Annotated in this window: 60 protein-coding genes, 1 tRNA gene and 1 pseudogene (2 of these 62 only partly in view); 41 read left to right on the top strand and 21 right to left on the bottom strand. The window is 54.3% G+C overall.

The window, feature by feature from the left end; translation table 11 throughout:
* The 9 genes and pseudogenes from katG to ACZ1HM_RS07520 all read left to right on the top strand — a co-directional run.
* Positions 1–760 (top strand): annotated as a pseudogene (gene katG / locus ACZ1HM_RS07560) (catalase/peroxidase HPI); it begins 1,465 nt to the left of the window's first position.
* Positions 761–1,204: 444 nt separating this feature from the next.
* On the top strand, positions 1,205–1,648 hold the full coding sequence (locus tag ACZ1HM_RS07555) for a plasmid mobilization protein (RefSeq protein WP_472742236.1): 444 nt from the start codon (positions 1,205–1,207) through the stop codon (positions 1,646–1,648).
* Entirely contained in the window at positions 1,645–4,368 is a 2,724-nt protein-coding gene (locus ACZ1HM_RS07550; RefSeq protein WP_472742235.1) for an AAA family ATPase, read from the top strand. The genes ACZ1HM_RS07555 and ACZ1HM_RS07550 overlap by 4 nt, the downstream gene beginning before the upstream one ends.
* A gap of 203 nt (positions 4,369–4,571) precedes the next feature.
* Complete coding sequence (locus ACZ1HM_RS07545) at positions 4,572–5,252, top strand: hypothetical protein (protein WP_472742234.1); 681 nt, start codon at positions 4,572–4,574, stop codon at positions 5,250–5,252.
* Between the two features lie 421 nt (positions 5,253–5,673).
* The gene (locus tag ACZ1HM_RS07540) at positions 5,674–6,057 is read left to right on the top strand and encodes a peptidoglycan-binding domain-containing protein (protein ID WP_472742233.1); all 384 of its coding nucleotides are present in this window, start codon (positions 5,674–5,676) and stop codon (positions 6,055–6,057) included.
* A complete protein-coding gene (locus ACZ1HM_RS07535; protein ID WP_472742232.1) occupies positions 6,033–6,533 on the top strand; it encodes a M15 family metallopeptidase in 501 nt (166 codons plus the stop codon). Before ACZ1HM_RS07540 ends, ACZ1HM_RS07535 begins: the two co-directional genes overlap by 25 nt.
* Before the next feature lie 125 nt (positions 6,534–6,658).
* Positions 6,659–7,153 (top strand): hypothetical protein, encoded by a 495-nt coding sequence (locus ACZ1HM_RS07530; protein WP_472742231.1) that lies wholly within the window; start codon positions 6,659–6,661, stop codon positions 7,151–7,153.
* A 15-nt stretch (positions 7,154–7,168) separates the two neighbouring features.
* Entirely contained in the window at positions 7,169–8,047 is an 879-nt protein-coding gene (locus ACZ1HM_RS07525; protein WP_472742230.1) for a peptidoglycan-binding domain-containing protein, read from the top strand.
* A gap of 447 nt (positions 8,048–8,494) precedes the next feature.
* The gene (locus ACZ1HM_RS07520; RefSeq protein WP_472742229.1) at positions 8,495–8,821 is read left to right on the top strand and encodes a hypothetical protein; all 327 of its coding nucleotides are present in this window, start codon (positions 8,495–8,497) and stop codon (positions 8,819–8,821) included.
* Positions 8,822–8,854: 33 nt separating this feature from the next.
* On the opposite strand, the gene ACZ1HM_RS07515 is transcribed toward ACZ1HM_RS07520, so the two are convergent.
* The 8 genes from ACZ1HM_RS07515 to ACZ1HM_RS07480 all read right to left on the bottom strand — a co-directional run bounded on the left by ACZ1HM_RS07515 (position 8,855) and on the right by ACZ1HM_RS07480 (position 14,889).
* On the bottom strand, positions 8,855–9,196 hold the full coding sequence (locus ACZ1HM_RS07515; protein ID WP_472742228.1) for an H-NS histone family protein: 342 nt from the start codon (positions 9,194–9,196) through the stop codon (positions 8,855–8,857).
* 147 nt (positions 9,197–9,343) lie between these two features.
* On the bottom strand, positions 9,344–9,637 hold the full coding sequence (locus tag ACZ1HM_RS07510) for a type II toxin-antitoxin system RelE/ParE family toxin (protein WP_472742227.1): 294 nt from the start codon (positions 9,635–9,637) through the stop codon (positions 9,344–9,346).
* On the bottom strand, positions 9,634–9,885 hold the full coding sequence (locus ACZ1HM_RS07505; protein WP_472742226.1) for a type II toxin-antitoxin system ParD family antitoxin: 252 nt from the start codon (positions 9,883–9,885) through the stop codon (positions 9,634–9,636). Before ACZ1HM_RS07505 ends, ACZ1HM_RS07510 begins: the two co-directional genes overlap by 4 nt.
* A gap of 110 nt (positions 9,886–9,995) precedes the next feature.
* Entirely contained in the window at positions 9,996–10,619 is a 624-nt protein-coding gene (locus ACZ1HM_RS07500) for a hypothetical protein (RefSeq protein WP_472742225.1), read from the bottom strand.
* The gene (locus tag ACZ1HM_RS07495) at positions 10,616–11,287 is read right to left on the bottom strand and encodes a DNA methyltransferase (protein ID WP_472742224.1); all 672 of its coding nucleotides are present in this window, start codon (positions 11,285–11,287) and stop codon (positions 10,616–10,618) included. The genes ACZ1HM_RS07500 and ACZ1HM_RS07495 overlap by 4 nt, the downstream gene beginning before the upstream one ends.
* 442 nt (positions 11,288–11,729) lie before the next feature.
* Positions 11,730–12,137 (bottom strand): hypothetical protein, encoded by a 408-nt coding sequence (locus ACZ1HM_RS07490; protein WP_472742223.1) that lies wholly within the window; start codon positions 12,135–12,137, stop codon positions 11,730–11,732.
* 80 nt (positions 12,138–12,217) lie between these two features.
* The gene (locus ACZ1HM_RS07485; protein ID WP_472742222.1) at positions 12,218–13,693 is read right to left on the bottom strand and encodes an AAA family ATPase; all 1,476 of its coding nucleotides are present in this window, start codon (positions 13,691–13,693) and stop codon (positions 12,218–12,220) included.
* A 314-nt stretch (positions 13,694–14,007) separates the two neighbouring features.
* Positions 14,008–14,889: a hypothetical protein gene (locus ACZ1HM_RS07480; protein WP_472742221.1), complete on the bottom strand. Its 882-nt coding sequence runs from the start codon at positions 14,887–14,889 to the stop codon at positions 14,008–14,010.
* Between the two features lie 544 nt (positions 14,890–15,433).
* On the opposite strand from ACZ1HM_RS07480, the gene ACZ1HM_RS07475 reads away from it, so the two are divergent.
* Positions 15,434–16,093, top strand: coding sequence for an HNH endonuclease (locus tag ACZ1HM_RS07475; RefSeq protein WP_472742220.1), 660 nt, complete (start codon positions 15,434–15,436; stop codon positions 16,091–16,093).
* A 153-nt stretch (positions 16,094–16,246) separates the two neighbouring features.
* Here ACZ1HM_RS07475 and ACZ1HM_RS07470 read toward each other — a convergent pair whose 3' ends face one another.
* Entirely contained in the window at positions 16,247–17,689 is a 1,443-nt protein-coding gene (locus tag ACZ1HM_RS07470; protein WP_472742219.1) for a hypothetical protein, read from the bottom strand.
* A gap of 1,209 nt (positions 17,690–18,898) precedes the next feature.
* Here ACZ1HM_RS07470 and ACZ1HM_RS07465 point away from each other — a divergent pair.
* Positions 18,899–20,764: a hypothetical protein gene (locus ACZ1HM_RS07465; RefSeq protein ID WP_472742218.1), complete on the top strand. Its 1,866-nt coding sequence runs from the start codon at positions 18,899–18,901 to the stop codon at positions 20,762–20,764.
* Between the two features lie 423 nt (positions 20,765–21,187).
* On the opposite strand, the gene ACZ1HM_RS07460 is transcribed toward ACZ1HM_RS07465, so the two are convergent.
* Positions 21,188–21,472, bottom strand: coding sequence for a hypothetical protein (locus ACZ1HM_RS07460; protein WP_472742217.1), 285 nt, complete (start codon positions 21,470–21,472; stop codon positions 21,188–21,190).
* Between the two features lie 370 nt (positions 21,473–21,842).
* Here ACZ1HM_RS07460 and ACZ1HM_RS07455 point away from each other — a divergent pair, with 370 nt between their 5' ends.
* Entirely contained in the window at positions 21,843–22,592 is a 750-nt protein-coding gene (locus ACZ1HM_RS07455) for a hypothetical protein (RefSeq protein ID WP_472742216.1), read from the top strand.
* Positions 22,593–22,602: 10 nt separating this feature from the next.
* On the opposite strand, the gene ACZ1HM_RS07450 is transcribed toward ACZ1HM_RS07455, so the two are convergent.
* Positions 22,603–22,869: a hypothetical protein gene (locus ACZ1HM_RS07450; protein ID WP_472742215.1), complete on the bottom strand. Its 267-nt coding sequence runs from the start codon at positions 22,867–22,869 to the stop codon at positions 22,603–22,605.
* Between the two features lie 313 nt (positions 22,870–23,182).
* Here ACZ1HM_RS07450 and ACZ1HM_RS07445 point away from each other — a divergent pair, with 313 nt between their 5' ends.
* From ACZ1HM_RS07445 to ACZ1HM_RS07430, 4 genes are all read left to right on the top strand, one after another.
* Positions 23,183–23,794, top strand: a complete 612-nt coding sequence (locus tag ACZ1HM_RS07445) for a tyrosine-type recombinase/integrase (protein ID WP_472742214.1) — start codon at positions 23,183–23,185, stop codon at positions 23,792–23,794.
* 8 nt (positions 23,795–23,802) lie between these two features.
* Positions 23,803–23,964, top strand: coding sequence for a hypothetical protein (locus ACZ1HM_RS07440; protein WP_472742213.1), 162 nt, complete (start codon positions 23,803–23,805; stop codon positions 23,962–23,964).
* Positions 23,965–23,988: 24 nt separating this feature from the next.
* Entirely contained in the window at positions 23,989–24,204 is a 216-nt protein-coding gene (locus ACZ1HM_RS07435; RefSeq protein WP_472742212.1) for a hypothetical protein, read from the top strand.
* 163 nt (positions 24,205–24,367) lie between these two features.
* The gene (locus ACZ1HM_RS07430) at positions 24,368–24,823 is read left to right on the top strand and encodes a hypothetical protein (RefSeq protein ID WP_472742211.1); all 456 of its coding nucleotides are present in this window, start codon (positions 24,368–24,370) and stop codon (positions 24,821–24,823) included.
* A gap of 11 nt (positions 24,824–24,834) precedes the next feature.
* On the opposite strand, the gene ACZ1HM_RS07425 is transcribed toward ACZ1HM_RS07430, so the two are convergent.
* Positions 24,835–25,449: a hypothetical protein gene (locus ACZ1HM_RS07425; RefSeq protein WP_472742210.1), complete on the bottom strand. Its 615-nt coding sequence runs from the start codon at positions 25,447–25,449 to the stop codon at positions 24,835–24,837.
* A 5-nt stretch (positions 25,450–25,454) separates the two neighbouring features.
* Positions 25,455–26,240 (bottom strand): hypothetical protein, encoded by a 786-nt coding sequence (locus ACZ1HM_RS07420; protein ID WP_472742209.1) that lies wholly within the window; start codon positions 26,238–26,240, stop codon positions 25,455–25,457.
* A gap of 130 nt (positions 26,241–26,370) precedes the next feature.
* Here ACZ1HM_RS07420 and ACZ1HM_RS07415 point away from each other — a divergent pair, with 130 nt between their 5' ends.
* The 9 genes from ACZ1HM_RS07415 to ACZ1HM_RS07375 all read left to right on the top strand — a co-directional run bounded on the left by ACZ1HM_RS07415 (position 26,371) and on the right by ACZ1HM_RS07375 (position 34,555).
* A complete protein-coding gene (locus tag ACZ1HM_RS07415) occupies positions 26,371–26,871 on the top strand; it encodes a hypothetical protein (protein WP_472742208.1) in 501 nt (166 codons plus the stop codon).
* A gap of 131 nt (positions 26,872–27,002) precedes the next feature.
* Positions 27,003–28,316, top strand: coding sequence for a hypothetical protein (locus ACZ1HM_RS07410; RefSeq protein ID WP_472742207.1), 1,314 nt, complete (start codon positions 27,003–27,005; stop codon positions 28,314–28,316).
* A 37-nt stretch (positions 28,317–28,353) separates the two neighbouring features.
* Positions 28,354–29,295 (top strand): hypothetical protein, encoded by a 942-nt coding sequence (locus ACZ1HM_RS07405; RefSeq protein ID WP_472742206.1) that lies wholly within the window; start codon positions 28,354–28,356, stop codon positions 29,293–29,295.
* 13 nt (positions 29,296–29,308) lie between these two features.
* The gene (locus ACZ1HM_RS07400; protein WP_472742205.1) at positions 29,309–30,187 is read left to right on the top strand and encodes a type IV secretory system conjugative DNA transfer family protein; all 879 of its coding nucleotides are present in this window, start codon (positions 29,309–29,311) and stop codon (positions 30,185–30,187) included.
* Between the two features lies 1 nt (position 30,188).
* Positions 30,189–31,304 carry a TraM recognition domain-containing protein gene (locus ACZ1HM_RS07395; RefSeq protein WP_472742204.1) on the top strand — a complete coding sequence of 372 codons (1,116 nt, stop codon included), beginning with the start codon at positions 30,189–30,191 and terminating at the stop codon, positions 31,302–31,304.
* A 429-nt stretch (positions 31,305–31,733) separates the two neighbouring features.
* Positions 31,734–31,952 carry a hypothetical protein gene (locus tag ACZ1HM_RS07390; RefSeq protein ID WP_472742203.1) on the top strand — a complete coding sequence of 73 codons (219 nt, stop codon included), beginning with the start codon at positions 31,734–31,736 and terminating at the stop codon, positions 31,950–31,952.
* 252 nt (positions 31,953–32,204) lie between these two features.
* Positions 32,205–32,720 (top strand): hypothetical protein, encoded by a 516-nt coding sequence (locus ACZ1HM_RS07385; RefSeq protein WP_472742202.1) that lies wholly within the window; start codon positions 32,205–32,207, stop codon positions 32,718–32,720.
* Positions 32,721–32,965: 245 nt separating this feature from the next.
* A complete protein-coding gene (locus ACZ1HM_RS07380; RefSeq protein ID WP_472742201.1) occupies positions 32,966–33,562 on the top strand; it encodes a hypothetical protein in 597 nt (198 codons plus the stop codon).
* Between the two features lie 369 nt (positions 33,563–33,931).
* Positions 33,932–34,555, top strand: coding sequence for a hypothetical protein (locus ACZ1HM_RS07375; protein ID WP_472742200.1), 624 nt, complete (start codon positions 33,932–33,934; stop codon positions 34,553–34,555).
* A gap of 25 nt (positions 34,556–34,580) precedes the next feature.
* On the opposite strand, the gene ACZ1HM_RS07370 is transcribed toward ACZ1HM_RS07375, so the two are convergent.
* Positions 34,581–35,654 carry a hypothetical protein gene (locus ACZ1HM_RS07370; RefSeq protein ID WP_472742199.1) on the bottom strand — a complete coding sequence of 358 codons (1,074 nt, stop codon included), beginning with the start codon at positions 35,652–35,654 and terminating at the stop codon, positions 34,581–34,583.
* On the opposite strand from ACZ1HM_RS07370, the gene ACZ1HM_RS07365 reads away from it, so the two are divergent.
* The 5 genes from ACZ1HM_RS07365 to ACZ1HM_RS07345 all read left to right on the top strand — a co-directional run bounded on the left by ACZ1HM_RS07365 (position 35,629) and on the right by ACZ1HM_RS07345 (position 40,502).
* The gene (locus ACZ1HM_RS07365) at positions 35,629–36,336 is read left to right on the top strand and encodes a hypothetical protein (RefSeq protein ID WP_472742198.1); all 708 of its coding nucleotides are present in this window, start codon (positions 35,629–35,631) and stop codon (positions 36,334–36,336) included. The two genes, ACZ1HM_RS07370 and ACZ1HM_RS07365, sit on opposite strands and share 26 nt — an antisense overlap.
* A 50-nt stretch (positions 36,337–36,386) precedes the next feature.
* Positions 36,387–37,277 (top strand): hypothetical protein, encoded by an 891-nt coding sequence (locus ACZ1HM_RS07360; RefSeq protein WP_472742197.1) that lies wholly within the window; start codon positions 36,387–36,389, stop codon positions 37,275–37,277.
* 934 nt (positions 37,278–38,211) lie between these two features.
* On the top strand, positions 38,212–38,589 hold the full coding sequence (locus ACZ1HM_RS07355; RefSeq protein WP_472742196.1) for a hypothetical protein: 378 nt from the start codon (positions 38,212–38,214) through the stop codon (positions 38,587–38,589).
* A 78-nt stretch (positions 38,590–38,667) separates the two neighbouring features.
* Entirely contained in the window at positions 38,668–38,970 is a 303-nt protein-coding gene (locus ACZ1HM_RS07350; RefSeq protein WP_472742195.1) for a hypothetical protein, read from the top strand.
* The gene (locus ACZ1HM_RS07345) at positions 38,967–40,502 is read left to right on the top strand and encodes a recombinase family protein (RefSeq protein WP_472742194.1); all 1,536 of its coding nucleotides are present in this window, start codon (positions 38,967–38,969) and stop codon (positions 40,500–40,502) included. Before ACZ1HM_RS07350 ends, ACZ1HM_RS07345 begins: the two co-directional genes overlap by 4 nt.
* Here the strand turns inward: ACZ1HM_RS07345 and ACZ1HM_RS07340 are convergent.
* Positions 40,481–40,565 (bottom strand) — tRNA-Leu (locus tag ACZ1HM_RS07340). The genes ACZ1HM_RS07345 and ACZ1HM_RS07340 overlap by 22 nt on opposite strands.
* Before the next feature lie 145 nt (positions 40,566–40,710).
* Here ACZ1HM_RS07340 and ACZ1HM_RS07335 point away from each other — a divergent pair.
* Positions 40,711–41,232, top strand: a complete 522-nt coding sequence (locus tag ACZ1HM_RS07335; RefSeq protein WP_472742193.1) for a Hint domain-containing protein — start codon at positions 40,711–40,713, stop codon at positions 41,230–41,232.
* A 21-nt stretch (positions 41,233–41,253) separates the two neighbouring features.
* Here ACZ1HM_RS07335 and ACZ1HM_RS07330 read toward each other — a convergent pair whose 3' ends face one another.
* Together ACZ1HM_RS07330 and ACZ1HM_RS07325 are read right to left on the bottom strand one after the other, a co-directional pair.
* Complete coding sequence (locus ACZ1HM_RS07330) at positions 41,254–42,171, bottom strand: NAD(P)H-hydrate dehydratase (RefSeq protein WP_472742192.1); 918 nt, start codon at positions 42,169–42,171, stop codon at positions 41,254–41,256.
* Positions 42,168–42,878 carry an NAD(P)H-hydrate epimerase gene (locus ACZ1HM_RS07325; protein ID WP_472742191.1) on the bottom strand — a complete coding sequence of 237 codons (711 nt, stop codon included), beginning with the start codon at positions 42,876–42,878 and terminating at the stop codon, positions 42,168–42,170. The genes ACZ1HM_RS07330 and ACZ1HM_RS07325 overlap by 4 nt, the downstream gene beginning before the upstream one ends.
* Positions 42,879–43,054: 176 nt before the next feature.
* Between ACZ1HM_RS07325 and ACZ1HM_RS07320 the strand changes: the two genes are divergently transcribed.
* The 6 genes from ACZ1HM_RS07320 to dddP all read left to right on the top strand — a co-directional run bounded on the left by ACZ1HM_RS07320 (position 43,055) and on the right by dddP (position 48,287).
* On the top strand, positions 43,055–43,393 hold the full coding sequence (locus tag ACZ1HM_RS07320) for a P-II family nitrogen regulator (protein WP_472742190.1): 339 nt from the start codon (positions 43,055–43,057) through the stop codon (positions 43,391–43,393).
* Positions 43,394–43,429: 36 nt separating this feature from the next.
* Positions 43,430–44,836 carry a type I glutamate--ammonia ligase gene (glnA, locus tag ACZ1HM_RS07315; RefSeq protein ID WP_472742189.1) on the top strand — a complete coding sequence of 469 codons (1,407 nt, stop codon included), beginning with the start codon at positions 43,430–43,432 and terminating at the stop codon, positions 44,834–44,836.
* A gap of 185 nt (positions 44,837–45,021) precedes the next feature.
* Complete coding sequence (locus tag ACZ1HM_RS07310; RefSeq protein WP_472742188.1) at positions 45,022–45,219, top strand: hypothetical protein; 198 nt, start codon at positions 45,022–45,024, stop codon at positions 45,217–45,219.
* A gap of 101 nt (positions 45,220–45,320) precedes the next feature.
* On the top strand, positions 45,321–46,145 hold the full coding sequence (locus ACZ1HM_RS07305; RefSeq protein ID WP_472742187.1) for a lytic murein transglycosylase: 825 nt from the start codon (positions 45,321–45,323) through the stop codon (positions 46,143–46,145).
* A gap of 223 nt (positions 46,146–46,368) precedes the next feature.
* Entirely contained in the window at positions 46,369–46,797 is a 429-nt protein-coding gene (locus ACZ1HM_RS07300; protein WP_472742186.1) for a glyoxalase superfamily protein, read from the top strand.
* A 149-nt stretch (positions 46,798–46,946) separates the two neighbouring features.
* Positions 46,947–48,287, top strand: coding sequence for a dimethylsulfonioproprionate lyase DddP (gene dddP, locus ACZ1HM_RS07295; protein WP_472742185.1), 1,341 nt, complete (start codon positions 46,947–46,949; stop codon positions 48,285–48,287).
* Between the two features lie 183 nt (positions 48,288–48,470).
* On the opposite strand, the gene ACZ1HM_RS07290 is transcribed toward dddP, so the two are convergent.
* Together ACZ1HM_RS07290 and ACZ1HM_RS07285 are read right to left on the bottom strand one after the other, a co-directional pair.
* Entirely contained in the window at positions 48,471–49,649 is a 1,179-nt protein-coding gene (locus ACZ1HM_RS07290) for an ammonium transporter (RefSeq protein WP_472742184.1), read from the bottom strand.
* A gap of 216 nt (positions 49,650–49,865) precedes the next feature.
* Positions 49,866–51,020 carry a trans-sulfuration enzyme family protein gene (locus ACZ1HM_RS07285; protein ID WP_472742183.1) on the bottom strand — a complete coding sequence of 385 codons (1,155 nt, stop codon included), beginning with the start codon at positions 51,018–51,020 and terminating at the stop codon, positions 49,866–49,868.
* Positions 51,021–51,186: 166 nt separating this feature from the next.
* Here ACZ1HM_RS07285 and ACZ1HM_RS07280 point away from each other — a divergent pair, with 166 nt between their 5' ends.
* Positions 51,187–52,401: a bifunctional alpha/beta hydrolase/OsmC family protein gene (locus ACZ1HM_RS07280; protein ID WP_472742182.1), complete on the top strand. Its 1,215-nt coding sequence runs from the start codon at positions 51,187–51,189 to the stop codon at positions 52,399–52,401.
* 116 nt (positions 52,402–52,517) lie between these two features.
* Here the strand turns inward: ACZ1HM_RS07280 and ACZ1HM_RS07275 are convergent, their stop codons facing one another.
* Positions 52,518–52,661 (bottom strand): hypothetical protein, encoded by a 144-nt coding sequence (locus ACZ1HM_RS07275; protein WP_472742181.1) that lies wholly within the window; start codon positions 52,659–52,661, stop codon positions 52,518–52,520.
* Positions 52,651–52,863: a hypothetical protein gene (locus ACZ1HM_RS07270; RefSeq protein ID WP_472742180.1), complete on the bottom strand. Its 213-nt coding sequence runs from the start codon at positions 52,861–52,863 to the stop codon at positions 52,651–52,653. The genes ACZ1HM_RS07275 and ACZ1HM_RS07270 overlap by 11 nt, the downstream gene beginning before the upstream one ends.
* Positions 52,864–52,947: 84 nt before the next feature.
* On the opposite strand from ACZ1HM_RS07270, the gene purB reads away from it, so the two are divergent.
* From purB to ACZ1HM_RS07255, 3 genes are all read left to right on the top strand, one after another.
* Positions 52,948–54,252 (top strand): adenylosuccinate lyase, encoded by a 1,305-nt coding sequence (purB, locus tag ACZ1HM_RS07265; RefSeq protein WP_472742179.1) that lies wholly within the window; start codon positions 52,948–52,950, stop codon positions 54,250–54,252.
* Positions 54,253–54,364: 112 nt separating this feature from the next.
* Entirely contained in the window at positions 54,365–54,526 is a 162-nt protein-coding gene (locus ACZ1HM_RS07260) for a hypothetical protein (RefSeq protein WP_472742178.1), read from the top strand.
* Between the two features lie 138 nt (positions 54,527–54,664).
* Positions 54,665–55,029 carry the 5' portion of a tetratricopeptide repeat protein gene (locus tag ACZ1HM_RS07255; protein WP_472742177.1) on the top strand. 163 nt of this gene lie beyond the right edge of the window, so only the first 365 of its 528 coding nucleotides appear in the window; it begins with the start codon at positions 54,665–54,667; its stop codon lies off the right edge, out of view.

The raw sequence follows: 55,029 nt of genomic DNA, 5'->3' as shown, positions 1-55,029 counted from the left end.
CACCGCGGGGGGCAACGGTGCGCGCATTCGCCTTGCGCCGCAAAAAGACTGGGAGGTCAATGAGCCTGCCAAGCTGGCAAAAGTGCTGGAAGCGCTGGAAGGCGTGCAGGCCGAGTTTAACGCTTCAGCCTCGGGCGGCAAAAAGGTGTCTGTTGCGGATCTGATCGTGCTGGCCGGTTCTGCCGCCATTGAAGCGGCGGCAAAAGCAGGGGGCCACGACGTGACCGTGCCCTTCACCCCAGGCCGAACCGATGCCACGCAAGAGCAGACCGACGCGGAAAGCTTTGACGTGCTGGAGCCACAGGCCGATGGTTTCCGCAACTACCTGAAGTCCGAATTCTCTGTCCCGACAGAGAAGATGCTGGTGGACCGTGCACAGCTGCTGACGCTGAGCGCGCCGGAAATGACAGTGCTTGTTGGCGGTCTTCGGGTGCTGGGTGCCAACTATGGCGGGCGCAAGCACGGTGTCTTCACCGACCGTGAGGGCACGTTGTCGAACGATTTCTTCGTCAACATCTTGGACATGACCTGCACCTGGACCGCGATTGATGACGGCCAGGAAGTGTTCGAAGGCAAAGACCGCAGCAGTGGCGCTGTGGCACGCACCGCGACACGCGCCGACCTGATCTTTGGCTCCAACTCGCAACTGCGCGCGCTGGCTGAGGTTTACGGCAGTGCCGATGCTGAGGCCAAGTTCGTGTCAGACTTTGTCGCTGCCTGGGTCAAAGTGATGAACGCGGACCGCTTCGACATCGCCTAAGCGGGCATGGCCTTTTGAGAGGCCGCCCATAATGCAAAGCCCTCCGCCCTGCGGGGGGCTTTTTTCGTGCGGTGGAGGGGGACTGGATTGAGCGGTGGCGATTGAGGGGCGCTGGCAGATGGTACTGTGCCGGTCCGGGAGCCGTCTAAGAGGTCACCTGTTTGGAAGGAAGGGGCAGTGGTGCGGGGAGAGGACGAGCCTCAGACCAAACCGGCCTCACGTCACCGAAGGCGGTAGGCCGGTGAGATATGGTGCACCGGAGGAGAACAACCTAGAACCCTCCGAGATGCATTCTATCCTTGAAGAGTTAGAGAACTGGACAGACATTCTCAAGGGAGAGCCGGAAGTTATCCACAAGTTGGCCGCACTAAGGGCTGCTGATGACCAGAGCAGCGATGAAGCTGATCCTTCGGACAACGCCTCCCCTGCCCTTGAGAGTTCCTTATGAGCGCTCTCGGTCAAGATAATGAGCGGGCGCTTGCGGTAAGTTTCCAGAATAAGGCGGCTAAGCGGGCCAAATCGCGGTCTCCGTCTTCTCCGGTAACGTTGCGCATGACACCTGATGAACGCGCCAAGCTGGAAGAGCTTGCCGATGGCATGACGCTCAGCGCCTATATTCGCGCCTGCGTCTTTGCTGAGGAGACGAAACGACGCAAGAAACGTCCGAAAAACACCATTGAGGACAAACGGGCTGCAGCAGAGGCATTGGCTCTGCTGGGGCAATCGCGCATTGCCAGCAATCTCAACCAGCTCGCCTATCACGCAAATGTGGGCGCTCTCATCGTGGGTGACGCTGAGAAAGCACAAATTTCCGAAGCCAATACGCACCTCGCTGCGATCCGCACCCTGCTTATGCAGGCTTTGGGTAAGGAACAGAGGCACAAGTGATACTGGAAGGCAATGAGCGCGGCTATGGAGCCGAACTGGCGCGACATCTTCTGAACCCGCGCGACAATGATCACGTGACCGTTCACGCGCTTGATGGATTCATCGCCGATGATCTCTTTGGGGCCTTTGCTGAAGCTGAGGCCATCTCAGAAGCCACACAGTGCCAAAAGTACCTGTTCTCCTTGTCGCTCAATCCACCTCCCGGCGAAAACGTGTCTGTCGAGGCATTTGAGGCGGCGATTGCTGATGCTGAAAACGCCCTTGGCTTGCAGGGACAGCCCCGCGCCATTGTCTTCCATGAAAAGAACGGACGTCGTCACGCTCATGCGGTGTGGTCACGCATTGATGGCCGCAAGCTCAAAGCGATCACCATGCGCCACTACAAGCGCAAGCTCTTTGGCTTGTCCAAAGAACTCTACCGCACACATGAATGGGATATGCCTGCGGGCTTCAAAGACGGGAAAGACAGAGATCCGCTGAACTTCTCGCGTGAAGAAGCAGGGCAGGCAAAACGGGGCATGCGTGATCCAAAGGCGCTTAAGGCAATGTTCCGCCAGTGCTGGGAGACATCGGATTCCAGAGCTGCCTTTGCTGCCGCTTTAGAAGAACACGGCTTCGTTCTCGCACGCGGTGACCGGCGCGGCTTTGTGGCCGTTGATGGCGCAGGCAAGGTCTGGTCTCTATCGCGCTGGTGCGGGGTCAAGCCAAAGGACATGCGGGCGCGCCTTGGGTCTGAAGCCGAGCTGCCTTCCGTTGAAAGAGCGACCGCACTTGCCAAGAGCTTACCGCGGAAACATGAAGAGGATCCCAGTGCGGCCTTTGAGGCAAAACGTCTTGAGCTTGTGGCCCGCCAGCGCGCCGAACGTGAGACTCTTCTTAAGAAACAAGAACAGCAGCGCTTGAACGACAACGCCGAGCGTCGGTCTCGGTTGCCGCGCGGGCTGCGCGGTCTTCTGGCGCGCGCAACAGGCCAATATGCCAAACTGCTCTCAGCCTTCGAAGAAGAGGTGCGTCAGCGTCAGCAGGAACATCGCGCGGCGCAACAGGCTCTGATCAATCGACATCTGCAAGAACGCCGGGAGCTAAGTCAGGATCTTGCCTGGCAACGGGCTTTGGCGATGTCTCTGCAGCCGCAAGAGACGGCGCAGTCGAAATACAGACTTGTCCTGCCGCCAGAGGTACTGCCCTTCACGAAAGCAGAGTTGCTAAAATCTCCAGAGCTCATCTTGGCGCATGTCTCAGAGAAGCAAGCTGCCTTCACCCGAAACGATGTAACCCGGGCATTGGCTAAGCGTATCTCGGATCCGGAACAGCTTAAGACAGCGACCGGGATGGCTATGGCGTCCTCAGAGGTCATTAGCGTGGGCTTGCTAGATGGTGCAGAACTGTTCACTACCAAGGACTACCAGAAGGCGGAGCGGGCTCTTGATCAGGCTGCAAAGCACATGTCCGCCACTAAGGGCTTTGCTGTTGAGCGCAGGCAACTCATGCTGGCCATCAAATCGCAAGACGAGGAAATGCACCGCGCTTTTGGGGGGCGGTTGAGTGACGAACAGCGCTCCGCTCTCCAACGCGTGCTTGGCGATAAGCAACTCTGCTCAGTGGTGGGCCTCGCTGGTGCAGGCAAGAGCACCATGCTGGCGACGGCCAAGAATGCGTGGGACAGGCAAGAGAGCAAAGTTCACGGCGCGGCCCTTGCCGGAAAGGCAGCAGCAGAGCTGGAGACCGCATCAGGAATTCCCAGTCGGACTCTCGCCTCTTTGGAGCTGTCTTGGAAGAATGGGTATGAGCCTATCGCGCCAGGAGATGTTCTTGTTGTTGATGAGGCTGGGATGATCGGCACAAGGCAGCTCGGCAAGATAGCAAGCAAAATGGACGAGATCGGCGCTAAGCTGGTTCTGGTAGGCGATCCAGATCAGCTGCAACCGATTGAGGCCGGGACGCCTTTCCGCAAGATCGTTGAAACACATGGCGCTGCTAAACTGACCGAAATCCATCGCCAGTGCGCAGAGTGGCAAAGGAGAGCATCTGGTGAGCTGGCGCACGGCGACATCGTCAAAGCCGTCGCGAGATACCAACAAAACGGAGACATCACGCAGGCAAACAGCCGCACAGAGGCCATTGAAGCTCTGGTCGAGAGCTATGCCATGGACATTGCTGCCAATGGACCAGAGAAAACCCGGCTGGCCTTCGCCCATCGGCGCAAAGACGTGCATGCATTGAACCAGGGGATCCGCGAGGCGTTACGCTCAGGCGAAGACGATACACAGGATGTCGTGCTGCGAACTGACACTGGTTTGCGTCCCTTTACCGAGGGCGACCGCATTGTGTTTACGCGCAACGATAAGGCCATTGGCGTGAAGAACGGAATGCTGGGGACAGTGAGAAGCGTTGCGAGCGACGAGCTCCAAGTCGTGCTTGATGGCGATGAAGCGCATTCCGTTAGCTTCGATCCTCAACACTTCCGCTTCTTTGATCATGGGTATGCCGTTACGATCCATAAGTCACAGGGAGCAACAGTTGATCAAGCCTACTTGCTGGCTTCGCGCTCTATGGATGAACATCTTGCCTATGTCGCCATGACCCGACACCGAGATAAGATGAAAATCGCAATAAGTCACACAGACTATCCGCCGTGGATTTATGCCTCAGAGATTGAAAGGAACGAGCAGAACACCAACAAGAGAACTTGGGCTTCGATAGACTATCAAGCCTATTAGCCAAATGAACGAAAGGGCCAACTAGGGTTTGCCAAATTGTATGCTAGATAATTCAACAAGTGCCGGGACTTCACACACTCAACACCCGAACGCCCGAATTAAAACTCTGCAAATTCTCAGATAGTCAGCTCTCCAGAACCTATTATTTAGTCAAATTCCGTGGTTGACTTAAACTATCGGGCGTTCATTCTGGATAAACAGATATGAAGGGGAAAGAAGTGATTAGAGCTTTGTCATTATGTGGTGCCTTGGCGTTGAGCGGATGTTCGTTTACTCCTGCACCGGAAGATATCGGTGGGCGTTTCCTAAAGCCACCAAGAGAAGGGATTGAGGTCGGATCACTTTATTACGTACGCGAAGCGCAAACGAGCGATCTGTCGGTACCCGCCAACCTGGAGAAACTCTGTATCCTGGATCTAGACAATGCGGATGTGACTCTTGAGACACCAAAGAAAGTTGCGGATATTGACCTACTGAAGCGGCTCAACCTCTCAGGCGATTTAGATGGTATTGAAACACAACTATTGGAAGCCGGGCTGGATGGCGGCGTCGAAAAGTACTTCACCTACAAGCTTACAAATGCCTATGCATCATCCATTTCGCTCGTTGATGCTGAAAACGTGTTCAACAATCAGGCGAATAGAACGAAGTGTAGCGGTTGGCGAAAGAACATTTCGAAGCAGGAATGGGCAGCTTATCAGATTTTGGGCGTTACTTCCGGTAATCTAAAGTTTGAAACAAAGTCCGATTTGTCGGCAAGTACCGAAATTTCAGCGGCCTTGAAGATCTTCAAGCCAAAGGTAGAGGCGGCGATAAAATCTGAACTGTCATCAAACTTCGAGGGCAAAGGGCTGGTCGTCAGTTTCCTCCCATTGCCCAGGTAATATCGAATTAAGTCTACTCCGACCTACATAACAGTTGAGGGCTTTTAGAAAGCCTATGAGTAGGTCGGAGTAAGTTTTGGGATCATGATGTCAAACGTGTGGATCATTTATCTAAATAGGTAGAAGTCCATTCTCAGTCTGTCTGTGCTCATAGCCAGATGCTAGACCCGAATGCAATTAGAGAAGCCTTCCTTTAGCGAGGGCAAACGCTCGAGTTCTCCCCGCTACGCACTATCGGTGCATGGTACGCCAATCAAATCCCCTTATAAGGCTTGAACGAATCGCATCTCCACTTATGGTGGTGTATGTAATTGACCACCTTTTAGATCCTGTGTCCTAAAATTTAACTCTTAAAGCCAATTCAAGTCTTGTCGCCTTAAGACACCTCAACTGTGTAACGAGAAAGAGGGCCTTTGATACAATGTTCAAACTATCCCGGAGCGGCAACAACATGCCCGCTGAAGTGCAAAGATGGCAGTATTTTCTACTAAGAAATGGCATTTCACAAGTCGGCGCACTCGATGGAATTTTTGGAAAAAACTCCGAGATAGGCACTAAGATCTTTCAGATGCAAAACGGGTTAACAGCCCATGGGAGAGTAGACGCATCAACCTTGAATGTGGCTAGCACTCAGGGGTACACAATTTTGCCCAGAGACTACTACCAGAAAAGATCATCCTCTAGTTGGCCGGGAAGCCAACAAACATCTCTACTCCGAAGAACTCTTGGCGAAATAGTGCGTTTACATGCTTCGAATTTTTGCAAAAACCACGACCTCCCGTGCATGACGAAGAAGCAATCATAATTAAGGGTTCTTGTGACGGAAAGATTGATGATTGGGAAGATCATTTCATAATCAACTTCTACGACGATCGCCTTAAGTACGCATCCGGCTATAATGGGTACTTCAAGTGCCATCGAGCTGTAGTCCCAAAGCTGAAGATCCTCTTGGACGAATGGGAAAAGGAAGATCTATTGCACCTAGTTATAAACTACGCCGGATGCTTCGTGCCTCGCTATATTCGCGGGAAAGCGCCCCACCCAAAGAAAGGCCATGGAAAGAGGCAGAGTATCAACACTGGTAAACTGAGCAACCACTCTTTTGGGTCCGCGATTGATATCAACACTTACTGGAATGGTTGGAAAATGAACCCTGCCATTTGCGGCCAAAAAGGCTCTGTGAGAGAACTAGCCGAGGTAGCAAACCGGTTCGATTTTTATTGGGGTGGACACTACAACACCTCGAAGGATGGGATGCACTTTGAACTCTCAGGAATCTAAAAAATATACATACCGATGTGCTCCAAGAGCCGAAACAGGTCCAGAATTGATGGCATATTCTGGAACTTAAGTTTCCAACTTATTGTGGAGAAAAGCTGCGAACCACCCAAACGAAGGATTGTTGCATGCCGAAGCTCAAGCTCCTTGCAGTAACACTTTTGATTTCTTTTGCCGGCCAAACCATCGCCTCTACAGTACATGCCTGCGAGGGGACTCATCTAAGTGGAGCTTGGTTTACCGCTATCCGTCCCAGCGGGATGGAACTCAGACCGTCACGAAGCTCGGCGGATGGAAGCGGGGTTATTTCGGCATGGTTGACGTCTGAAGACGGAGCAACAGAGTTCTACCTCTTTTCGCCGCAATGGGGCGGCACCCCATATGAGATTTTCTTGGAGGCTCAGAAGAGAGATGAAGTCACGGTTCTTAAATCCGACAAAATACACGTGGTACAGTTACAGTTGACTTATCGAAATATGGTTGGCCGCTTCACGACCACCGAAACTCTTGACCCTGTATCACACCTCACATTTGGATATCGAAGCCATGACGGGACATTAGATCCAGAATATATTGAAAAATACAAGTGTTTTTCCACATCGATAACTCAGTACGCAGACTAAAATAGGAAAAGAAAGATGGATTTGAGAAAATCAGAATCGCAAGCAATCCAACACGGTCTAAGAAATCTCGGTCTTTATTCCGGGATAATCGATGGAGAACTAGGTTCGGCCTCTATGACAGCAGTCGAAGCCTTCATATTAGCCAATACGAACAGGCTCCCTCAGGACTATGGGGACACATGGCCCAAGAAGCGTAAATTCGTCGTCACGCTCCAGATTCTGTCGCAGGATGCTGGTTTCGATCCTGGAGTGATTGATGGCTGGCTCGGAACCAACACTCGAAATGCGGCAACTCTATATGTCAGATCAATTGATGGCCTGACGATCTTTAACGTCTGGGACGATGAGCCAATTGACGTAAATCCAAACGCTTGGCCTTCAGACAAGACTGCCGACCTTGACGCCTTCTATGGGGAGCCAAGGCTAGGGGATTGTTCGGCAATTGAGTCTCAGTTAGTCAAAGTAAAGAGTCCTTGGAAGATGCCTCTTGACTGGGACATGAGCCAGTCTCGGACTTTCTTTAAAGTCCACAAATTGGTTGAGACCTCCCTGGAACGCGTTCTAACTTCGATTGAATCAAATTACTCACTAGCGGAGATCAAAAGCCTCGGCCTCAACCGATTTTCAGGAGATCACGTTTGTAGACAAATCACAGGAGGGTCTAGGATGTCGACACATGCTTATGGCATTGCAATTGATTTCTATGGATCTAAGAATCAGCTGCGTCGTACGACCCATGACACCCCTCCACCCACCTTAGCGCATTCCGACTGTCAAAAATTTTGGGAAGCCTTTGAAAACGAGGGATGGTACTCTCTGGGACGTTCCGAAAACTATGATTGGATGCATGTCCAAGCTGCCAAGGGTAAGGCTTCAAAGTTCTATCATCACTAGGATCGCTAGCTAGGTTTCGGTGCGCTTTGTTACCTCAAAGCAGATCGCACGTTAGTGGGCTTTGCGGTCAAACGTGGCATGACCGCCTGATTGGAAGCACCACAAGCCAAACGAACACCGAGCTGCACGTGATTTGTGAAACCTAGCAACGGCCCGTGGGCCTAGACAGGCGGGCGTTTCCGTTGCTGCGAAGGCACTCATAAACGGATTGTCAAAGACAGACTAAGGGAGCAGATCATTCCGCACAGCGTCACCAATAACCTAAACAAGTATGCAGTCACTCGTCTCCACCAAGTCTAGAATTCGGTCCATTCGCAAATACTCCACAGAATTCCAGAGCATCCAGTTCACAGTTCTGCGGCTATCTCACCTCTGCTCCATAGGTCATGCATTGTGGCTCTATACTATTACCGGTATTGACGGCTCTAAGAAGACCGGAGAACTGCAATGAACCAACTGGATTGGGCAACATTCAACGAAGAGCCAATGAGAATAGTGACGCCCCACGGCGTAAATCAGTGGCAAGCCAACGCTGTTCCGTTTTTGGTGGACTACGATCTCATGCAGCGCTCTGAAACAGGCGACCCACTTTATCGATGCCGTTATCAGAAACCTGGCACCGATACGCCCTATCTCCTTGTCGAACCTCGTGCCGATAGTGAAATCAGAGTTCTGGCTTTAGTTGGCTGGTATGATGTAGAGGCACATCATGCGGTGAGTGGTGATGGCCGCACCATTCGTCTCAATAATGACGAAACCGTTACGCTGACCTAGCCAAACGACCAAACACCACTCGGTAGGCAATTATTAGATCAGGAAGTCGTCGCGGGACTTCCCGGCGGCTTCCGCTTCTTTGATCCAGTTCGGCTGGCGGCCTTTGCCGGTCCATGTCACTTCCGGGTTCTCCGGGTGCCGGTACTTCGGTTTGGCGACAACCGTCTTCTTGGCTTTAGCTGGCTTTGCCTTCTTTGCTGGCTTCTCAGCTTTGGTGATGTCGCCTAAGTCGAAGCCATGTTCGCGGGCCGCTTTCTGGGCAGCCGCGATTGCCGCTTTCTTATCGCGCTCAATGGTGCGTGCCAATTCACGCTCGACACTGACCTTGAGCTTCTCCAACTCTTTGCGTGTCATTGATTTCAGATCGATGCTCATTTTGCTTCCTGATTTGTTTGAGACGTGTCATCTAATCAGAAAAAGCGGCTAAATCAAATCCAACGCTATATGGGTTGCACTTGTATTTCCAAGTTCAATTTAGCGGGGAGAAGCTGGAGCGGCAAATATTCACGGTCTAATGGAACGTTAGCCGCGTGATATGATGTCCTGATATTTCACGACTGCCCTGACCTCAACGAAATCGCCATCAATGACATAATAGATCGAGTGCTTCTTATAGACGGCGCGGCGATACCCTTGGCGGATGTCATCAACGGCGGGATACATCAACGGGTTTTCACAGATCCGCTCGAACTTACCGAGCATCCCATCAAAGTAGCGATCCGCTTGCGCCTCGCCCCAAGTCGAAAAGCCTTCGGTATAGAGATCATCGAGGTCTTGCCCCGCGATGTTAGTAATGCGGAACGTATAACGGTTCATGAAGCGGTGTTCAGGCGCTCCTTTGCGGCGGCGCGAATATCTTGAGGGCTTCGGTCACTGATACCGCTTTCCTCGGAGGCGATGAGCTTGGCGCGCAGAGCATCGATTTCAGCCATGCGCAGTTCCTTTTCGCGCAAGGCCTCCCGGATCACTTCGCTATCGGATGCATAATGGCCTGAGGCAATTTGCGCTTGAATGAACGCATCCTGCTGATCAGTGACGGTAATGCTCTTTTTGATCATGCTCATCGGACACCTCCAGTTTTGCCTGTCCTACTTTATCCTACCTTACTACATCATCATTTTGCAAATGAAGCGCGGGCAGCCCGTGAGGGCTGCCCGCGAATTTTCTCGCAAGCTCACGTCTGCGCCCACTTTGGATCTATTGGCAAAAGCCCGTTTGGGAGGTGGTTCTTGATATGCGCTTCGATCACGCGGTGTACAAAGCGCTCTACAATCATGCCGGGCTCTGGGGGCACGGATGCCCCGAGAAAGCTCCGATAGCCTGTGGAGCTCAGGAATGGCTTGTCGGTGTCAATCGCCCGCACAGAAAAGCCAAGATACGACATGGAGGTTGCGCCAATGCTAAACATGCCGTTCATCTCTACGGTTGCCCTTAGCCCTGCGTCTAGCAGCTCAAATGAACCGCTCTGCCCCCATAAGGGGATTGCACCCTCTGGTGCGCGTGCTTGCGCGCCTAATTGGCACCCCGGCGCATCCTCTCCTGCAAGAATACCCCATTTGCCACCATTGAGCTTGGCTGCAAGCATTTGTGCTTCCTTCCTGAAGGCAAGGGCGGCATCGAAGTCATTCGCCAACATGGCGGCATGATGCTCAACGATTTGCACGCGGTGATACGGGAGTGCATCCGCCCAGTTATCGGGCAAATGCGCAGTCTCGCGTTCAAACTGGCGAGTTTCATTGCTCTTTGCAGCCTCACCGAGGAGGGCGTCAAAGCCAAGTTGATCAGGGTGCTTGCTCATGCTGCTACCCTCCCCTGCCTTTGCGCTTGAAACCGGGCAACACCAGCAAGCCTTGAACGCGCGACTGCGACATACTGAGGATCAATCTCTATCCCGAGGTAATCCCGGTTGTTCAGGGCTGCGGCGACGGAGGTACTGCCGGAACCGCTGAACGGATCACAGACCAAGTCGCCCGGCCTTGAAAAGCACCGGATCAAGGGGTCAATCACTTCAACGGACTTTTCGGTGGGGTGCCGCCTGTTGCCGGAATAAGCCCAATCCATAACGCTTGGCAGCGGGTGTGTGGGTTTAGACGGGTTACCTTTGGCAAGCACATAGGCACTTTCGTGGCGATACTCAGTATAGCCTTTCCGGGAGGCGTAGCGCTTTTCCCAAACGATATGGCTTACGATCCGCAGCCCTGCGGCCTGCCACGCGGCTGTAAATTGCGGCAAGGCTGACCATCCCGCAAAGCAGATGGAGTAGCTATCCCGCTTCATGGCGCGTGCCATCGGCTCGAACACAGGCATGACGCCGCTTGCGTTGCGATCGTTTCTGAGGCTTCGCCCTGTTCTATCCCGATAGTTCACGAGATAGGGTGGATCGGTCACAACAAGGTCAATTGAGCCCTCCTTCACCTCTTCCAAAACGTGGGCTGCATCTCCTTCAATGATCTGGTTTCTAAACATCTAACTTCCTTTCTGAACACAGGGGTTGCGCATGCAACCCTTGGCCTTCGCCGAGAAGCGGGTGTGCAAGTGGAAGGAAAAATCGACGGCGGGCACAGGACGGCACGTCCGAGCCTCGGGAGACCGTCTATTTTTGCTGAAACGCGCTGAGGGCGGCAGCCCTAAGCCGAACGAGAGAGAGACGCGCGAAGTGTGGAGGCGACATGGAAAAATGAGGTTTGCACCAGCTCTGCTACCTAGTCGCACGGTGCCTACCTTCCCACGAGGTGAGAGTAGCTCTGGAAACATCTCTTTCGGCGAACGCGGGAAGCCGTCAGTCGCTGAGGTTGAAACAAACCATATTTTGAGGGCAATAGCGGATGCTGGCTATCAGACCAGCGGCTAATGACAGCAATTCAGCATTCGGCGATTTCGACGGCGTGTGCTCCCTTTCCAAGGGTGCCTACTTCAACAACCCGTTCAAGTGTTTGAACGCCGCTTCGAAACGCTTCTTTGTATCTTCCGACACCTTCGGCCAGAGCTTAGTGATCTGCTCTGTGAAGTAACGTGCAGGACGATAATGGCCGAACGCACCTGATTTCATTGGATTCTCGTCCAACCACGCTTCAATGGCCCTAAGTGTCCTCGGTTCTTTGGCGTTGAGTTTAGCCGTTGAAATCTTCGACTTGAGTTGGGTGCTGAACTCGCCGTTTACGAGCTCAATGTAGAAGGCGCGATCAAACATGTCCTCAACATCGGCTTCACTGGTGCCGGTGAAGTCGGCGTAAGTCGAGACGTGCTTCTTGCTAAGCAGTTTCTTTTTGTAGAGGTCTTCGATCATTTGTTTGTCGCTGCTCTGAATATCTAGCAACGTCGCGACATTTAGGCCTTTCTGCGAACCAAGAAGCGCTACGAATGTAGGAACCTTGCCGCTACCGCCGACTGGGGTGACTACCCAGTCCTCGGAAAGCCCGACTCCCCCTCACGCTCAAGCTCCGCTGATACGGCGCGCAGATAGAGCATGTCCGCCACACCCTCGACGATCAGGGAATTTGGGCCAATGAAAAGGGTTTGTTGGATTTCGTAGCCCAAGGCACCTTGTAACGGGAAAAGGCTATCGTCCGTCGCATCGAACACGTTGGCCAACACCTTGGTGCCGTCCTCCTCCTTTGGCAGTGCCTCAGTCGCATCGATGCCAAGGTCCTGCACGATGCGGACACGCTCAAATTTGGCCGGTTCAATCATGAACGGTGAGTGCGTAGTATAGAGCAATTGGTGGTTTGATAGTTCTGCGTCAAAGTATCTCAAAAGGTCAGCTTGCGCGCGGCCGTGCAGAGACAGGCCTGGCTCATCGAGCAGTAAGATGACATTTTGTTTCTGGCGCTTCACATCCTCGTACCACGCCAAGAAAGAGAAGAACCATACGAAGCCGCGCGAACGGTTGCTCAAGGGTGTAGTTGCCCAGTGGACAGAATCGTAGACCTCACCCCAAACGTTGACCCCTTGCTGCATCCCTTCGGGATCAGCGGCCTTGGCGTCACGGACATCGAAGCGCATCTGGATATGCCGGTTCTGCGACCAATAGCTCGCGATGCGTTTGGTCAGGTGATTTCCCGCACCTTGCAACTTGTTCTTGAGCTCAACCGTGTTGTTGGCAGCAACGAGATTACGATGATCAAGCCGAGCAAGATTGATCAGGCCGATCAACGGATAGTCTGAATCCAATAGTTGGTCGTTGTCTTCACGGCTGATAAGTGAATCCAGATTAGCTTGCCCCTCCATCTGATAATACTCATCAAAGTAAAGGAATTTCGGAGCGCGCGGCCAAAGTAGTGAATTGAAAACGAAATAATCGAGACCGTTCTCTTGGATTTTCACCACTTTCTTTTTGAGTTCGGCAACTGCCTCAGTTGCTTCTGCCTGATCAAGCACGGATCCAAAGGATGGCCAGTCGACCGCCTGACCCAACGAAGCTTTGAGTTCATCCGATAGTGCGGGACTACCGGCCAGATTTTTGCGGGCGACGCCGTCGTCGCAGTTCAGCGAAAACCTGCTGTTTGCTTTCCCATAGTACGTCTTTCGCGTAAATGTGTTGCTTTTTAGAACCTTTGGACCAAGCACTTTTTCGACTGCGCGTTGATCGTCGTCGTCTAGTTCATATTGGCATTCTACCACGATTGCTTCGTCGCGTTCCTCGCTCTCTACGGCGAATCGATAGTCCTCAACCTCGCGCTTTGGGTAGTCGTAGGTTTCATCAAATTCTGCGTCGCCTTTGCGGATTGGGTTGGTACGATATAGGGCAGTCAGGAGGGTGGTTTTTCCCGCCTCGTTTTTCCCAACAAAGCACGTGGTCTGGTCGTCGACCTTAATTGGGCCAGTGTCCCAGATACTCCGAAACTCGCGGACTCTGAACTCCTTCAGCTTCACTTCAAGCTCTCCAATTCATCCCTTTTTTTGAATGCAACCGATACCGACGCATTGCCTTTCGTTACGAGACCAACGTCTAGACCTGCCTCTATGCCGATATTAAACTCTATCGTATCTAAATCGTAAGGTGAGCTCTCAACAGTGGCTTTTGTGGCAGAAGCAATAGCGGTGAGCTTTTCGACGACAGTGTGCCAAATTTCGGCTAACTCATCGATCTTGGCTACGGCCTTTTCTCCGCCTCCATGTTTTTCGATTGAAAATCGATCTTTGCTGTCGCCTTTTTCGCCGTTAGGGAAAAAATGACTATCTGAAAATCAGTCATGAAACTCGCCTTTCAAGTCGTCTGGGTCTATTCCTGAGAGTTCCGCCGCCTGCCGGATACTAAGTGCAAATCCGTACTCATATGCGTTGTTGTGTTCATCTTCGCACCGGCTCTTTCCCAGATAAACTCCCAATAGATCGCGTTCATCGTCAGCTGGATGCTGAGAACATACAAGAGACCCACTGTCGCCAAGCTGACCATGCTCGTCGATAAGAAAGTGTTCCGGCATAGCTGCGCTTCGCAATTGGGAAAAGGTCTGCAGACTACTCATAACGGTTGCCTGCTCCTTTCCCGACAACCCAAAATGAGCTTCGACGTGCTCACCTTCCTTTGCCCTTCTTGCATCGCCGTTTCCAAGTCGTTGCGGACCGCCACAAGGAAACGATACCACGGCGGTATCTAGTAGTCCGGGAGACATCTTCGTTAATTCCGCCTCTTTAGCGCAGACAGAGCACCAAACTGGAACGGGGTCCCCACTATCAAAGCCATTAACCACGTGGCCCGCTGTCAAACCTCGACTCTCTCCCTCGGTAAGGTAGGTAGCCGCGACATATCCGTTCGGAGCATTTGAGTGCCTTTGTAATTCAGCGACGGTTTGCATGACAGGGACACGATAGCCACCAAAACCCATTTCAATGCTGTCGACAAAGGGGCCCTTCGTCCTCGGGTGCATCTCACCTCGCATAAGCATGACGCCAAATTGAAATCCTTCGTAAGAAGAAAACCACGGGAAGTCCCTCGACGGCTTGCCTTTGGGTGCTCTAAAGACCCCGTGGCAATAAAGCTCGAAGACCTTGCCAATTTCTGAAAAAGGCCGCCTCTTTTTTTGCCATCCATTTGCGATCGTAGTCTTCGCCTCAAAAGGTCTGCCCATATCCCAATTCTACGTGAAGGTTCGGATTGTTCTCTACGTTCTGAACCTCCGCCAAAAGGAATCTCGCGCTTTGGAAGTTCTCGGGGGACCAATCTGTCCAATATCTCATTTGAAATCATCTTATCAGAGCCTCTACGATTGTTGCTTTCCATCGGATACAAATTAGCGCTTCGACACAACTAAAAAGTGGATTCCTGAGTTCGTGCGGCAAGTCCACAACGTTCATTGATTTATCCGTGGTGAAGGTCCGATAGAAACGCAAGCCACCAATGTAACGCGATGGACCAAGGTTGGTTCTGTGCGCTGGCTACCCGTTCGCCAACGGCTCGGGTCGGCAAGAGTAGCGAACAGCCAGAATGCGGGCTGCATCCCCAGCATGTCGAGAAGGTGGCGCAGGTCAGCTCCGGACCGGCCTTAACTGAGGGCGTGGCTTCGCTTGCATCAATAGTGCATTGTTGCTTCACTCTGGCAATAATAGCTTCTGACTTTGAAAAAGTGGCTCAGGAGCTTGGCGACTACAATGTGTAGATTGGGGAGCTTTTCTTTGAAAGAAATTGAGGCCGATGTTCAGTGTTATTTCGCTCGCATATACTATGACGAGCGACAGGGCAATATGATCACGTTCCATACAATTTTTGTAGAGTACGCAGACAAAGAAGGTCGCATCGAACTCCGTCAGCCTTCAATCCTGTCTTACCAACGCCTGAACAACTCCTACCAAAGATCTGAGGGGGTGCCGCTTCCTTTTCTGACAAACGTTGGAGAACTCTGTCTGTTTTGGGAACGAGGCGGTGCAGCCGCAATCCAGCTGCAACTTGCTGAAGCCTGCATTCCTGAACACTTGGAACCAAGACCCATGACAAGCAGCGGATATGGAATGTTCAGCAGCGTCCCTGAGGAAAATTTACAGGCAGCGTTGAGGCGTGCGCCGTCAAAAAAGGCGCGCATGAGGATACTGGAAAGAGACAGCTATAGGTGCCGTGTGTGTGGGCAGAGTCCAAACAACAATGTGAACGTTGAACTGCATGTGCATCATTTGCGCCCTTGGGAAAATTCAGGGGCGACAGTTGAGAGCAATCTGGTGACGTTATGCCATACCTGCCATGGAGGCTTAGACCCTCATTGGAATGCGAAACTTGCTGAACTAATCGAGGACAAAAATAAACTACATGAGCGCTTCAAAACGCCGCCGAAGTTCAACTAATAGTTCGCCTGGATACCTAGAAGTGGTCTTTACATAGACTGCCAGTAGGCAATTCCGGCTGTATCATTTTGTTCGCCATCGCCCACTAGGTCCGATTTGAGGGTGCGGCAACGCAGCATTTGCCCCGATGCTGAGCGTCCGCTATCGGCTGCTTTAGATTGAACTAAGCAGGACTGAGCTGCCTTCTGGATGAGCGAGCCAGTCATACAGATCGCCAGAAGAGACGGAAACGTGGACTTCCTTTGACTGCTTAATCCGATCATCCAGCTCTTTTTTGGCCTCGACCTTCATTTTCTCCAAGTCGATCCTGAACTTTCTGCAGTTTATTACATCTGGTGGACCAAACTCGATGTCCCAATTCTTGCCCTCCTGTCTTTGCTCTTTAACCGGAAACAACAACGTGGCGCTGTGAGAGTGCTCGCCCAGCTCAAACGCCAGATACGCACTAACGTAATCAATCGAGAAGTCCTCAAGAATCCGATCAGTTTGGAAACAGAGGTTCTTTTTGTCTTGGTCAAAAAAACCCGAGAGACTGGCCAAACGCCTGAGATGACGCCATGCTGTTTCTTCGTTTGCTGTTACACCCATGAGGTAGCTGCGACCAGCAATTTGCTCTGCGATCCTACCTCCGGCACCAACGACTCTCGTCCAAACCTCGGGTTCAATTTTCGGACTAATGCTGCCGCTAAAAAGCCTCCCTTGATCGCAAATAACTGCGCAGGAGATTTCACCTGCCGCGTTCCAATTAGCCATCTCAGCCAAAGCGTAGTGATCCCAAAGGGAGCCAGGGGCTATGCACATATTGGCCGTCACCGTTCCACCATCATTTGGGGAAAGCTGTAGATCAAAGAGCGCCGTTTGCACCCTAATTTTGAAGGCTTGGCTTTCTACTGGTACCAATGAAGGTGAATAAAAGTTTGCATCGAGATCTAATGATCTTTGGCCATGTGTAAGGCGTACGCAGCCCTTCCACGGCTTAGGTTGCATTGAAATGCTTGATCCCTGCGTAGGTTGGTCGACGGTTGATGCCGCAATGCCAAAACGCTGATCTTTCAAATCAAAGTGTGCGAGAGGCAATTCTGATAGTGATCCGAGTTGTAGTGCTACAATGTCTTCTTCTGTGACTGAGCTATCAAAGGTGAATTCACCAATAAATCGTGTCTCGCTGTACCCTAGGTCGTCATGCAGAGTCTTCTTTTTTTGAGCATACTCCACACCGTGAGAATCAACTTGAGAGCAGAGCGCTTGAACTAGATCGGTCTGAACGTCAGGGCGTCCTTCAAAAGAGAATTCCATGCGGATTTTGTTTAGGTCCAGACGCTTGTCACGGTAGGCCTCTCGCGCCTTCTTGAGCACCCGTTCAATTTCATCAGACCAAAAATGAATTAGTCGAACTTCCTTCAACTCTTTCTCATCAAATACCATGAGCGCTAGAAAACACGGCAAATCAGTCTTAATCGCCTTTAAGGCATTGGAAAGGCTGACTTTTGCCTTTCGGCCCTTGCTTCTCGTTGATTTTACTTGGACCAAAGCACGTGTAACGCCCTTGCGCAGATCGGCAGGTAATGCCGAACTTTCGTTGGGTTCGACCTCCACAATGTTGTCCCACCCATGGTCATCCTCTTCGGACCTGTTGCAGCTAGCGCCCTGTTGGCTACACAACCGGCTAAACTCTTTTTCGCCTATTCGACCAAGTTTCCGAGAGGGGTTTCCGGACATCTGTTGTGCTCACGTACTGTTCGGGCACTACATGTACGATAAAGTCCAATCTGCTGCTAGCTACGAATTGCACGACCTCTTCTTATGCAGGTTCGGCTTGCGACTTGAGTTCCCGCTCGCGGCGAAGGTCTACAGCTTGATCGCAGCCGCTCTTTAGGTGTTGTCTGGTGAACGTCTCGTATGGGATGTCCTCATCCGCAGATAAGAGATGACTTCACGGCTATCGACCGGATCCAACGTCTATGCATCCCACAATAGGTCACCTGCCAAGCACTTGAAAGTGCGTCATGCCCGCCCTCTGAGAGAGTTCGTTCAGACGACATTTCTGTATTGGGAACAGTCGACAGAATGAGAGGATTTGGGCGGCGGACGGCGATAGCAGCATGAATTCGATCTGATCGATGGCAGCTCTGAGCCGTCGGCTCCAGTCCAGAGATGGGGGATCAAACGGGGGCTTCGCCCCCTTTGCAAGCGTTTTGTATTACAAAACACAGCTTGCCCCCTAAGCTTTAGCTAGAGGCAAGCTGGGTAACACGACATCAAAACGCGCAGGTGCTTCAGCACACAGCTCGCCCCCTAAGCTTTAGCTAGAGGCAAGCTGGGTAACACGACATCAAAACGCGCAGGTGCTTCAGCACACAGCTCGCCCCCTTAGCTTTTAGCTAGAGGCAAGCTGGATCACATGACTGCAAAACGCGCAGGTGCGACAGCACACAGCTCGCCCCCTTAGCTTTTAACTATAGGCAAGCTGGATCACATGACTGCAAAACGCGCAGGTGCGACAGCACACAGCTCGCCCCCTTAGCTCTAGCTAGAGGCAAGCTGGGTCATCCGATGTCAGAGCACGCAAGTGCTTCAATACGCGGTTCGCCCGGAGGTCTATCCTAAATTTATATCACCGCCCAAAAGTCAGAAATCGAGGTGGCTACGAACACAGAAAGTAGCAATTCCGACCTCTCAGTCGTCAATTTTCACAACGTTAGCGCTACCAGTCGTGGCTACACCTTGTCGATTGCACTAAGCTGACGGCACAAAGCTGCTCTGCTGGACAACAAAACGAAACCACTACCAAAGTTTGAGGGGGCTATGGCCTTAGACAGTTCGTCAGTAATTGGCACAAAAGTCGTTCGGGAAGTGATGCCCGAAGACTATTCGTCTATCCTAGATATTCTATCGAGATACACAGTTCAAAGTAGTCAACAGTTAGAGGATATTCTGGGGGACGGTCAAAATCTACAACACTCTGCCCACAGAAAATCCTATTGGCGAACACCTTTGTCCACATTGACTGCTAAAGTTGCGGAGTTTATTAAGCCGAATAACGCGTTTCCCCAACTAGTGACTGGATCAAACACTGTTGGTTCTCTAAAATATAAGCGGTTCCTTGACGGAACCCGAACATCCTTTGAAACCCTGCCAGACGATGGTTCAGAGATCAGCGCCAAAGAAGCTGATATGATTCTTACCCGGTTTGAGTTCCAATTTCTAATTGAGCCCAGTTCAGGGCGTGCCGCATCTTGCTTCGAAAATCACATAAATTACATAATAGGATCTTCAGAAGAGCTTAACCCAATACAGCTAAGAGTTATTTCTCAGCTATGCAGAGTGGCGACAAAACGTCCCGCTCCAACCCTTTTGATGGCTCACTATGTAATGAACTACCTCAATGAGCCCCAGGCTTTAAGAGCAATCTTGACTGCTAGCTATTGGTCGAAGTACAGGAACATATCTCGCGTCGCAGAAAAAGCCGGTGTTATTGGAGCAAAGTACTTGTCTCCGGGGCGCATCAACAGAATCCTACTCGTGGGCGTTTCCCGAGCCCAGATCGCTTTAGCAATGGAATTATGCGCACTCGATAGCCATAATGTAGAATTTTTTTGCTGGGGCGATATCTCCACCAGTTCCGATAAGATACATCACTGGAAAATCTATAGAGATGCAGGCTTAAGCATTGACCCCCTCGACCTTTCAGAAATATCCACAATGGAGTTTTCACTTGTCTTAACTGCGACGAAGCTTTGGACCACCTCAAAGCAAGGACGCATGCGAGCATTCGTAGACAAAGCAGCGATAACACTCATTCGCTCGATACGCCGGACTTCTAACGATACATCATCGAACTACAATCCTCCAATCATCGCGGTTTCAGGATTATTCAAGTTTTGGCCGCGTGAATTTAGGAAGTATTACCACGATCTCTACAAGAACAGCGGCAGAACCGCTGACCTAGAAGATATATTCCCGCTGCCTCAAAGCACAGAGGCCATCGTATTTGAACGCTCAGTATTGGATGTTGGCAAGTTGTACCGAGATGCACTGCGCATGAACCGTGGTTCGAGTGAAGTTATTCTGGATATTCTATCCGACAGGCAACCAATTGGAAGCGCTTCAAAAAACGATAGAGCCTTCGATAGACTGCTAGCGAACTTTGTTTCAAGCGAGAGAATTAATGTAGCGGACAAAAAACTTGGGGATATCTCAAATTATCTTTTGGAAAATCGCTCACAGCTAGATTTTCTTGATAGTCTCATTTCTCGAGCTGAAGGAGATAAGAATGCCCCCGATGGTACTATGTTGAAATATCGCGAGATGTTTGGAAACGCTGCACAAGAAAATGCTGTTGAAGCACCAGCACTTGAAGACTTTATAGAGAAAATTCGCAAACTTCTTGATGACGATAACATACCAGACATAAAAGACAAACGAGCAGTCGCATATGAATCTCTGGTAAAGTTTCAAGATAGTATGATACAAGCTGACAGCATTGACGAAGTAGAAACTGAACTACACCAGTCGTACTACTTGTCGGTAGCTATTTACGTTACCGACTGGATTAATGACAACGATTTGAAGAACTCCGACAAATTGGATGATACAATAGAAAGAGCGATTTCGTTAACCAAAAATCTTTTTGGTGAAAAGTCGCCTCATTCCCCAAGAATCGAAATTTAGACTGCAGAATGTGGCCTAAGCGCCAAAACACCTATGCGGTCTTTTGCAGGATAAACGCATTTACCATACAACGCCATTACTAGTATCCATGAGCAACAATCAAGTGAATTTTCTATTGAATTTCTTTTCTTAAATTCGTCGTAGCCTTCTGCACCAGTCAACCTTTGCTTGGTAACTCTGCCCTCGGGAGACAACAAATGGCTCGATATGGCAACTTTCCATAGTATCAGTGCATCTTCCGAGTCCTTTTGTATTGAAATTAATGATCGATCAGTTCGCAATACATGTTTGCATATATCTCGCTCCCAATCCTGCCCACTCAAGTAATGCTGATAGAAGCCCGTCTGCCTAGCGATATCTTCTGCTTCACGACACATTCCATGATTTACGGTAAATCTTAGGCAAGTCTCATCAACATTCATATTATACAAATCTCTTAATGATGCTCGCCGCCAGCACCATAAACAGACCCATTGCTGTCACCACACCAAACGAGACCAGGGTTCGTATTTCTTCATGCCAACTATAAAAATTCGAAACTCCAGTCCTAATTTGACACCATGGTAACGCGCCAGCATTGGCAATAAACTCAATTAGTGTTCCCAATCCGGCCAAACTAGAAAGGGGCAAGCTTATCCTATTTGTGAAGCTGTCAATGGCTTCCAATCGCTTCTCCCGTCTGTGGGTTGGCACCATTTCGTCACTCATTCTCTGCTCCATATTTACTTGTAGCGATGCTTGGAGGTACCAGGCAAAATCATAATCTATATCATAGGGGGTTAGCGGAATGGCCTCAAAGGATTAACAATTGCTAAGCAGAGGCGGAAACAGAAATTGAGTTTAGCAGGAACAATTAAGCCTCAGTTCTTCGATTAGATCATTTCTGTTTCTATAATAATCCAAAATGCCTGGCAAACCCTCAGTGCGCACTTCATTATAGCAAAATCTTGGCCACGGCGCTCGTAAGCTCTGGTTTATATGATGTATTTTCAAAATAAAGCAACACTCTCTCGAACTTGTCAATGAGTTGAAAGTCCCAATTTTGCAATGAACTATCAACATATGGTAAAATTTTCAGATGGCACTACATAGCTCTTCTATTTTCGCCCAATTTAATAGGGTTTCGGTCTCTGCTCAAAAAGTGAAGTCGGAGCTCGATGGCTGGAACGCGGCGCTGTCTGGGATGGATACGGGGCGGAACAGTAACCATTTGATTCAGGCGGATGTGGACGCCCCGACCAATCCGAAACGCAAAGACAACGCCAAATCCGATGATCTGGTTGATCTCATCCTAACCCAAGCCGCGTATGATGCGCTGTTTGCCGACACCATGACCAGAATCCAAGAGGCCGAGACGGCTGTTGATCAAGTGTTAGAGCTTGTCGCTGCGCGTTTGTCGCAAGACGAAGCCCAGCTTGATGCAATGATTGAGCGCCTGCCCGAGACGGAAACCGGCCTCAAGGTCGCCAAGTCTGACAAAGACGATCTTGTATACACACTTGATGGGGTTCAGATCGAACCCGATGAGGCAGCCGTAATCCCGTTCACGGGGCATGAAGCATCTCTCGAGGAGATCCTTGAGCAACAGGAAGCAGTTGAGCAGTTGCGGTTAATTCAAGATCAAGCCATCGCAGATCAGCACCGCCTTGGCGAGATCCGAGAAGAGATGGGCGAAGAACCGCGTAGCAATCGCGTCGATGAACTCAAAGACGAAGTCCAAGGCATCAGAGACCGAACAGACGCGAGCCTTAGAAGCTTCGAAGCCAGTCACAGCACACGGGAGATCGTCGCCGCAAATACCGTGGCTGTCGCAATACCAGAGATCTAAACTAAGGTCCTTAGCTGTCGGCCCGTTTGAATTTTCCGCAGGCCTTTTCGACAACGGCAAGGATGATTGCCTCTGGAGTGAATTCATCCAGTTCGTGCATTTTTGCGATGATTTCTGTTTGCCTGTCTTTTTGGGTCTCGGCGGAAGCAAGATACCAGCCGTCAATGCAGGTCGCGATCTTAGGCGCAGTTTGCGCAGCCACCACTCCGATCATGATGATGCTGTTGCCTACATGCGCATGCTGAGCGTCCTTGTTCCAACTCAAGAACTGTTCCATCTGCTTTGACGGCTCCGCCTGCGCGCTGTTAGCCCCTGAAACAGCCAGTCCAGTCGATAGAATCACTGCCGTTACGCACCGTTTCGTATGGTATTTCAGAGCCTGTTTTGCCCTGTTACAAAATTGGTAATAGTGTTCTTCTACTTGAAATCACTGTAGAATTTTGTCATGCTCTTGGCAAGAGACGACCACGTTCGTCCACGGACGATCCGAAAAATCAAATGAAATCAGAAGGTGTGTCATGGTGATACAGAATTACCAATTCTGTACCCGTTGATGAGCGCCATTTTGGAGGAATTTGATGGCTGGGAATGTGTTTGAAGCCGAAGTGATGTCGCTGTTCACCGATGAGGGTGAGCGGAAATATCTCAACGCCATGGAGCGCAAGCGGTTCTATCGCGCGCGAAAGGTCATTGCGGATCGATCTGAGCGAACCTTTGTCGAGCTAATCTTCTGGACGGGGTGCCGGATCAGTGAGGCACTGCAGCTCACGGTGATGCGGGTCAATGTCGAAGAGGCCTTTGTCGTCTTCAAAACCCTTAAACAGCACGGCAAGAACAAGGATCGCAAGTTCCGCGTGGTTCATGTGCCCCGGCGTTTCATGCGCGATTTGGAGCGGGCGCATCGGGATCGAGGCCTGGCGAATGTTGGTTGCCCCAAGTCCCGTACGCGGCTGTGGAGCTTTGGGCGACAGAAAGGCTGGCGGCTGGTCTGTCAGGTCATGGCAAAGGCCGGAATATCTGGACCCAGAGCCACGCCACGCGGACTGCGTCACAGCTTTGGCGTTCACTGCATCCTGAATGGTATCCCGGAGCTGCGCTTACAGGACTGGATGGGGCACACCAGCCTCGCCACGACCTCCATCTATGCCAAGGCAATTGGGGCGGAGGATCGCTACCTCATCAAACGAATTTGGCGGATGTGAGGGTAGCGATGACAGATACAGCAAACACCATCACACTATCGCAGGCGGAAGCCGATAAGATCACAGATGCGCTCATCGACGCCATGGCGGTCTTGGACCACGGCAACGATGAATATTCAGCGTTGGAAGCCGCCAGCCTGATCGTGCACCAGAAATCCACGCAAAACTGAACCCCAGAAACAGGAGGAAACCTCATGGGATGGTATGAAAGAGAGAAAGATACTCCCGGCTCGTTGGCTAACCAGCATCACGAAGGCATGATGAACATTGGGAAAACGCATGCACCATCACCGGTACCACCAGAGACGCCTGATAAGCCTATCAAGACTGAGAAAAAGGGTATGAGTGGGACTGCAATCCTTAGCTGGATTGTCGCCTTGCTGATCTTCGGTGCCATTCTTGGTGGTTAGCCTTATTGGTACATAAGGGATCGATGTGCCTATGCGCCCATTGCATCCAGGGTGGTTTGCAATTCTTTTGCACGGTTTTCCAAAGCCGTTACCTGCTGCGGCATTCGGCGTTTCAGCGCCCCCAAATTTGCAGCTGAAACGCCGGAAATGGTACAATGAATAGATGATTGGGGACATCTTCGAGGAAATCAGAAATCGGGCGGAATATGTTGCTGACGTGCGCGAACACGTGGCTCAGGTCTTGGATGCGTTTCAGGCGGATGCGGCGGCGCGTGGATCCGAAATTTCTCTAAACCTTGATACTGCGGGTCCGTCCGGCGCGGCCATCGAGTTGACTGAGAAATCTTCTCAATCAAACAGCCGGATCTATGCCGAAATCAACACAACAGGGGATGTCGTGATATGGCGGCAAAATGATCTGGACGGTCTTCCAGAAGCAGTCGAAAGCGAGCGTCGCGCTTTAGATTTAACGAAAGACGCGATCTCCACGGCTGCCGATGTGTTGCTCATTCTTGCCGACGATCATTTGGGCTATGTCGGATCATCCCTAGAGAGTTTCTTGGGAAGACAGGCAAAGACAGGCCTCAAAACGGCGTTTGATCCTAGCCTAGAGCCATGACATCGCGAGCGTTACTCACAGGGATGGGTAATACGCCCGCCATATCCATCTTCTAAGTTGTCCAGTGATACATAGTCGCCGTTCGATAGAATGACGCCTTCGGTTCGGGGCGATGCATCAAATTCCCGCGTCGACCCGTCCAAAAGCTCGATCTCAAACACGACCCTGATCCCTCTTCCGACCTCAAAGCCCAATTCTTCTTCTGAGACGCAAAGCGGCAAAGGAGCATTTGGCTCACAGATGTCCCTTGAGATCTCATAGTCGTCAAAACCTGAGATCAAACGCGCGCCGGTGACGGGGAACGAACAGAGCGCGCTGAACAGCAGGTTACGTTGGACAGCGCAAAGGTCCTGAACGCAGGATACACTTCGGTGGATCGTGTCGTTCGAGAAACTTTGATCGAAAGAATTGATCTCTCTTTGTATCGCGGCGTCACGTTGATCCGTCAGGTCATATTCCTCGAGGAGCTTGTTTTCGCCCATCTGATGCAGAACGTTGACCTGGAACGGTCCCTGAGGTGATAGCGAGCGGTCGTCAACTTTATCACTTGGATCAAAGGGAGCCAGTGAATCGCGGAACCGGGTATAGTCGACGCTTATCACCGGGCGAGATGTTGATACTTGCAAGTCTCTCAGAAAGAGTCTGCCCTTTGATACGGAAAAGAGCGCTTTTGGTGGATGCCACCGCACCGGTTCTGCAATCGGAGGTTTTTGAACAGAAGCGTTCCGTCCTCTTGCAGTTCACCGCCTTTGGGGACGCTGGCCGTGGTGGCAGGTTCAGCGACAACGACCGGCTCCGCTTCGGCCTGCTCTGGTTCATCTTCCGCTCTAAAGTCTCCGCGCAACCAGAGCCCTGCTAAGATGAGCGACAAAAGCGCGGCACCAGCTAACCGTGAAAGTGCCCTGCTCGCTGTTTCGGTTTCTGGGTTTTGACTAAAGGCCTGAGGTGTTGAAGAGGACCGCTCCGAAGTGCGCTGCTCGCCGCTATTGTAACCCCCTAGTTGCTCCTCGGTAACAGCTAGTGCCGCCTCTTCATCTGGTTGGTCCGTCTTGCCCTCAGGCTCGTCGGCTAAGCTGTCTGATTGCGGATCTTGGTCATTGGTTGATGTTTTATGAGCTGTCTTTTGCTGTTCGGAGACCCAAGCCTCAAAATCCAAGACTTCTGTTTCTTTGTCGATGCCCTCCAAGAAGTAATACAGAACCTTATGAAGATCGTTGACCGCTTTCGGTTTTCTGATCTCGCCTTTGGTCACTCGCTGAACGGTTCTTGTGTCTACGCCCCAGGCTTCTGCTGCACCGACAACCGTGTTTCTTGGGCTGCGCTCACGCAGGTAGTTTAGGTATGCGCCAAACAAAACCTGCTGTTTTCCATCCGGATCTTCGTAGACGCGCCTGATTAAGTCTTTGTAATCGTTCACACTCACTGTCTCTGTCACCCTGACAGAGGGTGACAGTCACCCTCCAACCTCTATCGAACCACCCGAGTTTTGTTCAGCCTAATACGCAAGTTCCGCTCCCGGAACCCCGCGTTTGTAGGAGGCTGTAAATATGAACGAACTGACGCATAACATTCACCCAGCATTGGGCGGTGAAGCTGAGAACGCCCGGTCAAAAGAGACGATGAAGACGCGCTATTTGTCTTTGCCCGTCTGCAAAACCACCGTATCGGCATCGCCCGAGTACAAGCTCAAGCAACCGCTCTTTAACGAGCGCCTGGCGATGGTCTATCGCTGGCTCGATCAGACCGGCATGGATGATTATGAGTGGACCTTGGATCAGGTTTATCTCGGCACCACCGGTGGCTTGATCGGCTCTGATCGACAAGAGATCGACCGTGAGAGCTGGGTCATTGATGACATCTTCGGCCAAGAGCCTGCGCGCTGGTTTAGTGAGTATGAAAAACGTGCCACCGGTACCTACAGCCAACGCTTGCACGCTGGCTGTGTTGGGCGCGTCATGGCCATGGAGCTGGCCGTGAACATCTATGTCGAGCGTCTCAAGCTCGCGGCAAAACAACGCCTGAATACCCCACGCTCTGCGGCCCGCTAAGGCAAGCCCCGCCCTTTTGTCGGACTTCCGCCGGCACTTTTGCCCGCGTTTCGTCTGACCTTCCAGACCATGACGGCAGCTAGCCGCTGCACCCTGAACTCGGCGCGATCTCCGCGCGGAAAGGATACCTTATGCCATTTGATACCCCGCTCTCCTCCAGCAAGACCTTTATGGCCAACTTCAGCGACCTGCTTCTTGGCAGCAGCAGAACGGCGACATCGGAGCGCGCTCTGCAACGGGCCATGCGAGACATTGAAGTCAAGGTCACCGACTACCGGAGTCTCCTTCAAGACATCGCCTCCTGCGGCGAAGAGGTTTGCCCAGATCCGGCTGCAGAGGCTGCAAGCGCAAGCTCTGAGATGCAGGCCGTTGCGACAGCCGGCGTTGCCGACATTCAAGCCGCGGAGCACGCCGCTGAGACCGCTGCGACCAGCGAGAAGGCGTTTCGGTTGCAGCACAACGTCACGCAAGGGGTGCACCAGCCTGACGTCCTGATGAACATGGCCGTGCTATCGGCGATGACGGTTCTGGAAGGCATGGTAACAGCGGTGTTCTTTTTCAAAGCTGGCTTCGTGCCGGGCTTTGGCGCGGCGGCCGGTTTGGGGCTCAGCATTGCAGGTGCAAATACACTGCTGTCTGCGGCACTCGGCGGCCACGTCTTTGGGCGGTATTGGAACTACGGCATCCATGCACGCCACCCCGATACTCAAATGCGCCTCAAGCGCGTCATGGGACGCTGCGGCGCAGTTCTAACAGCCCTCACACTCCTCTTTCTCTTGGGCGTGTCCGGGCTTGTCCGTGCCACGGGTGACCTTGAACACCTGCGCTTTGACCTGGACACGTTGCTTGCTGCAGCCACGAACTTTGAGTCCCTCATGCTCTGGGCCGTCAGCGGTGCTTTTGCGATCCTTGCATGGGTCAAAGGACTGAAAGCCTTTGCAGATCCCTACCCTGGCCTCGGTGAAGCGTGTGCAGCAAGCCAGCGCACGCGCGCTAGCGTGCCTGAGATCAAAGATGACGTTATGGCGGAGCTATCTTCGATTCACGATAACGCAGGAGCGAAGCTGACGGCCATGGCCGACGATGTCGCTGATGTCCGCGCCGACCTCATAGATTTGCTGAATGAAGCCCGCCAGACCAAAACACAGGTGCAAGGCCACATCGCTGCTACCCAGTCGACCTTAAAGGCCGAAGCAGCTGAGCAAGCCGCAATCGCAGAGATCATCTATGGTCCTGAAGGTACGCCGAGAACCTCAGAGCCTGCGCTCAAGGCCTCAGAGCCCGTCTTTCTCGACATGGCGCATCTTGACGCGCGCTTGCCCGATGCCAGGCCGCCTGAAGTCGACCCGTTCGATGGGTTTGAGCTTCGCCTGAATGCCGCCCGAGCAGACTTGGCGGAGGCCTATCAGACCGTCCTCGCCCAGGTCGCTGCTCTCAGCTCTTAACCCCCTCTTCCATCCCTCAACTTGAAAGGACAATCCTATGTCACGTCGTCATCCAAAGTCCCGTCTCAACTCCAAAGTCCGGCGCGGTTCCGGCCGTCGTGGGCGCAAGCCAACCTTCAACATCAGACGGTTTATCACCATCGGCGGTTTGATGGCCTCGTCTGCGCTGGCGCTTGCTGCTGTGACCTATAGCGGGATCAAAGATGCCAGCTATGCCAAGCCAGATGCACTAGGGTGCTACGCCGCTGACAGTGCGCAAGATCAGCGTGTCGTTCTTATCGACAGCTCCGAACCTCGCTGGACTGCAGCCCAGCAGCGCGATCTGCTGAACGCCCTCGAAGATCAGTACCACCATGATCTTGGGTTCAATGACCGGCTTTCTGTGATCAGCACCGACCCAGCTCACATCGGATCCGTCCCTGATCCGGCAATTGAGCTCTGCGGCGGTGCTCGATCCAGTGCTGAACGCGAGGCCTTGGGCGCAAAGCCCGTTACCCGGGCCTATCTTGACCAGCAGCGCGAACGCATCTTTGCCGAACAGCTGCGGCCCGCCTTGGACAACGTACTTGCTCTTGATCCTCCTGCGCATCAACGCCAGTCGCATGAATCCCCCCTGTTGGAGCAAATCCAAGGCATCGGTCAAATGCGCGGGTTTAGGGACGCTCAGGGAGGCCGAAGCCTCACCATCGTCTCTGATATGCTACAGGCCACTCAGGATGCTCAGTTCTGCCAGACCAAAGGGCACCTGCCCTCCTTCAGTGCCTTCAAGCAGAAGCCCTACTTCGCACGCATTCAGCCAGAGGCACTGAGCGGCGCGGCCATCAGTCTCTATGTGTTGGAGCGCGGCAACTTGGGTCCGTTTTGCCGGGATATGGATGAGCTCTTGGACTGGTGGCAAGCCTACTTTGAGGACGCCGGCGCAGCCTCTGTGCGCATCACCCGTCTGCGCCAGGGCGCATACGTCAGTGCTGATCAGTGATGGGGCCCGGGCTATGAGCACCGATAAGAGACAACATGGGGGGCGGTTCGTTCCGCTCGCCCTAACCGCCACCGGAGCATGGTATGCCTGGGATCACTTCGGGCCAGTCTTCTATGGCAGCGCCATCAACTGGCCTGCAGCGGCAGCCGCAAGCGTTTTGGGCGTCTGCGTCATCACAGGTCTCTCAGATGCCCTATGGTCGATCAGCAAAGGATTTGATGCCTTAGCCGCGCATACACCAACAGGTGCAAAGGGCACAGCGGCCTTTATCACCAAGATCGAAGATCTGGAGCACGAACTCGATCCAGATGATGACGGACCGTATTGGGGATCCATCGAGGGACAAGGGGTGATCACAGACTTTGCCTCCAACGCCCTCGTATGCGGCACTGCGGGTTCCGGTAAAACGACGGGACAAGTGATGCCCTCCATCCTGACCATCAAAAACTCAAAGCTCATCACGGATATGAAATCCGAGCTCACTTGCGTGCTCGCTGATGCTCTGCGCGCGCGGGGTGAAGAGTTCCACTTCCTGAACTTTGGCGATGTGAATGCCGACATTCTCGGCCCCTCTGGCAGCTACAATCCGCTGCATCTCATCGTCGACAACTATGCCAAAGGGAGCCTCTTGGACATCAGCGACGACCTCACTGAGATGGCCTTGCAGCTCTATCCAGAGCCCGCGAACGGCGGGAACGGCGACAACGAGTTCTTCCGGGACGGCAGCAGAGATTTGCTCAAATTTGCGATGCTGATCTCGGTTCTGACCGATGGGCCAAATGCAACGCTTGGTGATGTAACAGCACTTATGGACGACCGCGAGACACTGCTGAACCTCGCGCTTTGGGCCTGCGGCCGCCTTGAAACCTCTACTCAGCCGAAGGAGATCTGAAATGCCCTATTCCAAGATGCCACTTGAAAGCGCCCCCTGGGTCGAGCTGCATTCGAGCGAGGATGTGCAGGTTCATATTGATTACGTCCGCCTGCAAGGGCTGAAGGTCTCGGAGTTGCTGGACACGCAGGACTCAAAGGCCGTTGATGCGTTCATCACCGGTGCGCGGCAGGTTCTGACGAGCTATGCCAAGGCCACACGATCTTTTAGCAAATTGAAGTCCAGCACCTTCCGCTTTGCGGATCTCAAACGTCCAGGTCAGGTGACCAGCATCGCGATCATCGCGGACCCGTCCCGGATGGAGGCGCAGAAAAAGGCGATTGGCCTTGTTCAATGGTGCGCCAAGCAGGAGATTAAGCGAAGCCCGCATCTTGATGTGCCTGTGCACGTGATTGCGGATGAGGCGACCAACTTCAAAGTTGCTGGGCTGGATTCTCTCCTCACCTGGGGTAGAGGCTACGGACTTAAACTATTGGTGATCATCCAGGACCTCTGGGCGTTCCAAAAGACATATGGGGCAGACGCTCTGAAAACCTTGATGAGTGAATCTGAGATCAAACTGTTCCTCCCAGAGCAGCGTAACCCTGAAACCATCGAGATGATTGAGAAGATGCTCGGACAAGAGGCCGTCATGATGACCAGCACAGGCACCCGTCCTGAGCCATCGGACTACTACGCTGCCAGCGGCAACATCAGCGAGGAGAGCAAGCCGCTGATGTATGGCAGTGAGATACGAGAGACCAACCAGGGCATCTTGATCGTCCGGCGCAACAAACCGGCACTGGTCGACATCGTTCCAGTGGCCGCTATTGATGGATTGAAGGACCTGCTTGCGGTCAATCCCTTCCATGGCAAACCATGGGTGTTGCCAACGCGTGTTTGGCTCTCCAGCAGCAAGAGACATTGGTTGCGTCGTTTCTGGCGGAAGGTAGTTCACCGGCTGACGCGATCTGGCGTCAGTTCACTGAAGCGGAAGCGTCGTTATGAGCGCAAGGCGAAGCTGTGCCGTATGTTGAGTTCTGGGCTCCAGCTCTGGTGGCTATGGGTAGGCATCTACCTGTTTGCGTTTACCGATGTGCCGATGGAGCTATGGGACGAGATCAGTAGAGGGTTATAGGGGCGGGGTTATGCCGAGCTGATGCCAAGGTCGGCAGGCCAGCAGAATTGTTAAAATGCGGTCAATGCCGCGGCCGCGCCGACTATCGTGTAAAAACCCTTCCAAATCGGGATTGGTTTTGGCCAAGGGTTTTGAACAGCCTAAGCCGTTGTCCGCACGTTAATGATCATGACGTGCCAAAACCAGCGTTTTTGGCGCTTAGATTTTCGCAGAGGCCTACTGCCAAAGCCTGACATCTCAGATTCTGGCCTGCGACGAGGACAGCTGAACCAACGACACTGGTCCTGCGCGCTGCCTTTTTTGCAAACTCTTGAAATGTGGTCTATCGCCACATAAGTTGTGTCTCAGAGCGTTTCTGCGCTTAGCTGGCTGTGAGGGTCAGCGGGTAGTGATCACCGCGTTTCACATTGTTGGCGCGAGGAATGTCTGATGGCAAAACTCAAGATTACCATCGACAACGACATCGATTTTCTCGTTCTCACCGCCGAGGCTCGGGCATTTGGCTACTCAGTAGAAGCCCAAGTTAAGGTTAAGAGGGCGGGGCAGAACGGTGCCGTTTCCACGCTGCCTGCACCAGATGTTTACGATCTGCCATCTGACCAGTGCGAAGAAATTCACGCTGAGATCACTGGCGACGGAAACGATTAATCTGAGGCGGGCAAACTGACGGCTTTCGGTAAAATGGAGCAACCGATGAAAAGACATTTTTTGAACACCGTATCGGTGACTGGAATTCGGGCATCACACATGTACCGGAGGCTGTCGGGGCGTGCAGAGCATCGGAGGTTGTTCCGGGGCATTGCGTGGGGCGGATGGCGGCCTATGCCGTCTGGCCTACGCGTAAACCCGCACGACTACGATTTTCATTCTGCGACCAACGCCAGAGAAGGGAGCCTTACTATGGCAACCCAAACGAAGAGCACTCAGCCGTCCTTAGTCAAAGAGGGCGCACGACCATCGCGCAAATCTACCGATGGTGCCGGGTTCAAACTACACTTGGTATTGGACAAGCCGTCCTACGCCCGGTTGGTTTGGCTGCAGGGTGCTCTGCGAGCCGCGTCATTCGGTGAAGTACTTCGGAGGGCGCTAGACGCCTACGAACTCTTTGATCCGGAAGGCATGGCAGGAGAGCAGGAGGGTGCCAAAGCTGACCGCGCCACTCCTGCTGGGTCAAGCACACGCCCCGAACATCTGTATGTCGTCATCTCGGACGAGATGAAGACGCAGTTGGACGAGGAAAAAGCTGTGCATGGCCGGACATACAAGGAGACGATCCGTCGTGCTTTGTGTGTTCTGATGCAACTGGTCAGAGAACGCGCGAAACTTATCGCCGAAGTGAAGAAAGGAGACGAAGATGCCGAAAAGCATGATACCGAGGTGGGTGCGATACCACCTGCGCTTCTTGCTTCTCTTTAAAGCAGCATACGTGGCGAACCGCCATGTTGCTGCCATAAGTTAAGCGCGGGCGATTAGCCTCCCGGCAGGAAAAATGTCGGGAGGCTTTTTCATTCGAGAATGACCAAACCTACAAGAGGTTCTGGTGAAAGCCCTAGAACGCATAGCTGGTGTTATGGCGCGCACCCCAGAGATGAAGAATTGCACTGTGCCCAGTCAATTTTTGCGGGTAACACTGATGACATGAAACCGCGAACAATAACGTCTTGGACAACGACAACATGAACCGAGAGAATTCTGAACTAGTCGATCCGGATCCCTTTTTACTCGCAGCCGTCTGCTTGCAGGGTGCAGCGGTTATTCTACAGCTTATTCAGGTTAGCCAAGCTAAGACACGCCCTTCATCCAGTACTGGAGCAGTCCAAAACCGTATTTCGATGTTAACGCCACTTGAGACAGCGTTGGATGAGTTCGATGCGGCTATTGAGAAGGCGGAGCGAATGATACGCCGTTCATCCGAAGCCCCCACGAAAGAGTTCTATGAAGCGTCTTTTCGGATATCAGTCGGCGTCCTGAACTTCAGCTCTAAGAATGTACAGGAATACCACAACGCCGTTGCCACCATGACCGCCAAGCTATCATCACTAACACGTTGGATTGGACACATAATAGGGCAAGACCCTGATATTGCGGCAAAGCTTGGCGACGATATTAACAAAGTAGTTAGTGGCTCATCAGAACGTCTAAATGCGCTGATGGGAACAGGCGCACCAATTGAGCTCGTTCTCACGGAAGCGAAATTGGTACGAGACACTTGCAGAAGTGCAGTTAAGAAGCACTTGGATAGCTTGTCGAATAGTTAATCTACGTTCATTTCGGGCAGCTGGCAGAATTGAGCGTCGTAGCTCCCTTGAGGGCTATTTGCCCCCAAAACCACGAGGATATTCGCCAATAAACACCATAAGACGGGCTCTAAGTCACGAGTGCTGACCCAAATCTGAGCATGATGTTTGTCTTGGTAGTCCCCTATCGATGCGCCTAACCTCTCGAAAGACGTCCGCTTCTATCTAAAAGCAGACGTTTTTCGGAATGGACGACTACTCCAAATCCTGATCAGAACCCGGCTTTTTTTCACGTAGTTGCCCCGAAGTGTTGTAAACACTTTGCACAACGTCTTGACACTTGGTACAGATTTTTGGCTGTTTCCAATTTGAAATGTGAAGGAAGACATAGTGATTAGACCGCTCTTGATATCTTCAACCGTCTTATTCGCAACGGTAGTACATGGCCTAACGCCTGAAGAACTCCGTGCAAAATTAGACGAGCGCACGTCTCAAGTTACATCGTTTCAACAAATTCTAAATGACCCAGATCCTGTTCGTTCTCGCGCTGCAATGGAACTGATGATCGAAAGCGGCGATCCGACCCTAATTACAACCGCAATCGAATTTGGCTTGCAGTCTGCTGTACCAGAAACAAGATTGTCGGCGTTTAGGGCTTTTTTGAATACACGCCCCACGCTACTTATTGATCTCGATATTTCTAGCGCGACAGATGGTAACTTTGAACGCTATTTCAAAGAAGGGACTGGGGGCAGCGTTCTTAGTGATGGCATCGCCACCTATGCAATCAACATTGGCGGCTTTAACACTGAGAAGAACTGCTACGTTAGGTCAAGGAAAGAGGACCACTGCGCAATACAAATTGCGCCAAATGGAATTTCTGCCCAAAAGAACAACTTCAACTCTTGGACCGTGTCTTATCTAGTCCTGCAAGAAGATGGTACGCTATCCGGTTCCACGACAGTCGGAAAAGTGAAAGGTGGTTTTCCAACTACAGCACGAATTGCGCCCTAGCGCTTGTCTTGTCGAAGGCAATTGCTTACTCGAGAACCACCTGTTTGAGGCCAAGATCGCCAGCTCGCCAAGCGTTGCGGATCAGAATGCGCACCCAGCGAGTGTTGCGTGCGGCTAGATAGCCTGTATCGAAATTGCCATCAGGCGTCATCTGGCCTTGTGTCCAAAACCGAAAGCTCGAACCAGCTTCGCTGATATCTGTTTGAATTATTATGTCTTTGGGGACGGCATAGATGGAGTTGTCGGCTGTCAAACGTAAGCGGCTTAGTCCTGTCGGCCCGTCGCTCTCGATTCGCAGTGTCACTTCGAGCGCTCCAGTCGGGCGCACGATGAACAATCCATCGCCCACGAGGTTCTCAGGCCCGTGTTGGGGAAGGGTGGGAACTAAAGAAGCCGTAACGGAGGCGATAGCCATGCCCTGTACCAAACCAGAGGCTACCGTTTCCGACCTTCCTTCAATCTCAGAGCGGAACTCGTAACCTTGGCTAGATAGGTAGCGCTCGAGATGGATAGCAATTTCATCGGCCCGCAGAAAGGTCGCTCGGGACGGATGGTCGCTTTCGAGAGCCATTCCGATTGGAGTTTCGCCGACGAAAGCGAATGCGCCTGACGTGCTTTGCCTTATTTTGTCTTTGTCATTGGTCAATGCGGCAGTAATTCTGAGGTAGCTGCGCTCAGTGATCTGCAGAGGCACGCGCTCTTCGCCGCCGGATGCGCTGATCCGGTGAAGTTGAGCGATGCTTGCAACACGAGATCGATTGGTCTGCAAAAGGTCCTCCATCGAGGCGGTACAGCGACCGTCGAGAATACCACGGTCTACGATAGCAATCGCCAAATCCATTTCTGGCCAAAAGGGCTTTTGCACTGTTGCCTGATCAGACACTACGGGTTCCGATGTATAGATAGCTACCTTTGGAAGGGGCCCCGCTACATGCGAAGGTAAAGCCACATAGCAATTCCCGGAGTATTGGAACATCCATCCATAGCCCCACTGGTCGAGCCCATTTTGAACACGAACGGTTTGCGCCTGAACGATATTGGCTAAGCCTAGTGTAGCAACTAAGGTGAGCAGTATGCCCCAAAGCCTTGCCATGTTCATATCAAACGCTCTTTTCATCTCGGCTGCCTCAATTGGTATGTTGGTTTCTCAGGGACGCGCCGAGACTGTCGTCCTAGCAACTTCACCATTTGATGAAGAGCTTCTACCAGCAGCGAAAATCTCGGGCGAAGTGATTGTTGGCGCGCTTGAGCATCGCCGAGGCAGCGACGATCTTCAAGTGGCTGCATACATTCCGCAGGATTGGGCTGCCGGGATGGTCTGCGCAAGTGTCGTTTCGATTGATGGCTTTTACACCGCTAGGAACGCTTACGAGGTGCCAGCCAATTGGGGTGGTGGATATACGGAGTTACCTTACCCGACAAATCATGAGGAACATCTATTGCGGCTTCCGCCACAAAGTGTGGGGCTGCGGGTAACGAGAGGCGATTGTCAATCGGAACCGACGGAGTTTACTATTGCGCGCTGGAACGAAGGGCCGCTCGCCTCCACCAGGCTCTTGGTCAACCCGCTCGGGGCGGAGGCCGTTTTTGCATATGTCGGGGATACGATTGCGCCAGTGCGGTGTGAAGAGATCGCCATGCAAGGAAAGTCAGCTTTTCATATGCAGTGCGACCTTGGAGGGTTTCCTGGTGAAGGTGCTTTGAAGCTTGAAGTCCTACGGGTCGATGGAGACCAGGCGTTTCCTGCTGGTCCTTTCACAATTTGGGTCGCACCATACTAATGGCGAACAGTGGCCAAATGTTAATCACCGCACGGCGGATTATATTCAGGATGACACTTCTGAGTTTGCGTAAGATCATACTCATCGTGACCACTCTCATTCTCTTGATGTTATTAGCTCTCTTCGCCTACGAGCCGCAAAGGAGCTTTTTGATTGAGGCAGAAACGCGCAGTATTGAACTGACATTTGTGCCTGGAGCAAATACTTGGAGCTTGCCAGAAGCGGTAGTTTGCGTACCGGTTTCCTCTCCACTACGGGTGCCTGACCCAAAATGCGGTCTCGCAGCGGAAGCAAAAAGCCCCACTGCCGAGGTTATCACAGCGTGGGAGAGCGGAACTACCGTTGTGTTGCGGTCAACGCCTCAGGGCGGTCTTGTAATTTACGTTCGCACTTCACGCCAGACTGATCTTTCGGATGGGTCAATGATCCGTGTCGCGCCGGAAAACACACCCGCGATTGGTGCGTTAACCTTTGCAGCTGTTGTCTCAGTTGGCGAAGACATGACTTCAGGGCTGGAGAGCTATCTAGTTGAAGGAAGATGGGAGGCCCGTGAAACAGGCCTTTTGATTTCGGCGTTCCGATCTCTAACTGAAGTTGTAAAGTCTGGCTCGCTCGCCCTCGGAACTCAGGTCGAAGTGTTCAACGGCGATCAGCTTGCCCACAGTTTCGGACATATCGTTTTCGGCGAACGCAATATACTGCATGCCTCCCTGCTCACCGAGGCTGGAGATACCGCACTTTCCATTCGCCATTTCGGCCTGGAAGACCCTGTACGTGTAGAACCAGACTGGATGGACCTCACACTTTCTAGCCCTTTAATTCTCGCCATAGGAATTCTTCTGGCTATTCTCGCGGCTGCAAGCCAGATCGTGGCTGATACGTCATCCTCAAGAAGACGAGGTGAGGCTCGCGTAAGCGATGTCGATGACGCGGGCAAATGACGTTGTTTAGCTAGGTTTGCGCGACCTTTGAGGCTGTCATGCCATCGATTGGATAGTAGTGATTGGTCACAGCCTTTTACCTCGTACTTTGAGTCTTGCAGTGGCCGATCACACACAAACTGAATTGGCTTTGGCATGTTCAACGTGATCACATGCCTCATGCCTTTTGGGTTTTTCCCGGTCTTTTGCTCGGCTTTTGATCCGGCTTCACACTATGACAAGGCTAGCATCACGTAAACTGTCTCCAGATTTGCATGACGGAGACCAAGGATGAGCGGACGATCCACCAGAAGCGTAGCCCTCGAACACATGGGCTCATGGATGTCACAAGAGACGTTGGCACGCCTGCCGCAGCTTAAGCGAGGCTTTGACAGCACCCGAGATCCGGCAACGGCAGGAGCACATCGTGATCTCAGCACTTCAGAGGCGCAGCGGCGGAACGAGAGCATCGCCTATTATGCGCGTATGGCAAAGGATCGAGGGCCAGCTCCGGTCAAACGCGCTGGCATGACAGCGCAGGTGAACGCTGCCGTTCACTTTGCACACATCCTCGAGATCCCAAGGTCGCAGCGATGGACGCGGGGAACAATCGGGTGGCGCTACGCGATCATCTGCCATGGTTGCGCGCAGCCAGCCACTTCCCGCACCTAAACCTCCTGGCAGCGTTGCACGAAGCGTGGACGCAGGAGCGTTCGAGGGCAACTGGATGCGCGAACAGCGGGACGCGGCAATGGCACAAGCCAAGCCACGCCCTGCTCCGGCTTTAGAACCGAGCCGTGCCTTCAATCGAAGTGAGCCCAGCCGCGAACGATGACAATCGTATGCAGCGGTTTGCAAATAAATCAGCATCTTATCAATTTTGTTCCCTATATGTTCTTTTTTGTGATAGGATCGCTTCCCTTTGCCGAAACCAACCAACCGAAAGGAGAAAACTATGGCAGATCAAACCAAAAACCCACCTGTAGCAACAGTACGAGATGGGGCTATTAGCGCCAAGGTCTGGCGCAACATGTCGAATGAAGGTGACGTCTATTATGGAACCACATTCGAGCGCATCTACACGAAGAGCGATGGTTCATTTGGAACATCGAACTCTTTCAGTCAGACTGACTTGCTGAAAATCGAAAAGCTGGCCTCAGAAGCATATCGCACAGTCCAGTGGAACCGTCAGCAAGATAAGGAAGCATCGCAAGATGCCTCTGTGGACATGGCTCAGGAGCGCGATGCGGCAATGCAAAACGCGTCTTCTCGCAAAACGGGCGATGTGGGCAGAGACCGTCAGGCACGTCAGTACGACCAGCCAGAACCATAATCAGCACTTGATATAGCATTTGTCGCCAGCCCCGCTTGCGGGGCTGGCGTCTTAACACTCAGATTCGAAAGGACACCCATGGCAGAGAACGCAACGACACGACCAACACACGCCCAGCAGACCGCTTCCCTGCCCAATCGAAGCATTCATCTCAATTGGCAAGATTGGCTGCCTTACCTTGAGGATAGCGATGCTACTGAGGACGAAAAGTGCGCGTTGATCGAAGCCCTATGGTCGATTGTCGTCGCCTTTGTTGATCTTGGCTGGGACATCGCCTCAGCAGATAAAATCTGTGGAGAACACATCGATCTCACAGCCCTTCTGAAGGACGCTGTGCTAAACTCTCTGAGTAGCCCAGACAAAGAAAAGGAGGAGGTATGAGCAAGCTTAAAGCCCTGATCTATTGCAGGGTCTCATCCAAGGGACAAGAAACCGATGGCCACGGCCTAGAGAGCCAGGAGACCCGTTGTCGTCAACATGCTGAGGCACGAGGCTACGACGTTGTGGCGGCGTTCCCCGATACAATGACTGGCGGCGGTGATTTTATGAAGCGGCGGGGAATGGTTGCATTGTTGTCCTACATGGACGCACATCCGGGCGAGACTTTCGTTGTGATCTTCGACGACCTCAAACGCTTCGCCCGAGACCGTGAATTCCACTTCCAGCTGCGTAAAGCGTTCCGTGCGCGCGGAGCTCTACTGGACTGCCTGAACTACCAGTTTGATGAAACGCCCGAAGGCGAGTTCGTCGAGACCATCTTCGCCGCCCAGGGTCAGCTTGAGCGCAGGCAGAATGCGAGACAAGTCAGACAAAAGATGCGCGCACGCATGGAATCTGGCTACTGGATACATAACCCGCCAGTTGGCTATCGGTACGAAGCCATCAAGGGCCGTGGCAAAGTCCTGTTTCCAAATGAGCCATTTGCAAGCATCATACGCGAGGGTTTTGAAGGATACGCTTCAGGGCGCTTTAGCACGATGGCTGAAGTGAAACGCTTCTTTGAGGGCTTTCCGGATTTCCCGCGCAACAAGCACGGCGTCGTAAAGCAGCAGCGTGTAAGTGATATTCTCTCCCACTCTGCCTATACCGGGCACATCTGCTCTGACACCTACAAAATCCATTGGCTTCCTGCACAGCATGAAGCCCTGATCTCAATGGCAACCTTTGACAAGGTGCAGGAGCGCCGGAAAGGCGTTGCGAAGGCCCCCAAGCGAGCCAACATTGGTGATCAATTTGCTCTAAGGGGCGTAGTGGCCTGCGCAGGTTGTGCAACGCCGCTGCGCTCATATTTTGCGCGGGGGCGACACGGTGGGCGATTCCCGTACTACATCTGCCAGACCAAGGATTGTGATCACTACGGAAAATCTATCAAGCGAGATAAAGTCGAAGGGGATGTCGGCCAGATCATAAAGAAGCTGCAGCCAAGCGCTGGCCTGATGGCTCTCGCGACGGCCATGTTCCGCCATGCGTGGGATCAGCGCGGTGTGCAGGCTATCGAAAAACGCATTGCAGCGGGCAGACAGCTCACGACCATTGAAAACCAGGCAGAAAAGGTTCTGGAACGCATCATGGAGGCCTCAAACGCCTCAGTAATTGCACGGTATGAAGACAAGCTTGTCGAACTCGAGCGCCAGAAGCTCGTGCTGAAAGAACGACTCGCATCTGAGACCGAACCGCAAGGCAGCTTCGAAGAAAAACTAGAACCCCTGCTCACATTCCTCGCAAACCCTTGGAAACTCTGGAAAACAGGTGATGTAAAGCTCCGCCGGGTGGTGTTAAAACTGGCTTTTAGCACCCGTGTTCAATATGACCGATTTGAGGGTGCTAGAACCCCTGAAATATCGTTTCCGTTCAAAGCGTTAAAGGGTATTTCAGGGCAGCAGATCAGCTGTGGTGCGGGTGAAGGGACTTGAACCCCCACGCCTTGCGGCGCCAGAACCTAAATCTGGTGCGTCTACCAATTCCGCCACACCCGCACTGTACCAAATCAACACTTTGGCAACGCGGGGTGAGTAACAAAGTGTTTGGCAAGATGCGAGCCTAAAAAAGGCAAGACAGACGATCGTTGTTTTCTTATGGTCGGCAGCAAATGCGACAGCAAACATGCGGAAAGATCTGTTGATGAGACCAACCTGGGGGGTACATCCAAAACCGGCGAACTTGGCGGCAGGACCGTTCGGCCAGTTTTGCGCGGCAGAATCCGGTTTGTTGGGCGAGGCGTTGATCCTGACGTTGGATGGGGAAAGGCCGATTGCGGAGCTTTCCACTGGCGACAGGTTGATCACCCGCGACAGCGGTGTGGCAAAGGTCAGGCATATCCAGACCCACCGCAGGCCCTGCCATCTGATCACCTTGCCTTCGGATGTTTTTGGGGTCGCAGCACCCGGAACGCAAACCACGGTGGCGGCTGAGCAGATGGTGTTGTTGCGCGGTGCCAGGGCGCGGGCCTATTTTGACTGTGCGACGGCACTGGTGGAGGCCAAAGCACTGCTGGGGGAGCCTGGCGTGACAGACCGGGGGCGGTGCGATGCGGTTGTGCATCAGATTTTCTGTGACGCGCCGCACATCCTTTACTGCGATGGCCTGGAAGTCAGCACAGCGGATGGGGCGCGGGCCCGGGGCGCGGTGCTGGAGCCTGCGTAACGCCTGGGTTTACGGGCATTGTTATTCAGACATCGGGGGTGTCGGCTGCAGGCGGCGCAAGACGGCGGGCAAGCTGTCTGCGATGTCTTCTGCAATCAGGCCCGGACCGAAGGTAAGGGCCGCTTCGACATGCAGAAAGGCTGCTAAGCTGCAGGCCTCTTGCGGATTTAGGCCACGCGCCATGAGGCCGCAGATCATCCCCGCCAGGACATCGCCCGCACCTGCGGTGGCCAACCACGGCACGGCGCGGGCGCCGGTGGCAGCATGGTGGGTGGCGGTGCCCTCTGGTGCGGCGATGATCGTATCGGGGCCTTTATAAAGAACGGTGCAGCCTGCCCGCTGCGCGGCGGTGCGGGTCAGTTGCGTTTTGGCGGCGACCGTATCTGAGGGATCATTACCCAGGTCAGGGAACAGCCGCGCAAATTCACCGCCATGGGGCGTGAGCACACAGAGCGGGTGCAACAGCGCAAAGAGCGCAGGTGCCCCGGCGATCAGCGTCAGAGCATCCGCATCCAGGACACAGGCCCGGCCGCTCTTCAAAGCGACCTCTAGAAGGTCGCGTTTTTCATCGCTGAGGCCAAGCCCCGGCCCCAGGCAGAGCGCATTGAGGCGCGGGTCGCGCAAGAGGCCCTGGAGTGCCGCGGCATCCGGCATCCGGGCCAGCATGACGGCGGTGATCTGCATCGCCACTTCGAGCTGGGCGGCCGGCGGCGTGGCGATGGTGACGGCCCCTGCCCCGATGCGCAGCGCCGCATGGGCGGCCAGCCGCGCAGCCCCGGTGCGGCCCGCGCCGCCGCTGAGGATCAGCGCGTGGCCATGGGTGTATTTGTGCCCTTGGGGCTTGTGCAAGCGCGACAGATCAAGCGTGTCGCGGGTGATGGGGGTGGGATCAGAGATTTTATGCCTCCGGCGGGAATTGTAGTGGAAAGATGAAGTCACAGGCCGATGTCGTGGACCACGATACTACCACAGTGATCGGCAGCCGTCGCGGCCAGGTGGCAGGGTTTGGGGCGATGAAAGGTGACGGTGAGGTCTGCTTTGATATGCATCTGCGGATCGGTGTCTGGGCGTTCTTGGTTTGGGGTGTTCAGATAGGTGCCGCTGTCTGCATCCAGGCCGCTGGGCAGGTCCACCGCGACAACGTGAAAGTCTGCTGCACTGGCAGGCAGATCTGACGGGCAGGCTTTGTGGGTGGCCTGGGCCAGGCGATCAAAGCCCTGCACGGGTCGGGTGAGGCCGATGCCAAAGAGCGCGTCGATCAGCAGGTCGTAGGGGCCTGACTGCGTCAGCGTCTTCCAAAGCGCTTCGTCTTGGTAGGGGTGAATGGGGCCGAGCGCTGTGTAGAGGTCGTGGTTGTGACGGGCATCTGGCGGCAGCTTGGCGGCTTTTCCGGCAAAGTGGACATCGACCGTCCAGCCGCGCTGCACCAACAGCCGCGCCACCACAAAGCCATCGCCGCCGTTGTTGCCCGGCCCGCAGATCACAAGGGTGCGGTGCCCCTTTCCTTGCAAGGCTGGCCACTGCGCCAGAAGGGCGGCCACCACGCCCCGGCCTGCGCGTTCCATAAGCTGCACCCCGGTGACCGCACCGCTTTTCATGGCGGTCTGTTCCAGCGCGCGCATTTGATCGGCTGTGATGGTTTCCACCGGCTTCCCCCTCAAAGATTCACTTCTGCTTATTAATTAGGCGCTATGCCCTAAATTTCAGCGACACAAATTGAATCCCTCTCTGTCGCCCCTTCCCACAGGTCCCTGTTATGGATTCCCCTCAGCCAAAATGAAATGACCGCGGACAGCGTAGCCACTGCATAAAGGGTCAGCCCATGAAGAAGATCGAAGCGATCATCAAGCCATTCAAGCTCGATGAGGTCAAAGAGGCCCTTCAAGAGGTTGGCGTTCAAGGTCTCAGCGTGATTGAGGTCAAAGGTTTTGGCCGCCAGAAAGGTCATACTGAGCTGTACCGGGGCGCGGAATACGTTGTTGATTTCCTGCCCAAAGTGAAGGTTGAGATCGTTCTGGACGATGACCAGGTCGACGCCGCGATTGAGGCGATCATCTCAGCTGCGAAGACCGAAAAGATTGGCGATGGGAAGATCTTTGTCTCTCCCATTGAACAGACCATCCGCATCCGTACCGGGGAAACCGGTTCGGACGCATTGTAATTTAACTCCACTACTTCAAGGAAAAGGACCGCCCTGATGAGCGCATCTGATCTTCTTAAGACCATCAAGGATGAAGACGTAGAATACGTTGATATCCGCTTTACTGACCCACGCGGCAAGCTGCAGCACGTCACCGTCTGCGCGGACCAAGTGGATGAGGACTTCCTTGAGGAAGGGTTCATGTTCGATGGCTCCTCCATCGCGGGTTGGAAAAGCATTGAAGCTTCCGACATGAAGCTGATGCCCGACACCGAAAGCGGCTACATCGATCCGTTCTATGCGGAAAAAACCATGTGCGTGCACTGCTCTGTTGTGGAGCCTGACACAGGCGAAGCCTATGATCGTGACCCTCGCGGCACGGCAGAGAAAGCCGAAGCTTATCTGAAGTCCTCCGGCATCGGTGATGTGGCGTTCTTTGGTCCAGAGGCGGAATTCTTCCTCTTTGACGATGTGCGTTTCTCAACCTCCATCAACAAAGTGTCTTATGAGGTCGATGCGACGGACGCCTCTTGGAACACCGATACTGAGTACGAGATGGGCAACATGGGCCACCGTCCTGGCGTTAAGGGCGGCTATTTCCCAGTGAACCCAACCGACGAATCCCAAGACCTGCGGTCTGAGATGCTGTCGACCATGAAGCGTCTGGGCATGAAAGTGGACAAGCACCACCACGAGGTGGCGTCCTGTCAGCACGAGCTGGGTCTGATCTTTGACAGCCTGACAAAACAGGCCGATGAGCTGCAGAAATACAAATACGTGATCCACAACGTGGCCCACGCCTATGGCAAATCCGCGACCTTTATGCCAAAGCCCATCGCAGGCGACAACGGCACCGGCATGCACTGCAACATGTCCATCTGGAAAGACGGCAAGCCGCTGTTCGCGGGCGACAAATACGCCGACCTGTCACAGGAAGCACTGTATTTCATCGGCGGTATCCTGAAGCACGCCAAGGCGCTGAACGCCTTCACCAACCCTTCCACAAACTCTTACAAGCGTTTGATCCCAGGGTTTGAAGCACCTGTTCTGCGCGCCTATTCCGCGCGTAACCGGTCCGGCTGTGTGCGGATCCCATGGACAGAAAGCCCCAAAGCCAAGCGCGTTGAGGCCCGTTTCCCTGACCCAGCGGCCAACCCATACCTGTGCTTTGCGGCCCTGTTGATGGCTGGCCTGGACGGCATCAAGAACAAGATTGATCCCGGCGAGGCGATGGACAAGAACCTCTATGACCTGCCCGCAGAAGAGCTGGCAGATATCCCAACCGTCTGCGGTTCCCTGCGCGAAGCGCTGGAAGAGCTGCAAGCAGACATGGACTTCCTGCTGGAAGGTGACGTGTTCACCAAAAGCCAGATCGAAGGCTATTGCGAGCTGAAGATGGAAGAGATCGAGGCCTATGAGCACACGCCTCACCCCATGGAATTCCAGCTTTACTACAGCTGCTGATCTCCCCGGCAGTTTTAATTGGGCGCTCCCCTCGGGGCGCCCTTTTTTGTGTCTGGTGCACAAACGGTTCGTCGGTGCGTTTCGGCACGAAAGCGTCGCGAACTTGCCCACCTCCCGCACCGGTTGTGCCTCATTCTTGCCCATTAGGTTTACGATCCAAGGCCTTCGAAAAGAGAGGAGCAAGAATGCCCGTATCATCACAGAGCTTTGCAGAACGCAGATCTCGGATCGTTACCCGAGAAGCGAAACGCATGTCCCTTTTGGGCAAACGCAAACGGCGGCGGCCGTTGCGCGAACGGATGCTGACCCTGCCGTTTATGGTTGGCGTTGGCATTTTGGCTGGGGGACCGGCCTATGCGTTGGTGTCGATGGGCCTGGGCTAGGCCTGCGCGACGAATGATTGCTGATCGCTTCGGTTCCCCGTTGAACCGGCGCTGCGCTTCGTTAAGCTGCCCCTGACAATGTTCGTATCAGGGGTAGTTTTATGCGCGGGTTTCAGACCGTTATCATTTCAGCACTGGCCGCAGTGGCGCTGACCGGCACCGCCGTGTCCGCCAATTGCATCACCAGCAAAAACGCATTTGGCAGCTATAAACAGGCGCTTGCCCAAAAGGCCGCTGCGGCGGGTGTGGGCCAGCGCGGTTTGCAGGCGTTGAGCGGCGCGAAACTGTCGGGGATCACTTGGCGGTTTGAATCCAACCCCGCCAGCCAGACCGGCGTGTCCCAGGGGGATCCGGCGCGGTTTTTGGCCAAACGCTCGGGCAGTTCGGCGGCCAATTTCGTCAAACAGACCCGCGCCAAGATTGCCCGCAACCCCAATACTTTCGCCGCCATTGAACGGGCCTACGGCGTGCCCGCCAGCCTTTTGGCCACCATCTGGGGGCTTGAGACAAGCTGGGGCGGATATTTGGGCAAAACGCCTGTGGTCAGCGGCGCGGTCACCCTGTCCTCTTATTGCCGCCGCTACCCCAAGTTTGAACCCCACGCCATCGCCGCGCTCAGCATGGCGGACCGTGGGTTGATCTCGGCCAGCACCCAAGGTGGGCCTTCGGGTGAGTTGGGGCATATGCAGTTTCTGGCCGGTAACTGGCTGAAATACGGTGTGGACGGAAACGGGGACGGCCGGGCCGACCCTTATACGGCCGCGGATGCGCTGGCCACGGCGGCCAACATGCTGCGCCAGAACGGCTGGAAGCCAGGGCAGCCGTTTAACGACGGCAGCCGGAACTTCCGCGTTCTGTCGGTATGGAACGACAGTGGCAACTACCAGCGCGCGATTGCCTATGCGGCCGGGTTGGTTGACGGCTGAGCGGCACCTGCGATCCGGCGCGCTTGTTTTGCAAAAGCCACACCTGCGCCTTGCGCGGGGCGGGCACTTGTACGGGGGCATGCTGCCCCCTATATGGCGGTCAGGGTCAGGCCCCTGCCGTCCGCACTTTGGTGAAGTCCTGAACATAAACACACCTTCGGTCTCGCTGACCTAAGGGCAACGCGGACCCCCTTCGTCACTTTTGCGAGCAGGAGTGTTTGATATGAATACCATCCCTTCCCGCGACGTGTTGAAGACACAAGCAAAACGCCTGCGCACTGATCTGGCATCGCGTGGGCAAGACATCAGCCACGCCGCCGCTTTGGAGGCGATTGCGCACCAATGGGGCGCACGCGACTGGAACACATTGTCGGCTCAGGCCAAGGCCAGCCATACCGGGTGGACCCCGGGTGAGCGGGTCACCGGGCGCTATCTGGGTCATGCCTTTACCGGTGTGATTAAGGCCGCGCGGCTAAGTGCCAACGGCTATTGGTCGCTGACGATTCGCTTTGATGAGGCCATTGACGTGGTCACATCTGAGCATTTCTCAGCGTTCAGAAAGCAAGTGATGACCACAGTCAGTGGCAAAGGCGTCTCTCCTCAGAAGACGTCAGATGGCCAGCCCCATATGGTTCTGGACCTGCCGCATTAGGCCAAACCACCTAAGGCCTCACGTGCACAAAGGCCCCTCCCGCCGCAGGGAGGGGCTGACAAAAAACGACATCTCAGATGGTCGGTTTACCACATTCAGGTGCCCAAAAAATCGGCAAGCTGTGAAAAACAACAGCCCGAGGTGCCAGAATGAACCAGCACTACAGCCAAGTCCGCAAGATTGATCCCCGCTTTGGCACCACCCTGCCGGACGGGACGCCAAACGATTCAGACCGTATTGAGATCGGCCCCACCCCGCTTGCCTTTGCAGAATGGGAGGCCGCCGGGCTGACCCTGCCCAACCTGCCCGCCATGCGGCAGTATCGCTGGGAACGCCTGACCCGTCACATCGTCGAACGGGATTACGGCGGGCTGTTGATGTTTGACCCGCTCAACATCCGCTATGCCACCGACAGCACCAACATGCAGCTGTGGAACACGCACAATCCATTCCGCGCCGTGCTGCTGTGCGCAGATGGCTACATGGTGATCTGGGACTACAAGAATTCGCCTTTCTTAAGCGAGTTTAACCCGCTGGTGCGCGAACAACGCTCTGGTGCGGATCTGTTTTACTTTGACCGGGGCGACAAAATCGACGTGGCTGCGGACAAGCTTTCCAATGAAATCCGCGAATTGATCCAGGAACACGGCGGCGGCAACAAACGCCTGGCGGTGGACAAGATCATGATGCACGGGCTGCGCGCGCTTGAGGCGCAGGGGTTTGAGGTGATGGACGGCGAAGAGGTCACCGAAAAGAGCCGGTCTGTCAAAGGTCCCGATGAAATTCTGGCCATGCGCTGTGCCTCTCACGCCTGTGAAAGTGCTGTCCGCAAAATGGAAGATTTCGCCCGCGAAAACGTGCCCTTGGGTCAGACGTCAGAGGATGACATCTGGGCGGTGCTGCATGCTGAGAACATCAAACGCGGCGGCGAATGGATCGAAACCCGTCTGCTGACCTCTGGCCCCCGCACCAATCCGTGGTTTCAGGAATGTGGTGGGCGGATCACGCAACCCAATGAAATCATTGCCTTTGATACCGATCTTGTGGGCAGCTACGGCATTTGTGTCGATATCTCGCGCACCTGGTGGATTGGCCCGGACAAGCCGCGCGCCGATATGGTTTATGCCATGCAACACGGGGTCGAACACATCCAGACGAACATGCAAATGCTCAAACCCGGGGTGATGATCCCCGAGCTGACCAAGGGCACCCATGTGCTGGATCCGATCTATCAGAAAGGCAAATACGGCTGTCTGATGCACGGCGTGGGCCTGTGCGATGAATGGCCGTTGGTGGCCTATCCTGACAAGTTCGTGGAAGGGGCCTATGACTATCCGCTGGAGGCGGGCATGGTGCTGTGTGTTGAGGTGCTTGTGCAGCCCGAGGGTGGAGATTTCTCCATCAAGCTGGAAGATCAGGTGCTGGTGACCGAGGACGGGTTTGAGAACCTGACCACCTATCCTTTTGATGACGCGCTCATGGGCCGCTGAAAAGCGGCCCATTGCCTGCGTAGATAGGGTCAGCACTTTTGTGTCGCTTTAGGTTACACAACCCAAGCTTAAGTCAATTATTTCAACGGGTTGCGTGATGTTTCGCGTCGCAATTTCACTATCGTTGGCGACCCGGCACCGCACCAAAGTGCGGCACCTGTGGTCGTCCTTTACTGAGCCGGCCTATCTGGCCAGCTCATAGGCGTCTTGCCCATGCAACGACCGGTCGAGCCCGGCGGCTTCAACCTCCGCAGTCACCCGGATGCCGACCACACCTTTGCAGAAGTAAATCAGGATCAGCGTTATGACAGCGGTGTAGGCCCCCACGATGCCAATGCCGCCCAATTGCGCCTGCCAGCTGGTCACCCCCAAAGGCGCGATCATAAGTGAGCCATAGATCCCGCCCGCACCGTGCACGGCAAAGACATCCAGTGAATCGTCAATGCCCAAACGATCGCGCAGGAAATAAACGACCTCTTGGCACATCATCCCGGCAATGGCCCCGATCATCATCGCATAGCCCGGACCCACATAGCCTGCCGCTGGCGTGATCGCCGCCAGACCGGCCAGAGTGCCCGTGACCAGCCCTACAAGAGTGAACTTGCCAAACTTGATGTATTCCCAGGCCAGCCAGGACAGCGAAGCCGTGGCGGCACTGATAATAGTGACGGTGACGGCCATCGCAGCAGCCGGGCCTGCGGACAATGCGGTGCCGCCGTTAAAGCCCAACCAGCCCACCCAAAGGATCGCGGCCCCGATCATCACCAGACCCGGACTGTGCGGCTGGGTCGTGCGGTCAATCCGCGGCCCGATCACAATCGCCAGGATCAGCGCAGCTATGCCCGCTGTTTGGTGCACGACCAGCCCGCCTGCGTAATCGCGCACACCCTGAGCGCCAAAGATACCGCCATCAGACAGCATGCCGCCGCCCCAGATCCAATGCACCACCGGCGCATAGACCAGCAGCATCCAAAGCCCTGAGAACAAAAGGATAAAGCTGAACTTCACCCGTTCGGCACAGGCCCCGACGATAATAACCGGCGTGATCACCGCAAAGGTCATCTGGAACGCGAAGAACAGCAGTTCCGGTATGCTGCCTGTCAGGCTTTCCAATGTCACGCCGTTCAGCATGAGCTTGTCCAGCCCGCCCCAAAACGGGCCTGCATCCCCAAATGCGATCGCGTAGCCCGCCACAAACCACAAAACGATCATCAAACAGGCAATCGCGTAGCATTGCATGAACATGTTCACCACATTCCGCGCCCGCACCATGCCGCCATAAAACAGCGTGAGCCCCGGTATCGTCATAAAGAACACCAAGGCCGTCGCCACCAAAACCCAAGCTGTATCTGCCTGATTCACTGCTCAATCCCCCATTAAAAGCATCAACATGGGGTATGGTAGTTTGTAAACTGGTCAAAATATAGGCGCACCGCCTAGAAGTTGTGACTTATCCACAGAAAACTCTATTTCTGGGGAATGACCGCAAACTCGCGTGGCGCGACGCACGACTTTAGGTTGAAGTTTGTAACTATCTTGGGGCCACGCGCAGCACCCTACCGCCAAACCCCGCCCGCCCTATTGCCCTAGGGCCTGCGCCAAGTCGGCTTCCAGATCGCCCGCATCCTCAATCCCAATTGAAAGCCGCAACAGCCCTTCCGGGATGCCTGTGTGCGGCTCAATCGTATGGCGATGCTCCACCAGGCTTTCCACCCCCCCAAGCGAGGTTGCCCGGTGAAAAAGCTGCATCCGACCGGCGGCCAGAAGCGCCGCCTCCTTGCCGCCCTCCACCACGAAAGACAAAAGCCCGCCAAAGCCCCCTGTCATCTGGGCGCGCGCGATGTCATGCTGGGGGTGCTCCGGCAGACCGGGATAGAGCACACGGCTCACCCGCGGATGATCGGACAAGAATTGTGCCAAATGCAGCGCGTTCTTTGACATTTCCCGCATCCTCAGCGGCAGAGTGCGCAAAGACCGCGTCAAAAGCCAGGCCTCCATCGGGCCCAGCACTGCGCCTGCTGTGTTGCGGTCCTCGGCAATAGCCTGCCAGGCGGGCAGGTCAGGGTTGGCCACCGACAGGCTGCCCGCCAGCACATCGGAATGCCCGTTCATCCCCTTGGTGGCTGAATGCATCACGATGTCCGCGCCAAACCCCAATGGCTGGCTTAGCGCGGGGGAGGCAGCGGTGCTGTCCACCACCAAAAGCGCGCCAACCGCATGGGCCATCTCAGCGGCTTGGGCAATGTCGGTGACCCGCAGCCAGGGGTTGGACGGTGTCTCAATCCAAACAAGCGCGGGCTGGTGCGCCCCGCAGGCCTCCTTCAGCGCCACAGGGTCAGAGGCGTCCACCTCAGCCAAAGTAATGCCACGCCGGGCACAGAAATTTCGGATCCAGGTGGTGGTTCCCCAATAGATCTGGCTTTGCACCACGACACTGGCACCACTGGGCACAGCGCGAAAGACCGCCGCAACCGCCGCCATGCCGGATGGAAACAGCAAACTCTGCGCCGCCCCCTCAAGCGAAGAGATCACCGCCTCAGCCACCCGCACGTTTTCATTGTGATAGCGCAGATAGGTGTTTTCGCCCTGCAGCGGCTCATAGGCTTCGTTGCGCGCGAATGTCGTGGCCATATGCACCGCAGGCACCACGCCCCCGGTGCTTTCATCCGTGGCCCCAGCCGCTTGAGCGGCGCGCGTGGCAGGAGAGAGGTTTTCGGGCAGTGTTTTGGCCATGAGACACCTTTTGCTTGGTTCCTCCCCTGCTAGCGCCCACAGCCGGATGACGCAATCGCATCACAACCGCGCCCAAAGCGTCACGCCCGCGTGAACCCGGTGTCACAGACCTTGCGCCCAGACCCTTGCAGCCCCACCCTAGGGGGGCAGCCACTGAAAGTCCCCCATGCCCACCAAACGCATCACCTTCCCCGGCCACAACGGCGATACGCTGGCCGCCCGCCTTGATCTGCCAGATAGCCCGCATCTGGCCACAGCGCTCTTTGCGCATTGTTTTACCTGCGGCAAAGACATCCCCGCCGCCCGCCGCATCGCGGCCCGGCTGGCGGGCATGGGCATCGCGGTGTTGCGGTTTGACTTCACTGGCCTGGGCCATTCTGAGGGCGAATTTGCCAATACCTCCTTCACCTCCAACGTGGACGATCTCAAAGCCGCCTGCGCTTATCTTAACGGCGAAGGCCTGCCGCCCGCGCTCATGATCGGGCATTCGCTGGGCGGGGCTGCGGTGTTGAAAGCCGCCTCTGACCTGGCGCAGATCAAGGCCGTTGCCACCCTGGGTGCCCCCTTTGATCCGGAACATGTGACCCACAACTTTGCCGATGCCCTGCCCCAGATCATCTCAAAAGGTGTGGCTGAGGTGTCACTGGGCGGACGCCCCTTCAAGATCGGCAAATCCTTTATCGAAGACGTCGCCGCAGGCGAGTTGACGCCAGCCATCAGCAGGCTCAACGCAGCCCTGTTGGTGCTGCATGCGCCGCTGGATGATATCGTCAGCATCGACAACGCCAGCCAGATCTTTCTGGCCGCCAAACACCCCAAAAGCTTTGTGACACTGGATGATGCCGATCACCTGATCACCCGTGCCGCGGACGCCGAATATGCCGCTGATGTCATCGCAACCTGGGCCACACGGTATCTCACGCTCTCGCCCCCTGCCCCGCCGCCTGGCGCGCCGGAAGGCATCGTGCGCGTGGACGAAGCGGACCCCGCAGGTTTGCTGCAAGACGTCAACGCTGGCCCAAATCATCATACGCTGGCCGATGAACCGCTGGCTTATGGCGGCACGAACAAAGGCATGTCACCCTACGGCTTTCTGTCCGCAGGCCTTGGGGCTTGTACCTCCATGACGATCCGCATGTACGCGCGGCGCAAAGGCTGGCCGCTTACCCATGTCAGCGTCGATGTCTGTCACGACAAAGTCCACGCCCAAGACGCCGAAACCGGCAGCGGCGACAAAATCGACACCTGGCGCCGCCGCATCAAACTGGAAGGGGACCTGGACGCCGCCCAACGCCAACGCCTGCTGGAGATCGCGGACAAATGCCCCGTCCACCGCACGCTGGAACGCTCCTCGGAGGTCCTTACCGAACTCCTCCCCTAGGATCAGACCCCGAAACGCTGCTGCCCCGCTTCATCTTTCCAAATACACCTCCGGGGGCCGGCCCTCAGGGCCGGTGGGGCAGAGCCCCCTATAAGAAACTCAAATCCCTCACCCTTCTAGTCAACCTCACCGTCCAAAACGCCTTCGGTCACATCACCCGCCTCACCCAGAAACTGCAGCCGGTCGCCGGCCTGGGCCATACCGTAGCACGCCCAAAGATCTGAGGGCGGCCACATGCTGCAATATTGATCACCGCGCACCCCCCAATATCCCCGAGGAATCGCGCCCCACATGATAGAGCGTCCGGCCAGAGGCGCGAAAATCCTGCCAACCGTTGTCATACCGCAGCACCTTGCCCGTCAGAACATCGGCAATCTCGGGGCCAGTAAGCACCCGCCATTCCTCTGCGACGGCTGCAAATGGGGCCGCCATCATGCACAACACCATGCTCAAGCGCTTCATCCCGGACCTCCCGACTTGTTCTTCACCGCCCGTCAGTCTATGCCGCGCGGGAACGTCCCAACAGTCACAAAAAGGTGTGCTCAGATGATCCCCCGCTACTCTCGTCCCGATATGGTCGCCATCTGGTCGCCCGAGACCAAGTTCCGCATTTGGTACGAGATTGAGGCCCACGCCTGTGACGCCATGGCCGATCTTGGCGTGATCCCGCGCGAAAACGCCGATGCTGTTTGGAAGGCAAAGGATGTTGAATTTGACGTGGCCCGCATTGATGAAATCGAAGCGGTTACCAAACATGATGTCATCGCTTTTCTGACCCATCTGGCCGAACACGTGGGCTCTGAAGAGGCGCGTTTTGTGCACCAGGGCATGACCAGCTCGGATGTGCTCGATACCTGTTTCAACGTCCAACTGACCCGAGCGGCTGACATTCTGATCGCCGATGTGGAAGGTTTGCTGGCTGCCCTCAAACGCCGCGCGTTGGAGCATAAGATGACCGTGCGCATCGGCCGCTCTCACGGCATTCATGCAGAGCCCACCACCATGGGCCTGACCTTCGCGCGTTTCTACGCTGAGATGGACCGCAACCTGACCCGCCTGCGCACCGCCCGCGATGAGATCGCCACAGGCGCGATTTCTGGGGCGGTCGGGACATTTGCCAATATCGATCCGCAGATCGAAGAGCATGTCTGCGCCAAGCTGGGCCTGAAACCTGAGCCCATCTCAACCCAAGTCATCCCCCGCGACCGTCATGCGGCCTTTTTCGCGACCCTGGGTGTGATCGGATCCTCCATTGAAAACATCGCCACCGAAGTGCGCCATATGCAGCGCACCGAAGTGTTGGAGGCAGAAGAATTCTTCTCCGCCGGCCAAAAAGGCTCATCCGCGATGCCGCACAAACGCAATCCAGTGTTGACCGAGAACCTCACGGGCCTTGCGCGTCTTGTCCGCATGGCGGTGGTGCCCGCGATGGAAAACGTGGCCCTCTGGCATGAGCGTGACATCTCCCACTCCTCGGTTGAGCGTAACATCGGGCCGGACACCACCGTGACGCTGGATTTCGCGCTGTCGCGTCTGACATCCGTCATCGACAAACTGGTGATCTACCCCGACAACATGCTGGCCAATATGAACAAATTCCGCGGACTGGTCATGTCCCAGCGGGTTCTTCTGGCCCTCACGCAAGCGGGCGTCAGCCGCGAAGACGCCTATAAGCTGGTGCAGCGCAATGCGATGAAGGTCTGGGAAGAGGGCAAGGATTTCAAAACCGAACTGCTTGGCGATCAGGATGTCCTGGCCGCCCTCAGTGAGGCTGAGATCGAGGAAAAGTTCGATCTGGGCTATCACACCAAACATGTCGATACGATTTTCACCCGTGTTTTCGGCGACTGACCGCTCAAAAACCAGACAGATGTAGACACAAACTGTCGCACACCTGCGCGAATGATTTGAAATGTTGCGCAGGCCGTGTACCTTTAGGCCATTGAGCAAAAGGAGACGGACCATGAAGATCAAGACCCTTGCCATCGCATTGGCGCTGACAACCCTTCCCACACTCAGCCTGGCGATGGGCTGCAATCACAGCAAAGAACAGCAAGCGATGTCTTGCGCCGAAGGCACCCAATATGACAGCACAACACACAGCTGCCTGCCGGTGACAACCTAATCAGGCATCTCTTGGCGGCGGTCGGTGAAGCCGGTGACAAACACTCACGCAAGCGTGACTGAATATCATGGGGACTTCACGTGTTTACCTCCTACAATCAACGCAACACGCATCTGCGCCCTTTGAGGAGTTATTAAAATGAAAGTCACAATTCTGGCGGCCGCCTTGACCCTTCCTTTCGCTGCGACAACCGCATTCGCGGCAGGCGGCGGTGAAGAAAAAGCGCCTTCCAAGCCGAAATGCGAAACCGGTCTGGTCTATGACAAGAAGACCAAGAAATGCGTCGCCGCACAGGACAGCAACCTGGATGTGGACGGTCTTTATGACAACGTGCGCCAGCTTGCCTATGCGGGCCGCTATGATGAGGCGCAGGTCGTCTTGTCGATGATGCCGCAGCAGGATGACCGCACGCTGACCTACTTGGGCTTTACCAACCGCAAGCAGGGCAACCTGGATCTGGCGATGGGCTATTACCAAGAAGCGCTGCGCGTGAACCCTGCTAA

It is taken from the genome of Sulfitobacter sp. GN1-4 (genome assembly GCF_055693825.1).
The sequence above is the reverse complement of the archived record's forward strand: the minus strand, read 5'-3'. Positions and strand labels throughout refer to the sequence as shown.

What these genes read in the sequence shown, in the direction of transcription:
- ACZ1HM_RS07285 (WP_472742183.1), bottom strand. Translation starts at nt 51,020, where the DNA reads ATGGCCAAAACACTGCCCGAAAACCTCTCTCCTGCCACGCGCGCCGCT.
- ACZ1HM_RS07515 (WP_472742228.1), bottom strand. Translation starts at nt 9,196, where the DNA reads ATGAGCATCGATCTGAAATCAATGACACGCAAAGAGTTGGAGAAGCTC.
- ACZ1HM_RS07465 (WP_472742218.1), top strand. Translation starts at nt 18,899, where the DNA reads ATGGCCTTAGACAGTTCGTCAGTAATTGGCACAAAAGTCGTTCGGGAA.
- ACZ1HM_RS07500 (WP_472742225.1), bottom strand. Translation starts at nt 10,619, where the DNA reads ATGAGCAAGCACCCTGATCAACTTGGCTTTGACGCCCTCCTCGGTGAG.
- ACZ1HM_RS07385 (WP_472742202.1), top strand. Translation starts at nt 32,205, where the DNA reads ATGGCAACCCAAACGAAGAGCACTCAGCCGTCCTTAGTCAAAGAGGGC.
- ACZ1HM_RS07390 (WP_472742203.1), top strand. Translation starts at nt 31,734, where the DNA reads ATGGCAAAACTCAAGATTACCATCGACAACGACATCGATTTTCTCGTT.
- ACZ1HM_RS07300 (WP_472742186.1), top strand. Translation starts at nt 46,369, where the DNA reads ATGAATACCATCCCTTCCCGCGACGTGTTGAAGACACAAGCAAAACGC.
- ACZ1HM_RS07555 (WP_472742236.1), top strand. Translation starts at nt 1,205, where the DNA reads ATGAGCGCTCTCGGTCAAGATAATGAGCGGGCGCTTGCGGTAAGTTTC.
- ACZ1HM_RS07355 (WP_472742196.1), top strand. Translation starts at nt 38,212, where the DNA reads ATGGCAGATCAAACCAAAAACCCACCTGTAGCAACAGTACGAGATGGG.
- ACZ1HM_RS07270 (WP_472742180.1), bottom strand. Translation starts at nt 52,863, where the DNA reads ATGAAGCGCTTGAGCATGGTGTTGTGCATGATGGCGGCCCCATTTGCA.
- ACZ1HM_RS07510 (WP_472742227.1), bottom strand. Translation starts at nt 9,637, where the DNA reads ATGAACCGTTATACGTTCCGCATTACTAACATCGCGGGGCAAGACCTC.
- ACZ1HM_RS07430 (WP_472742211.1), top strand. Translation starts at nt 24,368, where the DNA reads ATGATTGGGGACATCTTCGAGGAAATCAGAAATCGGGCGGAATATGTT.
- ACZ1HM_RS07530 (WP_472742231.1), top strand. Translation starts at nt 6,659, where the DNA reads ATGCCGAAGCTCAAGCTCCTTGCAGTAACACTTTTGATTTCTTTTGCC.
- ACZ1HM_RS07320 (WP_472742190.1), top strand. Translation starts at nt 43,055, where the DNA reads ATGAAGAAGATCGAAGCGATCATCAAGCCATTCAAGCTCGATGAGGTC.
- purB (WP_472742179.1), top strand. Translation starts at nt 52,948, where the DNA reads ATGATCCCCCGCTACTCTCGTCCCGATATGGTCGCCATCTGGTCGCCC.
- ACZ1HM_RS07365 (WP_472742198.1), top strand. Translation starts at nt 35,629, where the DNA reads ATGCCCCAAAGCCTTGCCATGTTCATATCAAACGCTCTTTTCATCTCG.
- ACZ1HM_RS07360 (WP_472742197.1), top strand. Translation starts at nt 36,387, where the DNA reads ATGACACTTCTGAGTTTGCGTAAGATCATACTCATCGTGACCACTCTC.
- ACZ1HM_RS07260 (WP_472742178.1), top strand. Translation starts at nt 54,365, where the DNA reads ATGAAGATCAAGACCCTTGCCATCGCATTGGCGCTGACAACCCTTCCC.
- ACZ1HM_RS07545 (WP_472742234.1), top strand. Translation starts at nt 4,572, where the DNA reads ATGAAGGGGAAAGAAGTGATTAGAGCTTTGTCATTATGTGGTGCCTTG.
- dddP (WP_472742185.1), top strand. Translation starts at nt 46,947, where the DNA reads ATGAACCAGCACTACAGCCAAGTCCGCAAGATTGATCCCCGCTTTGGC.
- ACZ1HM_RS07400 (WP_472742205.1), top strand. Translation starts at nt 29,309, where the DNA reads ATGAGCACCGATAAGAGACAACATGGGGGGCGGTTCGTTCCGCTCGCC.
- ACZ1HM_RS07480 (WP_472742221.1), bottom strand. Translation starts at nt 14,889, where the DNA reads ATGGGCAGACCTTTTGAGGCGAAGACTACGATCGCAAATGGATGGCAA.
- ACZ1HM_RS07435 (WP_472742212.1), top strand. Translation starts at nt 23,989, where the DNA reads ATGGGATGGTATGAAAGAGAGAAAGATACTCCCGGCTCGTTGGCTAAC.
- ACZ1HM_RS07410 (WP_472742207.1), top strand. Translation starts at nt 27,003, where the DNA reads ATGCCATTTGATACCCCGCTCTCCTCCAGCAAGACCTTTATGGCCAAC.
- ACZ1HM_RS07520 (WP_472742229.1), top strand. Translation starts at nt 8,495, where the DNA reads ATGAACCAACTGGATTGGGCAACATTCAACGAAGAGCCAATGAGAATA.
- glnA (WP_472742189.1), top strand. Translation starts at nt 43,430, where the DNA reads ATGAGCGCATCTGATCTTCTTAAGACCATCAAGGATGAAGACGTAGAA.
- ACZ1HM_RS07350 (WP_472742195.1), top strand. Translation starts at nt 38,668, where the DNA reads ATGGCAGAGAACGCAACGACACGACCAACACACGCCCAGCAGACCGCT.
- ACZ1HM_RS07345 (WP_472742194.1), top strand. Translation starts at nt 38,967, where the DNA reads ATGAGCAAGCTTAAAGCCCTGATCTATTGCAGGGTCTCATCCAAGGGA.
- ACZ1HM_RS07540 (WP_472742233.1), top strand. Translation starts at nt 5,674, where the DNA reads ATGTTCAAACTATCCCGGAGCGGCAACAACATGCCCGCTGAAGTGCAA.
- ACZ1HM_RS07460 (WP_472742217.1), bottom strand. Translation starts at nt 21,472, where the DNA reads ATGAGTGACGAAATGGTGCCAACCCACAGACGGGAGAAGCGATTGGAA.
- ACZ1HM_RS07405 (WP_472742206.1), top strand. Translation starts at nt 28,354, where the DNA reads ATGTCACGTCGTCATCCAAAGTCCCGTCTCAACTCCAAAGTCCGGCGC.
- ACZ1HM_RS07525 (WP_472742230.1), top strand. Translation starts at nt 7,169, where the DNA reads ATGGATTTGAGAAAATCAGAATCGCAAGCAATCCAACACGGTCTAAGA.
- ACZ1HM_RS07440 (WP_472742213.1), top strand. Translation starts at nt 23,803, where the DNA reads ATGACAGATACAGCAAACACCATCACACTATCGCAGGCGGAAGCCGAT.
- ACZ1HM_RS07370 (WP_472742199.1), bottom strand. Translation starts at nt 35,654, where the DNA reads ATGAACATGGCAAGGCTTTGGGGCATACTGCTCACCTTAGTTGCTACA.
- ACZ1HM_RS07335 (WP_472742193.1), top strand. Translation starts at nt 40,711, where the DNA reads ATGAGACCAACCTGGGGGGTACATCCAAAACCGGCGAACTTGGCGGCA.
- ACZ1HM_RS07455 (WP_472742216.1), top strand. Translation starts at nt 21,843, where the DNA reads ATGGCACTACATAGCTCTTCTATTTTCGCCCAATTTAATAGGGTTTCG.
- ACZ1HM_RS07310 (WP_472742188.1), top strand. Translation starts at nt 45,022, where the DNA reads ATGCCCGTATCATCACAGAGCTTTGCAGAACGCAGATCTCGGATCGTT.
- ACZ1HM_RS07305 (WP_472742187.1), top strand. Translation starts at nt 45,321, where the DNA reads ATGCGCGGGTTTCAGACCGTTATCATTTCAGCACTGGCCGCAGTGGCG.
- ACZ1HM_RS07280 (WP_472742182.1), top strand. Translation starts at nt 51,187, where the DNA reads ATGCCCACCAAACGCATCACCTTCCCCGGCCACAACGGCGATACGCTG.
- ACZ1HM_RS07495 (WP_472742224.1), bottom strand. Translation starts at nt 11,287, where the DNA reads ATGTTTAGAAACCAGATCATTGAAGGAGATGCAGCCCACGTTTTGGAA.
- ACZ1HM_RS07505 (WP_472742226.1), bottom strand. Translation starts at nt 9,885, where the DNA reads ATGAGCATGATCAAAAAGAGCATTACCGTCACTGATCAGCAGGATGCG.
- ACZ1HM_RS07415 (WP_472742208.1), top strand. Translation starts at nt 26,371, where the DNA reads ATGAACGAACTGACGCATAACATTCACCCAGCATTGGGCGGTGAAGCT.
- ACZ1HM_RS07395 (WP_472742204.1), top strand. Translation starts at nt 30,189, where the DNA reads ATGCCCTATTCCAAGATGCCACTTGAAAGCGCCCCCTGGGTCGAGCTG.
- ACZ1HM_RS07450 (WP_472742215.1), bottom strand. Translation starts at nt 22,869, where the DNA reads ATGGAACAGTTCTTGAGTTGGAACAAGGACGCTCAGCATGCGCATGTA.